At 56.5% G+C, this 57,082-nt stretch carries 56 protein-coding genes, 1 pseudogene and 1 other annotated feature (2 of these 58 only partly in view); of the genes and pseudogenes, 29 read left to right on the top strand and 28 right to left on the bottom strand.

Annotated elements, in window-relative coordinates:
• The 8 genes from yedF to trpL form a co-directional block, all read right to left on the bottom strand.
• On the bottom strand, positions 1 to 5 hold the beginning of the coding sequence (gene yedF / locus ES815_RS22595) for a sulfurtransferase-like selenium metabolism protein YedF (protein ID WP_039030671.1). 229 nt of this gene lie to the left of the window's left edge; the window shows 5 of its 234 coding nt (coding positions 1-5); its start codon is at positions 3 to 5; the stop codon falls past the left edge of the window.
• On the bottom strand, positions 2 to 1,213 hold the full coding sequence (yedE, locus tag ES815_RS22590; RefSeq protein WP_142489820.1) for a selenium metabolism membrane protein YedE/FdhT: 1,212 nt from the start codon (positions 1,211 to 1,213) through the stop codon (positions 2 to 4). The genes yedF and yedE overlap by 4 nt, the downstream gene beginning before the upstream one ends.
• A 156-nt stretch (positions 1,214 to 1,369) precedes the next feature.
• Positions 1,370 to 2,179 carry a tryptophan synthase subunit alpha gene (gene trpA / locus ES815_RS22585; RefSeq protein ID WP_142489819.1) on the bottom strand — a complete coding sequence of 270 codons (810 nt, stop codon included), beginning with the start codon at positions 2,177 to 2,179 and terminating at the stop codon, positions 1,370 to 1,372.
• Positions 2,179 to 3,372 (bottom strand): tryptophan synthase subunit beta, encoded by a 1,194-nt coding sequence (gene trpB / locus ES815_RS22580; protein ID WP_142489818.1) that lies wholly within the window; start codon positions 3,370 to 3,372, stop codon positions 2,179 to 2,181. The genes trpA and trpB overlap by 1 nt, the downstream gene beginning before the upstream one ends.
• A 10-nt stretch (positions 3,373 to 3,382) precedes the next feature.
• Positions 3,383 to 4,741, bottom strand: a complete 1,359-nt coding sequence (trpCF, locus tag ES815_RS22575) for a bifunctional indole-3-glycerol-phosphate synthase TrpC/phosphoribosylanthranilate isomerase TrpF (protein WP_142489817.1) — start codon at positions 4,739 to 4,741, stop codon at positions 3,383 to 3,385.
• A gap of 3 nt (positions 4,742 to 4,744) precedes the next feature.
• A complete protein-coding gene (gene trpD / locus ES815_RS22570; protein WP_142489816.1) occupies positions 4,745 to 6,340 on the bottom strand; it encodes a bifunctional anthranilate synthase glutamate amidotransferase component TrpG/anthranilate phosphoribosyltransferase TrpD in 1,596 nt (531 codons plus the stop codon).
• Positions 6,340 to 7,902, bottom strand: coding sequence for an anthranilate synthase component 1 (locus ES815_RS22565; RefSeq protein WP_142489815.1), 1,563 nt, complete (start codon positions 7,900 to 7,902; stop codon positions 6,340 to 6,342). The genes trpD and ES815_RS22565 overlap by 1 nt, the downstream gene beginning before the upstream one ends.
• A 24-nt stretch (positions 7,903 to 7,926) precedes the next feature.
• Positions 7,927 to 8,021, bottom strand: a sequence feature (Trp leader region).
• On the bottom strand, positions 7,998 to 8,042 hold the full coding sequence (trpL, locus tag ES815_RS24175; protein ID WP_106993556.1) for a trp operon leader peptide: 45 nt from the start codon (positions 8,040 to 8,042) through the stop codon (positions 7,998 to 8,000). Its footprint overlaps the feature before it by 24 nt.
• Positions 8,043 to 8,165: 123 nt before the next feature.
• On the opposite strand from trpL, the gene rnm reads away from it, so the two are divergent.
• The 6 genes and pseudogenes from rnm (at position 8,166) to rluB (ending at position 12,171) form a co-directional block, all read left to right on the top strand.
• A complete protein-coding gene (rnm, locus tag ES815_RS22555) occupies positions 8,166 to 9,062 on the top strand; it encodes an RNase RNM (protein ID WP_231312161.1) in 897 nt (298 codons plus the stop codon).
• Positions 9,059 to 9,679 (top strand): L-threonylcarbamoyladenylate synthase, encoded by a 621-nt coding sequence (locus ES815_RS22550; RefSeq protein WP_142489813.1) that lies wholly within the window; start codon positions 9,059 to 9,061, stop codon positions 9,677 to 9,679. Before rnm ends, ES815_RS22550 begins: the two co-directional genes overlap by 4 nt.
• Positions 9,680 to 9,877: 198 nt before the next feature.
• Positions 9,878 to 10,402: pseudogene (locus tag ES815_RS22545) on the top strand (DUF2778 domain-containing protein).
• Positions 10,371 to 10,640, top strand: coding sequence for a hypothetical protein (locus ES815_RS22540; RefSeq protein ID WP_142489812.1), 270 nt, complete (start codon positions 10,371 to 10,373; stop codon positions 10,638 to 10,640). The pseudogene ES815_RS22545 and the gene ES815_RS22540 overlap by 32 nt, the downstream one beginning before the upstream one ends.
• A 4-nt stretch (positions 10,641 to 10,644) precedes the next feature.
• A complete protein-coding gene (locus ES815_RS22535) occupies positions 10,645 to 11,016 on the top strand; it encodes an Hcp family type VI secretion system effector (RefSeq protein ID WP_142489811.1) in 372 nt (123 codons plus the stop codon).
• 276 nt (positions 11,017 to 11,292) lie between these two features.
• Positions 11,293 to 12,171 (top strand): 23S rRNA pseudouridine(2605) synthase RluB, encoded by an 879-nt coding sequence (gene rluB / locus ES815_RS22530; RefSeq protein ID WP_142489810.1) that lies wholly within the window; start codon positions 11,293 to 11,295, stop codon positions 12,169 to 12,171.
• A 31-nt stretch (positions 12,172 to 12,202) separates the two neighbouring features.
• Here the strand turns inward: rluB and cobO are convergent, their stop codons facing one another.
• Positions 12,203 to 12,793, bottom strand: a complete 591-nt coding sequence (cobO, locus tag ES815_RS22525; RefSeq protein ID WP_142489809.1) for a cob(I)yrinic acid a,c-diamide adenosyltransferase — start codon at positions 12,791 to 12,793, stop codon at positions 12,203 to 12,205.
• Positions 12,790 to 13,551, bottom strand: a complete 762-nt coding sequence (locus tag ES815_RS22520; protein WP_142489808.1) for a YciK family oxidoreductase — start codon at positions 13,549 to 13,551, stop codon at positions 12,790 to 12,792. Before ES815_RS22520 ends, cobO begins: the two co-directional genes overlap by 4 nt.
• A gap of 249 nt (positions 13,552 to 13,800) precedes the next feature.
• On the opposite strand from ES815_RS22520, the gene sohB reads away from it, so the two are divergent.
• Positions 13,801 to 14,847: a protease SohB gene (gene sohB / locus ES815_RS22515; protein ID WP_142489807.1), complete on the top strand. Its 1,047-nt coding sequence runs from the start codon at positions 13,801 to 13,803 to the stop codon at positions 14,845 to 14,847.
• 34 nt (positions 14,848 to 14,881) lie between these two features.
• Here sohB and ES815_RS22510 read toward each other — a convergent pair whose 3' ends face one another.
• On the bottom strand, positions 14,882 to 15,133 hold the full coding sequence (locus ES815_RS22510) for a YciN family protein (protein ID WP_142489806.1): 252 nt from the start codon (positions 15,131 to 15,133) through the stop codon (positions 14,882 to 14,884).
• Positions 15,134 to 15,529: 396 nt separating this feature from the next.
• On the opposite strand from ES815_RS22510, the gene topA reads away from it, so the two are divergent.
• The 6 genes from topA (at position 15,530) to acnA (ending at position 23,012) form a co-directional block, all read left to right on the top strand.
• Positions 15,530 to 18,124, top strand: a complete 2,595-nt coding sequence (gene topA, locus ES815_RS22505; RefSeq protein WP_142489805.1) for a type I DNA topoisomerase — start codon at positions 15,530 to 15,532, stop codon at positions 18,122 to 18,124.
• 187 nt (positions 18,125 to 18,311) lie between these two features.
• Entirely contained in the window at positions 18,312 to 19,286 is a 975-nt protein-coding gene (cysB, locus tag ES815_RS22500; protein ID WP_106993152.1) for an HTH-type transcriptional regulator CysB, read from the top strand.
• A gap of 319 nt (positions 19,287 to 19,605) precedes the next feature.
• Positions 19,606 to 19,767 carry a YmiA family putative membrane protein gene (locus tag ES815_RS22495; RefSeq protein ID WP_142489804.1) on the top strand — a complete coding sequence of 54 codons (162 nt, stop codon included), beginning with the start codon at positions 19,606 to 19,608 and terminating at the stop codon, positions 19,765 to 19,767.
• A gap of 2 nt (positions 19,768 to 19,769) precedes the next feature.
• Positions 19,770 to 19,940, top strand: coding sequence for a hypothetical protein (locus ES815_RS23865; protein WP_197090526.1), 171 nt, complete (start codon positions 19,770 to 19,772; stop codon positions 19,938 to 19,940).
• 126 nt (positions 19,941 to 20,066) lie between these two features.
• Positions 20,067 to 20,168 carry a small membrane protein YmiC gene (gene ymiC / locus ES815_RS24025; RefSeq protein ID WP_231312181.1) on the top strand — a complete coding sequence of 34 codons (102 nt, stop codon included), beginning with the start codon at positions 20,067 to 20,069 and terminating at the stop codon, positions 20,166 to 20,168.
• Between the two features lie 168 nt (positions 20,169 to 20,336).
• The gene (acnA, locus tag ES815_RS22490; protein WP_142489803.1) at positions 20,337 to 23,012 is read left to right on the top strand and encodes an aconitate hydratase AcnA; all 2,676 of its coding nucleotides are present in this window, start codon (positions 20,337 to 20,339) and stop codon (positions 23,010 to 23,012) included.
• Positions 23,013 to 23,059: 47 nt separating this feature from the next.
• On the opposite strand, the gene ribA is transcribed toward acnA, so the two are convergent.
• A complete protein-coding gene (gene ribA, locus ES815_RS22485) occupies positions 23,060 to 23,650 on the bottom strand; it encodes a GTP cyclohydrolase II (protein WP_106993149.1) in 591 nt (196 codons plus the stop codon).
• 197 nt (positions 23,651 to 23,847) lie between these two features.
• On the opposite strand from ribA, the gene pgpB reads away from it, so the two are divergent.
• The 5 genes from pgpB (at position 23,848) to yciH (ending at position 27,493) form a co-directional block, all read left to right on the top strand.
• A complete protein-coding gene (gene pgpB, locus ES815_RS22480) occupies positions 23,848 to 24,612 on the top strand; it encodes a phosphatidylglycerophosphatase B (protein ID WP_142489802.1) in 765 nt (254 codons plus the stop codon).
• Positions 24,613 to 24,763: 151 nt separating this feature from the next.
• Positions 24,764 to 25,072: a LapA family protein gene (locus tag ES815_RS22475; RefSeq protein ID WP_106993147.1), complete on the top strand. Its 309-nt coding sequence runs from the start codon at positions 24,764 to 24,766 to the stop codon at positions 25,070 to 25,072.
• A 6-nt stretch (positions 25,073 to 25,078) separates the two neighbouring features.
• Complete coding sequence (gene lapB, locus ES815_RS22470) at positions 25,079 to 26,248, top strand: lipopolysaccharide assembly protein LapB (protein WP_142489801.1); 1,170 nt, start codon at positions 25,079 to 25,081, stop codon at positions 26,246 to 26,248.
• 181 nt (positions 26,249 to 26,429) lie between these two features.
• Positions 26,430 to 27,167 carry an orotidine-5'-phosphate decarboxylase gene (gene pyrF, locus ES815_RS22465; protein WP_142489800.1) on the top strand — a complete coding sequence of 246 codons (738 nt, stop codon included), beginning with the start codon at positions 26,430 to 26,432 and terminating at the stop codon, positions 27,165 to 27,167.
• The gene (gene yciH, locus ES815_RS22460) at positions 27,167 to 27,493 is read left to right on the top strand and encodes a stress response translation initiation inhibitor YciH (RefSeq protein ID WP_142489799.1); all 327 of its coding nucleotides are present in this window, start codon (positions 27,167 to 27,169) and stop codon (positions 27,491 to 27,493) included. Before pyrF ends, yciH begins: the two co-directional genes overlap by 1 nt.
• Positions 27,494 to 27,606: 113 nt before the next feature.
• Here yciH and osmB read toward each other — a convergent pair whose 3' ends face one another.
• From osmB to ES815_RS22445, 3 genes are all read right to left on the bottom strand, one after another.
• The gene (gene osmB, locus ES815_RS22455) at positions 27,607 to 27,822 is read right to left on the bottom strand and encodes an osmotically-inducible lipoprotein OsmB (RefSeq protein ID WP_106993143.1); all 216 of its coding nucleotides are present in this window, start codon (positions 27,820 to 27,822) and stop codon (positions 27,607 to 27,609) included.
• A 260-nt stretch (positions 27,823 to 28,082) separates the two neighbouring features.
• Positions 28,083 to 28,838, bottom strand: a complete 756-nt coding sequence (locus ES815_RS22450; protein WP_142489798.1) for a DNA-binding transcriptional regulator YciT — start codon at positions 28,836 to 28,838, stop codon at positions 28,083 to 28,085.
• Between the two features lie 68 nt (positions 28,839 to 28,906).
• On the bottom strand, positions 28,907 to 29,089 hold the full coding sequence (locus tag ES815_RS22445) for a hypothetical protein (protein ID WP_106993141.1): 183 nt from the start codon (positions 29,087 to 29,089) through the stop codon (positions 28,907 to 28,909).
• A gap of 192 nt (positions 29,090 to 29,281) precedes the next feature.
• Between ES815_RS22445 and ES815_RS22440 the strand changes: the two genes are divergently transcribed.
• Complete coding sequence (locus ES815_RS22440; protein ID WP_142489797.1) at positions 29,282 to 30,151, top strand: crotonase/enoyl-CoA hydratase family protein; 870 nt, start codon at positions 29,282 to 29,284, stop codon at positions 30,149 to 30,151.
• Here ES815_RS22440 and pdeR read toward each other — a convergent pair.
• The 10 genes from pdeR to pspF all read right to left on the bottom strand — a co-directional run bounded on the left by pdeR (position 30,148) and on the right by pspF (position 42,913).
• Positions 30,148 to 32,139 carry a cyclic di-GMP phosphodiesterase gene (gene pdeR, locus ES815_RS22435; protein ID WP_142489796.1) on the bottom strand — a complete coding sequence of 664 codons (1,992 nt, stop codon included), beginning with the start codon at positions 32,137 to 32,139 and terminating at the stop codon, positions 30,148 to 30,150. The two genes, ES815_RS22440 and pdeR, sit on opposite strands and share 4 nt — an antisense overlap.
• Positions 32,140 to 32,463: 324 nt before the next feature.
• Positions 32,464 to 34,398, bottom strand: a complete 1,935-nt coding sequence (locus ES815_RS22430; RefSeq protein ID WP_142489795.1) for an exoribonuclease II — start codon at positions 34,396 to 34,398, stop codon at positions 32,464 to 32,466.
• A gap of 88 nt (positions 34,399 to 34,486) precedes the next feature.
• Positions 34,487 to 35,494, bottom strand: coding sequence for a CMD domain-containing protein (locus ES815_RS22425; RefSeq protein WP_142489794.1), 1,008 nt, complete (start codon positions 35,492 to 35,494; stop codon positions 34,487 to 34,489).
• A gap of 161 nt (positions 35,495 to 35,655) precedes the next feature.
• Entirely contained in the window at positions 35,656 to 36,444 is a 789-nt protein-coding gene (gene fabI / locus ES815_RS22420) for an enoyl-ACP reductase FabI (protein WP_142489793.1), read from the bottom strand.
• Positions 36,445 to 36,567: 123 nt separating this feature from the next.
• Positions 36,568 to 37,374, bottom strand: coding sequence for a putrescine export ABC transporter ATP-binding protein SapF (sapF, locus tag ES815_RS22415; protein WP_142489792.1), 807 nt, complete (start codon positions 37,372 to 37,374; stop codon positions 36,568 to 36,570).
• Between the two features lies 1 nt (position 37,375).
• A complete protein-coding gene (gene sapD / locus ES815_RS22410) occupies positions 37,376 to 38,368 on the bottom strand; it encodes a putrescine export ABC transporter ATP-binding protein SapD (RefSeq protein ID WP_142489791.1) in 993 nt (330 codons plus the stop codon).
• Positions 38,368 to 39,258 (bottom strand): putrescine export ABC transporter permease SapC, encoded by an 891-nt coding sequence (gene sapC / locus ES815_RS22405; protein ID WP_142489790.1) that lies wholly within the window; start codon positions 39,256 to 39,258, stop codon positions 38,368 to 38,370. Before sapC ends, sapD begins: the two co-directional genes overlap by 1 nt.
• Positions 39,245 to 40,210 (bottom strand): putrescine export ABC transporter permease SapB, encoded by a 966-nt coding sequence (sapB, locus tag ES815_RS22400; protein WP_142489789.1) that lies wholly within the window; start codon positions 40,208 to 40,210, stop codon positions 39,245 to 39,247. Before sapB ends, sapC begins: the two co-directional genes overlap by 14 nt.
• Positions 40,207 to 41,847 carry an ABC transporter substrate-binding protein SapA gene (sapA, locus tag ES815_RS22395; protein WP_142489788.1) on the bottom strand — a complete coding sequence of 547 codons (1,641 nt, stop codon included), beginning with the start codon at positions 41,845 to 41,847 and terminating at the stop codon, positions 40,207 to 40,209. Before sapA ends, sapB begins: the two co-directional genes overlap by 4 nt.
• Positions 41,848 to 41,935: 88 nt before the next feature.
• A complete protein-coding gene (gene pspF / locus ES815_RS22390; RefSeq protein WP_142489787.1) occupies positions 41,936 to 42,913 on the bottom strand; it encodes a phage shock protein operon transcriptional activator in 978 nt (325 codons plus the stop codon).
• 167 nt (positions 42,914 to 43,080) lie between these two features.
• On the opposite strand from pspF, the gene pspA reads away from it, so the two are divergent.
• The 7 genes from pspA (at position 43,081) to tyrR (ending at position 48,845) form a co-directional block, all read left to right on the top strand.
• Entirely contained in the window at positions 43,081 to 43,749 is a 669-nt protein-coding gene (gene pspA / locus ES815_RS22385; protein WP_142489786.1) for a phage shock protein PspA, read from the top strand.
• Positions 43,750 to 43,803: 54 nt separating this feature from the next.
• The gene (pspB, locus tag ES815_RS22380; protein ID WP_142489785.1) at positions 43,804 to 44,028 is read left to right on the top strand and encodes an envelope stress response membrane protein PspB; all 225 of its coding nucleotides are present in this window, start codon (positions 43,804 to 43,806) and stop codon (positions 44,026 to 44,028) included.
• A complete protein-coding gene (pspC, locus tag ES815_RS22375; protein ID WP_142489784.1) occupies positions 44,028 to 44,387 on the top strand; it encodes an envelope stress response membrane protein PspC in 360 nt (119 codons plus the stop codon). Before pspB ends, pspC begins: the two co-directional genes overlap by 1 nt.
• A 14-nt stretch (positions 44,388 to 44,401) precedes the next feature.
• Positions 44,402 to 44,620, top strand: a complete 219-nt coding sequence (pspD, locus tag ES815_RS22370; RefSeq protein ID WP_142489783.1) for a phage shock protein PspD — start codon at positions 44,402 to 44,404, stop codon at positions 44,618 to 44,620.
• Positions 44,621 to 44,731: 111 nt separating this feature from the next.
• Positions 44,732 to 46,129 (top strand): YcjX family protein, encoded by a 1,398-nt coding sequence (locus ES815_RS22365; protein ID WP_142489782.1) that lies wholly within the window; start codon positions 44,732 to 44,734, stop codon positions 46,127 to 46,129.
• Positions 46,126 to 47,175, top strand: coding sequence for a YcjF family protein (locus ES815_RS22360; protein ID WP_142489781.1), 1,050 nt, complete (start codon positions 46,126 to 46,128; stop codon positions 47,173 to 47,175). Before ES815_RS22365 ends, ES815_RS22360 begins: the two co-directional genes overlap by 4 nt.
• Positions 47,176 to 47,303: 128 nt before the next feature.
• Entirely contained in the window at positions 47,304 to 48,845 is a 1,542-nt protein-coding gene (gene tyrR / locus ES815_RS22355) for a transcriptional regulator TyrR (RefSeq protein ID WP_106993113.1), read from the top strand.
• Between the two features lie 53 nt (positions 48,846 to 48,898).
• On the opposite strand, the gene ES815_RS22350 is transcribed toward tyrR, so the two are convergent.
• Positions 48,899 to 51,646: a nucleoside hydrolase-like domain-containing protein gene (locus tag ES815_RS22350; RefSeq protein ID WP_142489780.1), complete on the bottom strand. Its 2,748-nt coding sequence runs from the start codon at positions 51,644 to 51,646 to the stop codon at positions 48,899 to 48,901.
• Between the two features lie 241 nt (positions 51,647 to 51,887).
• Here ES815_RS22350 and ES815_RS22345 point away from each other — a divergent pair, with 241 nt between their 5' ends.
• The gene (locus ES815_RS22345) at positions 51,888 to 53,039 is read left to right on the top strand and encodes a XylR family transcriptional regulator (RefSeq protein WP_197090524.1); all 1,152 of its coding nucleotides are present in this window, start codon (positions 51,888 to 51,890) and stop codon (positions 53,037 to 53,039) included.
• Between the two features lie 108 nt (positions 53,040 to 53,147).
• Here ES815_RS22345 and tpx read toward each other — a convergent pair whose 3' ends face one another.
• Complete coding sequence (gene tpx, locus ES815_RS22340) at positions 53,148 to 53,654, bottom strand: thiol peroxidase (protein ID WP_032611112.1); 507 nt, start codon at positions 53,652 to 53,654, stop codon at positions 53,148 to 53,150.
• A gap of 105 nt (positions 53,655 to 53,759) precedes the next feature.
• Between tpx and ycjG the strand changes: the two genes are divergently transcribed.
• Positions 53,760 to 54,725: an L-Ala-D/L-Glu epimerase gene (gene ycjG / locus ES815_RS22335; RefSeq protein ID WP_142489778.1), complete on the top strand. Its 966-nt coding sequence runs from the start codon at positions 53,760 to 53,762 to the stop codon at positions 54,723 to 54,725.
• Here the strand turns inward: ycjG and mpaA are convergent.
• Entirely contained in the window at positions 54,716 to 55,429 is a 714-nt protein-coding gene (gene mpaA, locus ES815_RS22330) for a murein tripeptide amidase MpaA (protein WP_142489777.1), read from the bottom strand. The two genes, ycjG and mpaA, sit on opposite strands and share 10 nt — an antisense overlap.
• 185 nt (positions 55,430 to 55,614) lie before the next feature.
• Between mpaA and ES815_RS22325 the strand changes: the two genes are divergently transcribed.
• Positions 55,615 to 57,082: the 5' portion of an ABC transporter substrate-binding protein gene (locus tag ES815_RS22325; RefSeq protein WP_142489776.1), read on the top strand. Its footprint extends 149 nt past the window's final position; 1,468 of the gene's 1,617 nt are visible here — the first part of the coding sequence; the start codon lies at positions 55,615 to 55,617; the stop codon falls past the right edge of the window.

The raw sequence follows: 57,082 nt of genomic DNA, 5'->3' as shown, positions 1-57,082 counted from the left end.
TTCATGCGGCTTCCTCACGTAATTCAGTTTTCACGGCAGCGCGACGGAAGAAGCGTTTCTCCTGCGCCAGTACCAGTAAAAAGGCGATTAACAGCATCAGATAGGTCACCAGCAACCCGCCGAGCGGACCAAAGGTGTTGAGAAGATTGACCTTGTCCCAGTTGGTCGCCAGCGCTGGCGCAAAATCATCCCAGTAGTAAGCCAGCAGGGTGGAGCCCAGCACGTTACCCAGACCGACCCACCAGTAGTGGACCTGGCCTTCCACCGCGCGGTACATCCAGCCCGTTTCGCAGCCGCCCGCCAGCACGATACCGAAGCCAAACAGCAGCCCGCCGATAATAGCGTTCGGGCCTGCCCACATGATTTTGGGCGCCACGCCCAGCTGGACGTAGCTGAAAATGCCGATGGCGCTTACCGCCATCCCGGCGATGATCGCTTTTGCCATCATCGTGCGTCCGGTTATCCACATGTCGCGAAATGCCGAGGTAAAACAGATCTGTGCCCGCTCAATCAGCAGGCCAAAGCCGACGCCGAACAGCATCGCCAGCCCGAGTTTGGGCTGATCCAGCGCGGTACAGAGCGCCCAGGCCAGCATGCCGAAGAAGACCAGCATTCCGAGGCGAAAGCGGCGGCGGGCCTGATCCGGCTTCTGCGTCAGCGGCGAAGCGGAACTTACCTTTTGCATTTTGATCGGAATACGGAACAGGGGCAGCAGCGTAAAGCGTGCGCCAAAGTACGAGCCCATGGCGGTGGCCAGGGCAAAGAACCAGGCGTGGAGTGAGAACTGCGGAATGCCGGTGAAAAAGGCAGCCAGATTACAGCCCATCGCCAGTCGCGCGCCAAACCCGGCGATGATACCCCCGACAACCGCCTGGGCGATGCGGATCCGGCTCTGCGGCATGCGCAGTTTCACGTTATTGGCCCACAGCGCCGCGGCAAAACAGCCCCCGAACATGCCAATGATCATCATGCCGTCGATACGGGTGAGCGGGGTCCCTTCAAGGTGAATCAGTTTAAAGTAGCCCCACTCTTCGGTGTGAACCCCCGCCAGCTGCAGGAGCTGACCGCCCCAGCGGGTGAATTCGCCGGTCACGGCCCAGAAGGTGCCGGTGATGCCGAAATAGTAGGTGGAGAGAATACCTGCTGCAATAACCGCAGGAACGGGAGACCAGAACTTAATTAAATAAGCCTGTTTAAAGTGTTGCCACGACATAGATAAGCCTCTGAACTCAGAAGGTTTAAGAAGGAAGAACTACAGGACGGGGGGATAATACGCCGGGAAACACATTTGACCAGCGTTAAATGCACTAAAGCTCGAAGGGATCAATTTACGCAGGACGCCGTCTGGCAAAACCAGACGGCGTTACTGTTATTGTGGACGGGTCGCCGCCTTCATGGCGCTGGCGAAGCTTTTCAGCTCGCTCAGCATTTTGTCAGGCGTATTGACGTTGTTCTCGATAATTTTCACGATCGCCGAACCGGAAATCGCACCGGCAGCACCGGCACCCAGCGCCGCAGAGACCTGCTCCGGGGCCGAAATGCCAAAGCCCTGCAGCGGCGGTGCAGCATTATACTCCGCCAGCTTCTCCACCAGATGATGCAGCGGCAGGGCGGCTTTGTTCTCCGCACCCGTCACTCCAGCGCGCGACAGCAGGTAGGTATACCCGCGACCGTGGGAGGCGATCTGGCGCAGCAGTTCGTCGTCGGCGTTCGGCGGGCAGATAAAAATTGGCGCGACGTTATGACGCATCGCCGCCTGGCGGAACGGGGCTGACTCTTCGACCGGCACATCGGCCACCAGCACCGAATCCACCCCCACGCGCGCGCACTCGGCGTAGAACTCGTCGATGCCGCGGTTAAACACCAGGTTGGCGTACATCAGCAGGCCGATGGGAATGGTCGGGTATTTCTGGCGAATCGTCGCCAGCAGCTCAAAGCACTGGGTCGGGGTCACGCCTGCGGCGAAGGCGCGCAGCGTAGCGGCCTGGATGGTCGGGCCATCGGCCAGCGGATCGGAGAAGGGAATGCCCAGCTCCAGCGCATCAGCACCGGCTTCTATCAGGGTGTCGATAATTTTCAGCGACTGCTCAGGAGAGGGATCCCCCAGGGTGACGAAGGGAACAAAGGCGCCTTCCTTGCGGGCTTTCAGCTCAGCAAACACGTTATCGTAACGTTCCATCAAATTTCCCCTCGTGCTTTCAGAATATCGTGAACGGTAAAGATGTCTTTATCACCGCGACCGGAAAGGTTCACCACCAGCAGCTGCTCTTTTTCCGGGTTGTCTTTGATCATTTTCAGGGCATGGGCCAGCGCGTGAGAGGACTCCAGCGCCGGGATAATCCCCTCTTTACGGCACAGGGTTTTGAATGCTTCCAGCGCTTCGTCATCGGTGATCGACACATACTCGGCGCGACCGATGCTGTTCAGGTACGCATGCTGTGGCCCGACGGACGGGAAATCCAGCCCGGCAGAGATGGAGTACGACTCTTCAATCTGCCCTTCGTCGGTCTGCATCATCGGCGCTTTCATGCCGAAATAGATCCCCACGCGGCCATGCTTCAGCGGCGCACCGTGCTCGCCAGTTTCAATCCCATGACCGGCAGGCTCAACGCCAACCAGCCCTACGCTGGTGTCGTCGATGAAATCGGCAAACATACCGATGGCGTTAGAGCCGCCGCCCACGCAGGCGATCACCGCATCCGGCAGACGTCCCTCTTTTTCAAGGATCTGCGCTTTGGTCTCTTCGCCGATCATGCGCTGGAATTCGCGCACGATGGTCGGGAACGGGTGCGGGCCCGCGGCGGTACCCAGCATATAGTGGGCATTTTCATAGTTACCGGACCAGTCGCGCAGCGCCTCGTTACAGGCATCTTTCAGAGTGGCCGAGCCGCTGTGTACCGGGATCACTTCCGCGCCCATCAGACGCATACGGAAGACGTTCGGCGACTGACGCTCAACGTCTTTGGCACCCATGTAGATGCGGCATTTCAGGCCGAGCAGGGCGCTGGCCAGGGCCGAGGCAACCCCATGCTGGCCGGCACCGGTTTCGGCGATAATTTCGGTTTTACCCATCCGTTTTGCCAGCAGGGCCTGACCCAGTACCTGGTTGGTCTTATGCGCACCGCCGTGGAGCAGATCTTCACGCTTCAGATACAGCGTGGTGTTCGTGCCTTCGGTCAGGTTGCGGCATTTGGTCAGGGCCGTCGGACGGCCGGCATAGTTTTTTAGCAGGTCGGTAAATTCAGCCTGGAAGAGCGGATCTTTTTGCGCGCTCACGAACGCCTCTTCCAGCTGGCGCAGGGCGGGCATCAGGATCTGCGGCACATACATACCGCCGAATTCGCCAAAGTAAGGGTTTAATAATGTGGTCATTTTCTCTTCCTTAATATGCACGCAGCGTTTTGAACACCGAAGCCAGCTTGCCAGCATCTTTGATGCCCGGCTGCGACTCAACGCCTGAATTGAAATCAAGACCTGCGCAGCCTGATTTGGCGGCTTCAACGCAGTTATCCGGGCTTAAGCCCCCGGCGAGCAGGACGTTGTCCAGCTTCTCGCCGTTGAGCAGCGACCAGTCAAAGCGCTGCCCGGTTCCGCCCTGGCCATTATCCAGAACATATTTATCGATATGTTGCAGCGTGCGTGGCGGCAGGGTCTCGCCCACACTCAGCGCTTTCCAGATTTGCACCTGCGGGTTCAGTGTTTCACGCAGGGCATCGATATAGTTCTGATCTTCGCTGCCATGCAGCTGAACGGCAGCGAGCGAAAGCTGACCAGCAAGGGCTACCACATTCTCTATGGCCGCATTGCGGAATACGCCCACATATTGCAGTGGCGCGGCGGCGATCACCTCCCGCGCCTGGGTTTCGCTGACGTTGCGTGGGGAAGACGCAACGAAAATCAGCCCGCCGTAAATCGCGCCCGCTTCATGGGCCGCAGCGGCATCCTGAGGACGCGTCAGGCCGCAGACCTTGTTCTCACCCAGCAGGACGCGACGCACCGCCGCGCCGAGATCGGCCTGCTCCATCATCGCCGAACCAATCAGGAAGCCGTTGGCGAAGTGGCTCAGCTCGCGGACCTGGGCATAACTGTTGATGCCGGACTCGCTGATGACCGTCACACCAGCCCCCAGACGCGGCGCGAGCTGGCGTGTACGGTTGAGGTCGATAGAGAGATCGCGCAGGTCGCGGTTATTTATACCTACCACCTTCGCCTCCAGGGCGATGGCGCGCTCCAGCTCCTCTTCGTTGCTCACTTCGGTCAGCACGCCCATGTTCAGGCTGTGCGCCACCGCGGCAAGCTGACGGTACTGCTCATCATCCAGCACCGAGAGCATCAGCAGACAGGCGTCGGCCTGATAAAAGCGCGCCAGCCAGATTTGGTACGGGTCGATAATAAAGTCTTTGCACAAAATCGGCTGCGGGGCGATCCCGCTGACGATCGGCAGAAAATCAAAGCTGCCCTGAAAATATTTCTCATCGGTCAGCACGGAAATGGCCGAAGCGTGGTGCTTATAGATGGCGGCGATCTGTGCCGGGTCGAAATCATCGCGGATCACCCCTTTCGACGGGGAGGCCTTTTTGCACTCCAGGATAAACGCGGTGCGCGCACCCCGCAGGGCGTCATAAAAACGACGGCTGCTCGGCACCACCTCATTCTGGAAACTGGCGAGCGGTTGCTGCTCTTTACGGGCTTCAACCCAGATGGCCTTATCGGCAACGATTTTCGCTAATACGGTCTGCATTGTTTACCCTCTTGCCGCAAGTGCGGTCACTCGGTCGTAGGCTGCGCCAGAGCGCAGCACATCCATCACTTTTTGCACGTTGACCTGGAGATCTTCGTCGCCGTGCAGACGCATCAGCATGGCGACGTTAGCGGCCACAGCGGCCTCATGCGCAGGCTCACCTTTACCTTGTAACAGGCGCGTCAGAATGTCACGGTTTTCTTCCGGGGTGCCGCCTGCCAGCTGCTCCTGGTGATACGGCGTTAAGCCAAAGTCTGCCGCTTCAAGCTGATAGCTTTTGATTTCGCCGTTATTCAGCTCTGCCACCAGCGTTGGCGCATGCAGGGAGACTTCATCCATCCCGCCGCTGTGCACCACCGCGGCGCGCTGATAACCGAGCACGCGCAGGGTTTCGGCAATCGGCAGCACCAGCTCCGGACTGTAGACACCAATCAGCGCCAGCGGCGGATGCGCCGGATTGATCAGCGGGCCCAGCACGTTAAACAGGGTGCGGGTTTTCAGCTGCTGACGCACCGGCATCGCGTGACGGAATCCAGTGTGATACTTAGGCGCGAAGAGGAAGCAGACGCCCAGTTCGTCCAGCGCATCACGGGATTTCTCCGCGTTCATGTCCAGGTTGATGCCGAAGGCGGCCAGCAGATCCGACGAACCGGAACGGCTGGAGACGCTGCGATTGCCGTGCTTCGCCACCTTCAGCCCACAGGCTGCGGCCACAAAAGCGCTGGCGGTGGAGATATTGATACTGTTGCTGCCGTCGCCGCCGGTCCCGACGATATCCGCGAACAGATAGTCCGGGCGCGGGAAGGGGGCGGCATTTTCCAGCAGGGCAGTTGCGGCACCGGCGATCTCCTGCGGCTGCTCGCCGCGCACTTTCATGCTCACCAGCGCGGCGGCCAGCTGCTCGGGCTTCAGCTCTCCGCGCACCACGGCGGAGAACAGCTGGTGGCTCTCCTGCTGGCTCAGGGTCTGCGCCTGATAGAGTTTTTCCAGAATCGGCTGCAGGCTGTTGGTCTGCTCCAGCTTCTGCAGCGCCCAGTTGAGTGTCTGTTCCAGCAGGCGTGCGCCCTGGGAAGTCAGAATGGATTCCGGGTGGAACTGCATGCCGCACACCCGGTCTGCATCGTGACGTACCGCCATCACCATCCCGTTGTAATGGGCGTTGATGGTCAGGCCCGCCGGGATATTGCTGCCCACCAGCGAGTGATAGCGCGCCACCGGCAGCGGGTTCATCAGCCCGGCAAACATCGCCTGGCCGTCATGTTCAATGCTGGAAGCTTTCCCGTGCAGGATCTCACCGGCCTGGCCGACGTAACCGCCGTAGGCCTCAACAATCGCCTGATGACCCAGACAGATGCCGATGATGGGCAGCTTGCCGCGCATACGGGTTAACAGCTCCGGCATACAGCCCGCTTCGCTCGGCGCACCCGGGCCAGGGGAGAGCATCAGCACCGGGTTTTGCATGGTGGCCAGACGGTCGATTAAGGTCTGGGCCGGGACATGGTTACGGTAAATGACCACGTTGTGACCGTTAGCACGCAGCTGATCCGCCAGGTTATAGGTAAATGAGTCGATATTATCGAGCAGCAGAATGTCAGCCATCAGAAAATCTCCTGTGCGTGATGGGCGGTCGCAATCGCGCGCAGTACCGCGCGGGCCTTATTGCGGGTTTCGTCAGCTTCAGACTGCGGAACCGAGTCGAGCACAATGCCTGCGCCGGCCTGGACGGTGGCGATGCCTTCTTCAACGTAGGCGGAGCGGATCACGATGCAGGTATCCAGATCGCCGTGGGCGGTGAAGTAACCCACCGCACCGCCGTAGCTGCCGCGACGGCGACCTTCGGCCTGGGCGATAAGCTGCATGGCACGGACTTTCGGCGCCCCGCTGAGGGTGCCCATGTTCATGCAGGCGCGGTAGGCGTGCAGCACATCCAAATCCTGACGCAGCTCGCCGACCACGCGGGAGACAAGGTGCATCACGAAAGAGTAGCGGTCCACTTTGGTTAAGTCGGCTACGTAGCGACTGCCCGGGGTGCAGATGCGCGCCAGGTCGTTACGCGCCAGATCCACCAGCATCAGGTGCTCGGACATCTCTTTCTGGTCGGTGCGCATCTCCAGCTCGATACGGCTGTCGAGATCGCGATCCAGAGAACCGTCGGCGCGACGACCGCGTGGGCGGGTACCGGCAATCGGATAGATTTCAATCTGGCGGCTGGTGGCGTCGTACTTCAGGGAGCTCTCCGGCGAAGCGCCGAACAGCGTAAAATCGTTATCCTGCATAAAGAACATGTACGGGCTGGGATTGCTCTTCTTCAGCACGTCGTAGGCGGCCAGCGGAGACGGGCAGGGCAGGGAGAAGCGACGGGAGGGCACCACCTGGAAAATTTCACCCGCGCGAATCGCTTTCTGCATCTGGCGAACCACCACGCCGTACTCATCGTCCGTCTGGCTGACATCACAATGCATCTGCTCCACGCGCTGCACCGGCAGCTCCGGTGGGGCTTCATTCATTTGCTCCTGCAGCTGGGCGATACGCTGTTCAAGGCGCTGTTTCTCCGCCAGTAACGGCGTAAACAGGCTGGCCTGAATGCGGGTGTATTTTTTCTGGTGGTCGATCACCAGTAAGGTTTCTGCCAGGTAGAAGCAGTAGTCCGGGCAGCGGTTGCCTTGTTCAAGTTCCGGCAGCTCCTCGAAACCGGCGACCAGGTCATAGGCAAACAGCCCGCCGAAGAACATCGCTTCGCGCTCGTGTTCCGGCACGTTCACCAGATTTTGCAGCAGGCGGAAGGCATCAAACACCGACAGCGAGCAGAGGCGGGCATCTTCGTCCAGCAGCTGGCTGACCGGTGGAAAGTGCAGGATCCGCTGGTCCGGGCGATGTTCATTCTCGATGCCTGCCGGCAGCACGTCATCCAGCAAACAGAGCAGCGCTGCGCCGTTTTCAGAGAGCGCCTGCAGGGTGACGGTGTTGCCAAGGGCGGTGATGCGCAGCGCGCTATCGACCAGCAGCAGGCTTTTCAGGTCATCCTTACTGTCGATATCCGCAGACTCCAGCAGCAGCGTGGCAGGGCGCGCGCCGCAGACCTGATGGAACAGGGCGGTAGGATTGTGGCGATACGCCGCCTCACGGGTCAGCAGTTCGAGGGTCGGTTTGGCTGTTTGCATTATGTTGTTCTCTTTATTCTGTTCATAAAAAAGCCCGCTCAGTGGCGGGCCAGGTATCTGTTTGCATGACGCAGACGTACGACACTGCCCGATAATCAGGAAGTGCGCCACCAGCCATGCAGAGTAAAATGTGCGGTCATTTTCAGATACCTCGTTGAGTGAACTTGCGTACTAGTTAACTAGTTCGATGGCGTAATGTCAACCCCCGGATTTCAGAATTTCACCACATACCGCTATTATGGCGGCGCAGATATTGAAGATGAGTGACGGGAGCCGCTTTGAGCGACACGAATTACGCAGTGATTTACGACTTACACAGCCACACCCAGGCCTCTGACGGCCTGCTTACGCCCGAAGATCTTGTCCATCGCGCCCATGAGATGCGCGTCGGTACGCTGGCAATCACCGATCACGATACCACCGAGGCCATTGCGGCCGCGCGGGCGGAAATTGCCCGCAGTGAATTGCCGCTTACACTGATAGCAGGCGTGGAAATTTCTACTGTCTGGGAAAATCATGAGATCCATATTGTCGGGCTGAATATCGATATTGAGAACCCGGCTATGCGCACGTTTCTGGATGAACAGAAGGCGCGTCGCGTGCTGCGCGCAGAACTGATCGCCGAAAGGCTGGATAAAGCCCATATTCCCGGTGCCTGGGAAGGCGCGCTGCGTCTGGCCAAAGGCGGCGCGGTGACCCGGGCGCACTTTGCCCGTTTTCTGGTTGAGGCCGGGAAGGCAAATAATATTGCGGATGTGTTTAAAAAATATCTTGCACGGGGGAAAACCGGATACGTTCCTCCCCAGTGGTGTACAATAGAACAAGCTATTGATGTCATTCATCATTCTGGCGGTAAGGCGGTGCTGGCCCATCCTGGGCGGTACGATCTTTCCGCCAAATGGCTGAAACGTCTGCTGGCCTACTTTGCCGAACACGGCGGGGACGCGATGGAAGTCGCGCAGTGTCAGCAGGCGCCCAACGAGCGCAGTCAACTGGCTGAGTATGCCCGCCAGTACGGCCTCCTTGGCTCCCAGGGTTCTGATTTTCATCAGCCTTGTCCCTGGATCGAGCTGGGACGCAAGCTCTGGTTACCTGCAGGCGTCGAGCCGGTGTGGCAACTCTGGGAGCAGCCAACGCCAATTGAAGAGAGGGAAGTATGAGCCAATTTTTTTATATCCATCCTGACAATCCGCAGCCGCGTTTGATTAATCAGGCCGTGGAGATCGTGCGTAAGGGCGGGGTTATCGTCTATCCAACCGATTCGGGTTACGCGCTGGGCTGTAAGATTGAAGACAAAAACGCGATGGAACGCATTTGCCGGATCCGTCACATCCCCAACGGGCATAACTTCACCCTGATGTGCCGCGATCTCTCTGAGTTATCGACCTATTCCTACGTGGATAACGTGGCGTTTCGCTTGATTAAAAATAACACCCCGGGCAACTACACCTTTATCCTTAAAGGGACGAAAGAGGTGCCGCGCCGCCTGCTACAGGAAAAACGCAAAACCATCGGGATGCGCGTACCGTCGAACCCGATTGCTCAGGCGCTGCTGGAGACCTTGGGCGAGCCGATGCTCTCGACCTCACTGATGCTGCCAGGCAGCGACTTTACCGAATCCGATCCGGATGAGATCAAAGACCGTCTGGAGAAGCAGGTGGAACTGATTATTCACGGCGGTTATCTCGGTCAACAGCCGACCACGGTAATCGATTTAACGGAAGATGCTCCGGTTGTGCTGCGTGAAGGGGTAGGGGACGTTAAACCTTTCTTGTAATGGTGTAGTTTCCTTTCTTATGGGGCCATTTTATTAGCTGATATAATGGCCCTGATATTAACGCTTCGTTTCTTCCCCTCTGTATTAAAAATCTTATTATTATCTGAAAATTATTCTTTTGCCGGAATAGTCTCACCCTGTCTGAATATGCGGATGTACGATAATAGAACACATATTTACAGATAAAGAGGATTATCTATGGCGCTACAAGGGACGTTAATCCTGAATGGGGCAGACTATGCGCCGTTTAATTTGTACGGCGTGGGTGTTTTTATGGCGCACTCGGGATTAGGAGCATATCGGAACAATATGAACTGTGCTGCTATTGCAAAACTAGGGCCCATCCCTCCCGGTAAATACTGGATAGTTGATCGCAAAGAAGGCAACTACTTGTCTCAGAAAATAACGGAAACACACGATGAGGCCAATAGACTTTTTGGTCGACGCGCCTTTGGCAAATCGGATTGGTTTGCATTATAGCGCGATGATTGGGGAATCGACGATGACACATGGATTGAAGGTGTCAAACGCGGCAACTTCCGGCTGCATCCTGGTACAGTTTCAAAAGGCTGTATAACCATCGCCAATAATTCTGACTTTGCGATGATCCGTAATGCGCTTATGAGCACGCCACTAATACAGGTTCCCTGTATGCGGTCTTTGATGGCGCGGGGATGGGTGGAGGTGGTCGATGGCGGTTATACTAAAAAAATTTGCGCGTAAAACAGGTAAATTTATTTATTTCATCTTTTTGTTGATTTGTATAGCCCACAGTCTTCCATATGCAGAGTTATATATTAATGAAAGTTTTGCAACAAGATGGGCGCTGTTTTTCTATGGAAAGGAAGACGCAGAAGCCATGTATGATGCTTTTACCGATATTGATTTTTCTATAATGCTATTAATAGCAATCCCTATGTATATTTTAACAATGAAGTTACTCAAAAAATTAAGGAGCTAATAAAATGCCAATCCCTCCCTATATGTGGCTGAAAGACGATGGCGGCGCAGATATTAAAGGATCTGTTGACGTTGAGGATCGCGAAGGAAGCATAGAGATAATAGGGTTAAGCCACGAGATAAACCTGCCTGTAGACAGTGCCAACGGTAAAATTACCGGTACGCGCCAGCACTCCTCCATGATGATTGAAAAGGAAGTGGATAGCTCTACGCCCTACCTTTATAAAGCAGCGCTGTACCTAACGTTAAACTGTCGGGCAACGATAAAAATGAATCATGTAGAAAGCATCAGTATCCAATATGAGAAGATCACCTGGCGCATAGTGGATGGCAACATTCAGCATACCGACGCCTGGAATGAACGCCCTACAGCATAACGAAATCTGACGGCCCCATCTGTACGAGAGAGCCGATCCGATGGGTTTGCTTCAGGTTATCCATGCCAGAACGCTGCTGCACAAAACTTGTTGAATCATTTAGTCTAAAATTCATGTAGTATGTGCGGCCATGAATCACTGGGTGTGACACATTGTCCGCCATTATGTGTGCTATGAAAGAGTTGCAGATCAGTGAGTTAAGGTCTAAATAAACTTAACTCGTTGTTTTTGAAAGTATCCCAGACGCCTGTGAAGGCGACACCTGAAGGAAGCTCAATGAGCGAGAAATTACAGAAAGTGCTGGCCCGCGCCGGCCACGGTTCACGCCGTGAAATCGAAACCATTATCGAAGCAGGTCGTGTCAGTGTGGACGGTAAAATCGCCACCCTGGGTGACCGTGTGGAAATCGTGCCAGGCCTGAAAATTCGTATCGACGGCCACCTGATCTCAGTGAAAGAGTCTGCCGAGCAAATTTGCCGCGTGCTGGCCTATTACAAGCCGGAAGGCGAGCTTTGCACCCGTAACGATCCGGAAGGCCGTCCGACCGTGTTCGACCGCCTGCCAAAACTGCGCGGTGCGCGCTGGATCGCTGTAGGTCGTCTGGATGTGAACACCTGCGGTCTGCTGCTGTTCACCACCGACGGTGAGCTGGCAAACCGTCTGATGCACCCAAGCCGTGAAGTGGAGCGTGAATACGCGGTTCGCGTGTTTGGCGAAGTTGACGACAACAAAATCCGCGATCTGTCACGCGGCGTACAGCTCGAAGATGGCCCGGCCGCCTTTAAAACCATCAAGTTTACCGGTGGTGAGGGCATTAACCAGTGGTACAACGTGACCCTGACCGAAGGCCGTAACCGCGAGGTGCGTCGTCTCTGGGAAGCCGTTGGCGTGCAGGTTAGCCGTCTGATCCGCGTGCGTTACGGTGACATCCTGCTGCCGAAAGGGCTTCCGCGTGGCGGCTATACCGAGCTGGATTTAACCCAGACCAACTACCTGCGTGAGCTGGTGCAGCTGACGCCGGAAACCACCTCGAAAGTGGCGGTGGAAAAAGATCGTCGTCGCATGAAAGCGAACCAGATCCGCCGGGCGGTCAAACGTCACAGCCAGGTCAGCGGCAATAATCGTCGCTCTGGCAGCCGTAACAACAACGGCTAAAAAACAAAACCCGGCATCGCCGGGTTTTTTCTTAATAGTCGATACCGATTTGCGCTTTAACGCCGGCATCAAAGGCATGTTTGACCGGGCGTAACTCGCTGACCGTATCCGCCATCTCCAGAATCTCCCGATGACAGCCGCGCCCGGTGACGATCACCGTCTGGTGCGCCGGACGGTTGTTCAGCGCATCCACGACCTCCTGCAAGGGCAGATAGTCGTAGGCCACCATGTAGGTGATCTCATCCAGCAGCACCATGTTGAGCGCAGGGTCCGCCAGCATGCGTTTCGCCTGCTCCCAGACGGCCAGACAGGCGGCGGTGTCGGTATCGCGGTTCTGGGTATCCCAGGTAAACCCGGTCGCCATTACCTGAAACTCCACCCCGTGAGGCTCGAGCAGATTACGCTCGCCGTTCGGCCACTCTCCTTTGATGAACTGGATCACGCCCACCTTTTGTCCGTGACCGACGGCGCGGGTCGCCGTACCAAAGGCCGCAGTGGTTTTGCCTTTACCGTTGCCGGTGAAGACAATAATAATCCCGCGTTCATCCTGAGCTGCGGCAACGCGGGCGTCGACCTGTTCTTTCAGACGCTGCTGGCGCTGCTGATGACGTTCATCACTCATTGCGATATTCCTGGTTTACGGCCGGGTTGGGCATCAAAGGTCATGCCGGTTTTGCGGCGACTGTCGTCGCCCATCAGCCACAGATAGAGCGGCATGATGTCGGCAGGGGTTTTCAGTTTAAGCGGATCTTCCGTCGGGAACGCGCTGGCGCGCATGCCGGTGCGTGTGCCGCCGGGGTTGATACAATTTACGCGCAGGTGGCGGCTTTGATACTCCTCCGCCAGCACCTGCATCATCCCTTCGGTGGCAAACTTCGAAGCGGCATAGGCGCCCCAGTTGGCTCGCCCCTGGCGCCCGACGCTGGATGAGGTGAATACCAGCGAGCCGGAATCGGACTGCAGTAATAAAGGAAGCAATGCCTGAGTGAGGAAAAAGGTGCCATTGACGTTCACCTGCATTACCTGCTGCCAGATCTCCGGGGTTTGCTCGTCCATCGGGCGCACTTCACCGAGAAAACCCGCATTATGTAATACCCCGTCCAGACGCGGATAATCCTCGGCGATACGCCGGGCAAGCTGCTGGCACTCCTCTGGGGTGCAGGTTAACAGGTCAAGCGTATATTCGTGCGTCGGTGCGCCACCCTCGCTGGCAATCGCCTGCGCCACGTCGTGCAGTTTTCCTTCATTACGTCCTAACAGAATGACGCGTGCGCCGTGGCGGGCGTAGGTCAGCGCCGCCTCACGGCCAATACCGTCGCTGGCACCGGTGACCAGAATAATACGGTTTTGCAGTAGATCTTTTTTGGGTTGATAGTGCAAAGTCACTCCTCTGGCGCGCGTTGGCGCGGCCCATGCTGTGCGTTCTCTTTTCGGCTTTATGCCCGAAAGTGAACAGGATATCAATCAGTCATCCGGAGAGTTCACTGTAAAATTAACAATTTGCAAATATTTTTCCGCGAAATTCAAATTCCTGAAGACGCCTCGCAAGGGTATCGTCAGGTGCGAGACGCCTGGCGAAGGCTGTTGTACACTGGGTGTGAAAACAAGTGGTTAAACCAAGGTGGACGCGTGGAATTACTTTCTGAATACGGTTTATTTCTGGCCAAAATTGCAACGGTGGTGATTGCCATTGCGGTGATCGCCGTTCTGATTGTCAACCTGACGCAGCGCAAACGTCAGCGCGGCGAGTTGCGGATTACCCGGTTAAGCGAGCAGTACACGGAGATGCAGGAAGAGATGTCGGTGGCGTTGCTCGACGCGCATCAGCAAAAACTGTGGCACAAGGCGCAGAAGAAAAAGCACAAGCTTGACGCGAAAGCGGCTAAGCAAAAAGCAAAGCTGGAGCAGCGCCCGGAAGCGGCAAAACCGCGGGTCTATGTTCTGGATTTTAAAGGCAGCATGGATGCGCATGAGGTTACCTCCCTGCGCGAAGAGATCACCGCGGTGCTGGCAGTGGCCAGACCCGAAGACCAGGTTGTCCTGCGTCTCGAAAGCCCGGGTGGTGTGGTCCACGGTTACGGGCTGGCCTCCTCGCAGCTGCAACGCCTGCGCGACAAGCAGATCCCGTTGACGGTGGCGGTAGATAAGGTCGCCGCCAGCGGTGGTTATATGATGGCCTGCGTGGCCGATAAAATCGTCGCCGCACCTTTCTCTATTATTGGTTCGATTGGCGTAGTGGCGCAGATCCCCAACTTCAATCGTTTCCTGAAAAACAAAGACATTGACGTTGAGTTGCATACGGCGGGTCAGTACAAGCGCACCCTGACGCTGCTGGGCGAAAATACCGAAGAGGGTCGACAGAAATTCCGCGAAGATCTTAATGACACCCATCAGCTGTTTAAAAGCTTTGTGCAGCAGATGCGGCCAAAGCTTGATATCGAGCAGGTGGCGACCGGTGAACACTGGTACGGCACTCAGGCGCTGGATAAAGGGCTTGTGGACCAGGTGGGCACCAGCGACGATCTGCTGCTGGGGCTGATGGAGGGCCGCGAGCTGGTCGGCGTGCGCTATACCCGGCGGAAAAAACTGATGGACCGGTTTACCAACAGCGCCGCAGAGAGTGCGGACCGACTGTTGCTACGCTGGCTGCAGCGTGGACAGAAACCCCTGCTATAAATAAAAACGCGAGGCCAGTGCCTCGCGTTTTGCATCAATCGACCAGGTGATACTTATCCGAGAGGGCATGGGCCAGGTATTTAAACATGTTAAATACCGCGGTGCTGCGTGGGGTAGGTAACCCCTGCTCATCGAGAAAGTAATCGCCGCTGAAGACCAGCACGCCATTACGCTGCTCCACACCTGTGGCTTCGATCCCTGCCAGAGTGTCGTCATGTTCACGAATGAGTTTATTTGCTTCGGCAAGCAAGGTTGCGCGGTCAATTGGTTGGGTAGTTTGCTGCATTATCCCCTCCTTAAACAGTGACATTAGTCTACGCCGCCGCGGTCCCGGGAGCAAATTTTCCCCGTTTTCAGGCATGCAGGGCAAGACGGACAGCGCTGGCGTGATTTGCTTTTGCATGCTAATAAAGTTGCGTAACGGATTTTATCAGGTAGAGTGTGCGCTTTCGTCATTCTGGCAATAGATTTGCTTGACATTCGACCTAAATCTCGTCGTGCAGTCACACCGGAGCGAGAAAAAGCCCGTAAACTCAACCACCTGGGTGAGGTCGTTTTTGGCGACTGGTCCGAAAGGGGGTTGATATCCACTGATGACGTCGTTATATAGATGTCTCGTCGCCAGTGGAAGGTGAACTCACGCGACGTATTCCTGGAAGAAACAAATTAGGTAAAGGTGAATATGGGTAAAGCTCTCGTTATCGTTGAGTCCCCGGCAAAAGCCAAAACGATCAATAAGTATCTGGGTAGCGACTACGTGGTTAAGTCCAGCGTCGGTCATATCCGCGATCTGCCGACCAGTGGCTCAGCCAAGAAGAGCGCCGACTCTACCTCCACCAAAGGGGCCAAAAAGCCTAAAAAGGATGAACGTAGCGCGCTCGTAAATCGCATGGGTGTTAACCCGTGGGATAGCTGGCAGGCACAGTACGAAGTGCTGCCGGGTAAAGAGAAAGTCGTCTCCGAGCTGAAACAGCTGGCGGAAAAAGCCGACCACATCTATCTCGCAACCGACCTTGACCGCGAAGGGGAGGCCATTGCATGGCACCTGCGGGAAGTGATCGGAGGGGATGACACCCGCTACAGCCGCGTGGTGTTTAACGAAATTACTAAAAACGCGATCCGTCAGGCCTTTGAAAAGCCGGGCGAGCTGAATATCGACCGCGTTAACGCTCAGCAGGCGCGCCGCTTTATGGACCGCGTCGTGGGTTACATGGTCTCTCCACTGCTGTGGAAAAAGATTGCCCGTGGCCTTTCAGCGGGCCGCGTCCAGTCTGTTGCCGTGCGTCTGGTGGTTGAACGTGAACGCGAAATCAAAGCGTTTGTGCCAGAAGAGTTCTGGGAAATTGACGCCAGCGTGACCACGCCGGGCGGCGATACGCTGCCGCTGGAAGTGTCGCACCAGAACGATAAGCCGTTCCGCCCTGAAAACCGCGATCAGACGATGGCCGCGGTCGCGCTGCTGGAGAAAGCCCGCTATCAGGTGCTGGATCGTGAAGACAAACCGACCAGCAGTAAGCCGGGCGCGCCGTTTATCACCTCCACGCTGCAGCAGGCGGCAAGTACCCGTCTGGGTTACGGCGTGAAGAAAACCATGATGATGGCTCAGCGTCTGTATGAAGCGGGTCACATTACCTACATGCGTACTGACTCCACCAACCTGAGCCAGGACGCAGTCAACATGGCGCGTGATTACATCGGCGATAACTTTGGTAAGAAGTATCTGCCGGAGAGCGCCAACCAGTACAACAGCAAGGAGAACTCTCAGGAAGCGCACGAAGCGATTCGTCCTTCTGACGTTGCTGTTCTGGCTGAATCCCTGAAGGATATGGAAGCCGACGCGCAGAAACTGTATCAGCTGATCTGGCGCCAGTTTGTCGCCTGTCAGATGACGCCTGCACAATACGACTCCACTACGCTCACCGTCGGTGCGGGTGATTTCCGCCTGAAAGCGCGTGGTCGTATTCTGCGTTTCGATGGCTGGGCCAAAGTAATGCCTGCGCTGCGTAAGGGTGATGAAGACAAAACCCTGCCAGCGGTCAACGCCGGGGATGAACTTTCCCTGGTTGAGCTGACGCCGGCTCAGCACTTCACCAAGCCACCGGCTCGCTTCAGCGAAGCCTCGCTGGTGAAAGAGCTGGAAAAACGCGGCATTGGTCGTCCGTCTACCTATGCGTCGATCATTTCGACCATTCAGGATCGCGGCTATGTGCGTACGGAAAACCGCCGTTTCTATGCAGAAAAAATGGGTGAAATCGTCACCGATCGTCTGGAAGCTAACTTCCGCGATCTGATGAACTACGACTTTACCGCGCAGATGGAAAACAGTCTTGACCAGGTGGCGAACCACGAAGCCGAGTGGAAGAAGGTGCTCGACAGTTTCTTCGGCGACTTCACCAACCAGCTGGAAAAAGCGGAAAAAGACCCTGAAGAGGGTGGCATGCAGCCGAACCAGATGGTGCTGACCAGCATCGACTGTCCGACCTGCGGTCGCAAAATGGGGATCCGTACCGCCACCACCGGCGTGTTCCTGGGCTGTTCAGGCTATGCCCTGTCGCCGAAAGAGCGCTGCAAAACCACCATCAACCTGGTGCCGGAAAACGAAGTGCTGAACGTGCTGGAAGGCGACGATGCGGAAACCAACGCATTACGCGCTAAGCGCCGCTGTAATAAGTGCGGCACAGCGATGGACAGCTACCTGATCGATCCGAAACGTAAACTGCACGTCTGCGGTAATAACCCGACCTGCGACGGTTACGAGATCGAAGAGGGTGAGTTCCGCATTAAAGGCTATGATGGTCCGATCGTGGAGTGTGAAAAATGTGGTTCTGAAATGCACCTGAAGATGGGGCGTTTTGGTAAGTACATGGCCTGCACCAACGATGACTGTAAAAACACGCGTAAGATCCTGCGTAACGGTGAAGTGGCACCGCCGAAGGAAGATCCGGTGCCGTTGCCGGAGTTGCCGTGCGAGAAGTCCGACGCTTACTTCGTCCTGCGTGACGGTGCGGCGGGCGTCTTCCTGGCGGCCAACACCTTCCCGAAATCACGTGAAACCCGTGCGCCGCTGGTGGAAGAGCTGTTCCGCTTCCGCGATCGTCTGGCTGAGAAGCTGCGCTATCTGGCCGATGCGCCACAGCAGGATCCTGAAGGTAATAAGACGATCGTGCGTTTTAGCCGTAAGACCAAGCAACAGTATGTTGCTTCTGAGAAAGACGGTAAAGCGACCGGCTGGTCAGCATTTTATGTTGACGGAAAATGGGTTGAAGGCAAGAAATAAGCCTTAATTACCGTTACTTACCTTTGAAAGGGCCGGACTTCCGGCCCTTTTTTATTGGCGGGTTATTATTTTTTGTTACGGGCTATACAGCAATGATATAAATGATATAGTGGTTATAGTTAACCCTTTTCTTATTATCAAATCGTCTTAAGCGATTGCCCGTGTGCGCTCAATCGGATGGTCCGGCATGAAACTACAGCAGCTTCGCTATATCGTTGAGGTGGTCAACCACAACCTTAACGTCTCCTCGACCGCAGAAGGTCTTTATACCTCGCAACCCGGTATCAGTAAGCAGGTCCGTATGCTTGAAGATGAGCTGGGGATCCAGATTTTCGCCCGCAGCGGTAAACACCTTACTCAGGTTACGCCGGCGGGGCAGGAAATTATCCGTATTGCCCGCGAAGTGCTGTCGAAGGTCGATGCCATTAAATCCGTGGCGGGCGAGCACACCTGGCCTGACAAAGGCTCCCTGTATATCGCCACCACCCACACCCAGGCGCGCTACGCTCTGCCGGGCGTGATTAAAGGCTTCATTGAGCGCTATCCTCGTGTTTCGTTGCATATGCATCAGGGCTCACCGACTCAGATTGCCGAAGCGGTATCAAAAGGCAATGCAGATTTCGCCATCGCCACCGAAGCGCTGCATCTTTACGACGATTTAGTGATGCTGCCTTGCTATCACTGGAACCGCTCGATTGTGGTGACGCCTGAACACCCGCTGGCGGCCAAAACCTCGGTATCGATCGAGGAACTCGCCCAGTATCCGCTAGTGACCTACACCTTTGGCTTTACCGGCCGTTCGGAACTGGACACCGCATTCAATCGCGCAGGTTTAACGCCACGGATCGTCTTTACCGCCACCGATGCCGACGTGATCAAGACCTACGTGCGGCTGGGGCTGGGGGTAGGGGTGATTGCCAGCATGGCGGTAGATCCGATAGCCGATCCCGATTTAGTCCGCCTGGATACCCAGGGCGTATTCGGCCACAGCACCACCAAAATTGGTTTCCGCCGCAGCACCTTCCTGCGCAGCTATATGTATGATTTTATTCAGCGATTCGCGCCACATTTGACCCGCGACGTGGTGGATACGGCGGTTGCGCTGCGTTCTAATGAAGACATCGAAGCGATGTTTAAAGACATTAAGCTGCCAGAAAAATAATACCCTGCGGTATCTTTCCTGCGGGAAAGATACCGTTATTCCTGTTTTTTTATCTGAATTAGAATTCTTCTCTTTTAACCATTCGTTTAACACAGTAACCATAGGGTTACAGCGCTTTGTGTCCGCGCCTGTCTCAAAAAGCCAACAAAAATAGAAAATAAATAGCCGCTACGCAAACTCCACGTTTCATTTATATATTTCCGCTCAAAAGATTAAATATTTCACCGTACAGGATTCGTAAATTCACTGGATTTTCAACTAAAGTTTCTTTAGGATTTATCTCAGTGATGATTACTTATACCAATTGTTTGGTAGCCAAATGATAAGCAAAGTCGATTGTACGAGGTTAGCAATGCCGTCAGGAAGTCATGAGCCGCAACGGGATCCAGGGCTCAAGCGCAAAGCCTGGCTGGCGGTATTTCTCGGTTCCACGCTATTTTGGATCGTGGTGGCGTTACTGGTCTGGAAATTCTGGGGTTAACTATGACGGTACAGGGGCGCAGTGAAGCAGTGAAACCTATGTGTCAGCAACGTGACACTCGCCGCAAAGTCCGTAAAGAAGTGACAAGCCAGGTTCCTGCTTCCTGGACGCTGTCGCCGCAGCAGCAAGCCTTCATCGATTCGTTCGCAGAAGACGATGCCAAAAAACAATAATTCTGCCGCTCAGGCGTAGTGCATTAATAATCCGGTGCGCTTTTGTACTCTTTAATAAATACACTTCAGCAATACCGAACTGAGCCTGACTCAGCCGTAAACAAATAAATAAAGACGGGTGTCACAATGATGAATAATATATCCGGAGTCAAATACTGGTCGTGGATCGCCGCGTTCTCTCTGTCGATTCTCTTCTGGTCCCAGCTTATCTGGCTCTCCCTACACTGAAAAATAAAGCCTCGCTCAAGCGGGGCTTTTTCTTTTTGACCTCTCCTTTTCTCTGCAAATTTGTCCATTTGGGTTGTTATCAAATCGTTACGGTGACGATGTGTTATCTTTAATTACGGCCCTGATAAAGATCAGGGTATCGCAATCCCGGTAATTAAGGAGGAGCTTATGTCGTTAACCTTACGCGAAGCCAGTAAGGACACACTGCAGGCCGAGAACAAAACCTATCACTACTACAGCCTGCCGCTGGCCGCCAGGGAGCTTGGGGACATCGACCGTTTACCCAAGTCGCTTAAAGTGTTACTGGAAAATCTCCTGCGCTGGCAGGATGAGGTCTCTGTCACCTCCGAAGACATCCACGCCCTCGCCGGGTGGCTGCAAAATGCCCATGCCGACCGGGAGATAGCCTATCGTCCGGCCAGGGTCCTGATGCAGGACTTTACCGGCGTTCCGGCGGTGGTCGATCTGGCGGCGATGCGCGAAGCCGTCAAACGTCTTGGCGGCGATACGGCCAAAGTGAATCCGCTTTCCCCTGTGGATCTGGTGATTGACCACTCGGTGACCGTGGACCACTTTGGTGACGATGAGGCGTTTGAAGAGAACGTACGCCTGGAGATGGAGCGTAACCACGAGCGTTATGTGTTTCTGAAATGGGGCCAGCAGGCCTTCAGCCGCTTCAGCGTTGTTCCACCCGGCACCGGCATCTGCCATCAGGTCAATCTCGAATACCTCGGCAAGGCGGTGTGGAGTGAACTGCAGGATAAAGAGTGGGTGGCCTACCCGGATACGCTGGTCGGCACCGACTCGCACACCACCATGATCAACGGCCTTGGCGTGCTGGGCTGGGGGGTAGGGGGGATCGAAGCCGAGGCCGCTATGCTCGGTCAGCCAGTGTCGATGCTGATCCCTGACGTGGTCGGTTTTAAGCTGACCGGCAAACTGCGTGAAGGCATCACCGCCACCGATCTGGTGCTCACCGTGACCCAGATGCTACGTAAGCACGGGGTGGTGGGCAAATTTGTTGAATTCTACGGTGACGGACTCGACTCATTGCCGCTGGCGGACCGGGCCACCATCGCCAACATGGCGCCGGAATACGGCGCGACCTGTGGCTTCTTCCCGATAGACGGCGTCACGCTGGAGTATATGCGCCTCAGCGGGCGCAGCAGCGAGCAGGTTGAGCTGGTTGAGGCCTATGCCAAAGCGCAAGGGATGTGGCGTAACCCGGGAGATGAACCGGTGTTTACCAGCACCCTGGCGCTGGATATGGGCGAGGTCGAAGCCAGCCTCGCCGGGCCGAAGCGTCCTCAGGATCGGGTCGCGCTGGGGGATGTGCCGAAGGCGTTTGCTGCCAGCAATGAACTGGAAGTTAATGCCGCGCAGAAGGATCGTCGACCCATTGATTACGTCATGAACGGCCATCAGTATCAGCTTCCGGATGGCGCGGTAGCGATCGCGGCCATCACCTCCTGTACCAACACCTCAAACCCCAGCGTGCTGATGGCGGCGGGACTACTGGCGAAAAAAGCCGTTACCCTTGGCCTGAAACGCCAGCCGTGGGTAAAAGCCTCGCTGGCTCCGGGCTCCAAAGTGGTCTCCGATTACCTGGCCCAGGCCCGGCTGACGCCGTATCTGGATGAACTGGGTTTCAACCTGGTCGGCTACGGGTGTACCACCTGTATTGGTAACTCCGGGCCGCTACCGGAACCTATCGAGACGGCGATCAAGCAGGGGGATCTGACGGTCGGGGCGGTGCTCTCGGGCAACCGCAACTTCGAAGGCCGTATCCACCCGCTGGTGAAAACCAACTGGCTGGCCTCACCGCCGCTGGTGGTAGCCTATGCCCTGGCCGGGAATATGAATATTAACCTCGCGACCGAGCCGCTGGGGCACGACCGCAAAGGGGATCCGGTTTATCTGAAAGATATCTGGCCGTCAGCGCAGGAGATCGCCCTCGCGGTAGAAAAAGTCTCCACCGACATGTTCCGCAAGGAGTATGCCGAAGTGTTCGAAGGCACGGCGGAGTGGAAAAGCATTGAGGTGGCGCGCTCGGATACCTACAGCTGGCAGGATGATTCCACCTACATCCGCCTGTCGCCTTTCTTTGACGAGATGCTGGCGGAGCCTAAACCGCTGGAAGATATCCATGGCGCACGGGTGTTAGCCATCCTTGGCGACTCGGTCACCACCGACCACATCTCTCCGGCGGGCAGCATTAAAGCGGATAGCCCGGCAGGGCGGTATCTGCAGAGTCGTGGCGTGGAGCGACGTGACTTCAACTCTTACGGGTCCCGTCGCGGTAACCATGAGGTGATGATGCGCGGCACCTTCGCCAATATCCGCATCCGCAACGAGATGGTGCCTGGCGTTGAGGGCGGGATGACCCGACATCTGCCGGGTACGGAAGTGATCTCGATTTACGATGCTGCTATGAAGTATCAGCAGGAAGGTACGCCGCTGGCGGTGATCGCCGGGAAAGAGTACGGTTCCGGCTCCAGCCGTGACTGGGCAGCAAAAGGGCCACGGCTGCTTGGCGTACGCGTGGTAATCGCAGAGTCCTTTGAACGTATCCACCGTTCAAACCTGATCGGGATGGGGATTTTACCGCTGGAGTTCCCGCAGGGGACATCGCGTAAAACGCTGGGGCTGACCGGGGAGGAGCGCATTGATATTGCGGATCTGCAAAGTCTGACGCCTGGCGCCACCGTGCCGGTCAAGCTGACGCGAGCGGATGGACAAACCGAGGTGGTAGACTGCCGCTGCCGAATTGACACCGCTACCGAGCTGACCTACTACAAGAACGACGGTATCCTGCACTATGTGATCCGTAATATGCTGAATTAACACACAGTGACCAGCCCGGCGCGCATCGCGCTGCCGGGCTGTTTTTTTTACTCGCTGAGCAGATGTCCAAGCTTCGCCGCTTTGGTATCCAGATAGTGTTCGTTGTTCGGGTTACGGCCCACGATCAGCGGCACACGTTCAACGATGTTGATGCCGGCTTCGGTCAGGATCTCGACCTTACGCGGGTTATTGGTCAGCAAACGCACTTCATCCACGCCCAGCAGCTTGAACATATCGGCGCACAGGGTGAAATCACGCTCGTCGGCTGCAAAGCCTAACTGATGGTTCGCTTCCACGGTATCGTATCCCTGATCCTGCAGGGCATAGGCGCGGATCTTGTTCAGCAGGCCGATATTACGCCCCTCCTGGCGGTGATACAGCAGGATGCCGCGGCCTTCTTCCGCGATGTGCGACAGGGCGGCTTCCAGTTGAAAACCACAATCGCAGCGCAGGCTAAACAGGGCGTCACCCGTCAAACACTCGGAATGGACGCGAGCAAGCACTGGCGTCTGCCCGGAGGTATCCCCGAACACTAACGCAACGTGATCCTGCCCGGTTGCCAGTTCTTCAAAACCCACCATCAGGAAATCGCCCCAGGGGGTTGGCAGATTGGCTTCTGCCACACGTTTAAGCTGCATGTGATTCTCCAAAAAATGCTGACACGCCTTGTGTCTGTTGCCTGTTTGGCTGTCGGTATTGTCTTATTTTGCCACAAGCTCCACACGTTCACCTAATCACCGCCAGCTTAACGAACGTTAAACGCACAATCCGACATTTTTACGCAGCTCTCATTTTTCAGTTATGATTGTGAGGCTTATCGAAAAAAGGAGACGACATGCTTTCAATTGCCCGCCGTACGGCGGTTGGCGCAGGGATATTGCTTATTATGCCTGTGGCTGTATGGATATCCGGCTGGCAGTGGCAGCCTGGCACGAACAGCGGATGGTTAAAGGCGCTGTTCTGGATCACGGAGACGGTCACCCAACCCTGGGGCATTATTACGCACGCGCTGCTATGCGGCTGGTTTTTATGGTGCCTGCGTTTTCGTCTGCGGGCCGCCATCATGCTCTTTGCCATTCTTGCCGGCGTGATCCTTATCGGCCAGGGGCTTAAATCCTGGGTGAAAGATCGGGTTCAGGAGCCGCGTCCGTTTGTCGTCTGGCTGGAAAAAACTCACCATGTCCCGGTCAACGACTTCTACAATTTAAAGCGTAAAGAACGCGGTGAGCTGGTGAAAGAACAGCTTACTGAACAACAGGCTGTCCCGACATTTTTACGCAAACACTGGCAAAAAGAGACCGGATTTGCCTTCCCGTCCGGACACACGATGTTCGCCGCAAGCTGGGCATTGCTGGGGGTAGGGCTGCTGTGGCCGCGCCGGCGCACGCTGACCATCGCCTTCCTGCTGGTTTGGGCGACGGGGGTAATGGGCAGTCGCCTGCTGCTCGGCATGCACTGGCCGCGGGATCTGGTGGTTGCCACTCTGATGTCGTGGCTGCTGATCACCTGCGCCACCTGGCTTGCCCAGCGCGTTTGTGGCCCACTCACGCCGCCGGCAGAAGAGAAGCGGGAAATAGCCGACAGGGACCAGGAAAGCTGACTGCGGTTGAAATTCTCATATTTAGCCGCAGATCCAGTCGTGGCGCGATGCTTTTTCCGTTTCGCGCCCGTCCTGAAAATGGTAGTTTATAAGGCTGGTTACGCTATGGTGAACACTCTTTATTCGCTCAAACCACATAACGGGAAGTAATGTGAAATATTTACTCATTTTCTTACTGGTGTTGGCGATTTTTGTCATTTCCGTCACATTAGGTGCGCAAAACGATCAACAGGTAACGTTCAATTATCTGCTGGCGCAAGGCGAATATCGGATTTCCAGCCTGCTGGCGGTACTCTTTGCGGCAGGATTTGCGATCGGCTGGCTTATTTGCGGTCTGTTCTGGCTAAAAGTTCGGGTTTCACTTGCCCGCGCCGAACGTAAAATTAAACGTCTTGAATACCAAATTGCGCCCACGACCGACGTTCCGGTAAGTTCAGGTGTGCCGGTAGCGAAGGAATAATCGAAGATGCTGGAGTTGTTGTTTCTGCTTTTGCCTGTAGCCGCAGCCTATGGCTGGTATATGGGCCGCAGAAGTGCGCAACAAACAAAACAGGATGAAGCCAACCGTCTTTCACGCGACTATGTCGCCGGGGTTAACTTCCTTCTGAGCAATCAACAGGATAAAGCGGTAGACCTGTTCCTTGAGATGTTGAAAGAGGATACCGGCACCGTTGAGGCCCACCTTACTCTCGGCAATCTGTTCCGTTCCCGGGGCGAAGTTGATCGCGCCATCCGCATCCACCAGACCTTAATGGAAAGCGCCTCATTAACCTATGAGCAGCGTCTGCTGGCCGTACAGCAGTTGGGACGCGACTACATGGCGGCAGGGTTGTACGATCGCGCCGAAGAGATGTTCAATCAGCTGGTGGATGAAACCGATTTTCGCATCAGCGCTCTGCAACAACTCCTGCAAATTTACCAGGCCACCAGCGAATGGCAGAAAGCGATTGACGTTGCGGAACGTCTGGTGAAGCTGGGTAAAGACAAACAGCGCGTAGAAATCGCCCATTTCTATTGCGAACTCGCCCTGCAGCAGATGGGCAATGAAGACATGGACAAAGCCATGGCGCTTCTCCGGAAGGGCGCTGCCGCGGATCGCAGCAGCGCGCGTGTCTCCATCATGATGGGGCGCGTGTACATGGCGAAAGGCGATTACCAGAAAGCGGTAGAGAGCCTGCTGCGGGTCATCGACCAGGATAAAGAGCTGGTCAGCGAAACCCTGGAGATGCTGCAAACCTGCTATCAGCAACTGGGTATGGCCGAAGAGTGGGTGGCCTTCCTGCGCCGTTGCGTGGAAGAGAACACCGGGGCCTATGCCGAGCTGATGCTGGCGGATGTCGTCCAGGAGCACGAGGGCAGCGACACCGCACAGATTTACATTACCCGTCAGCTGCAGCGTCATCCCACTATGCGCGTGTTCCACAAGCTGATGGATTACCACCTCAACGATGCGGAAGAGGGGCGCGCCAAAGAGAGCCTGATGGTGCTGCGCGACATGGTCGGCGAGCAGATCCGCAGCAAGCCGCGCTATCGCTGCCAGAAGTGCGGTTTTACTGCCTACACCCTGTACTGGCACTGTCCGTCGTGTCGCGCCTGGTCAACCATTAAGCCGATTCGCGGCCTCGATGGGCAGTAATTTTTAAAAAAATCCTTTTTTAGTTACAACATACTTTGACGCCTTTTCAGTCTGAACGGTGCGCGCTGCAGTCTGGCAGGAATGAAAATGGAACCTGTTCATTTTCGTGATGCACAGGTAGAATGCACGCCGTTTAACATTCCCGCGCCGATGCGGCGCCCATCGACGAGAAGGTCCGGTCATGACGTCTGTAGCTCCCTCTTCATCCCGCGCAGTTACTGAATCTCCTGTTGTTGTCGCTCTGGATTACAACAATCGCGATAACGCGCTTGCGTTCGTTGATCGTATTGACCCGCGCGACTGCCGCCTGAAAATCGGCAAAGAGATGTTTACGCTCTTTGGCCCGCAAATTGTGCGTGACATGCAGCAGCGCGGTTTTGATGTCTTTCTGGATCTGAAATTCCACGATATTCCTAACACCACTGCCCATGCGGTAGCGGCTGCTGCCGAGCTGGGCGTCTGGATGGTTAACGTGCACGCCTCAGGCGGTGCGCGGATGATGACCGCAGCTCGTGAAGCTCTTCAGCCCTTTGGCAAAGACGCGCCGTTACTGATTGCGGTTACCGTGTTGACCAGCATGGAGTCCAGCGACCTGCTGGATCTTGGCGTGACACTGTCACCAGTAGAGCATGCCGAGCGTCTGGCGCGCCTGACGCACAGCTGTGGGTTGGACGGGGTGGTTTGCTCAGCTCAGGAAGCCGTGCGCTTCAAAAGCGCTATTGGCCAGGACTTTAAGCTGGTAACGCCAGGTATTCGTCCTCAGGGCAGCGATGCCGGCGACCAGCGCCGCATTATGACCCCGGAGCAGGCGCTGGCGGCGGGCGTAGACTATATGGTTATTGGTCGTCCGGTAACCCAATCTGCTGACCCGGCACAAACTCTGAAAGCCATCAACGCATCACTTCACAAGGGGGCGTAATGCGCGATAACAACAGTCGCCTGGTCTATTCGACCGACACCGGGCGCATAGATGAACCGAAAGCGGTAGCTGAGCGTCCGAAAGGCGACGGCATTGTACGAATTCAACGCCAGACCAGCGGGCGTAAAGGAAAGGGCGTATGCCTCGTGACCGGCATTGATGCTGACGATGCCACCCTGGCAGCCATTGCCGCTGAACTGAAGAAAAAATGCGGTTGCGGCGGGGCCGTCAAGGATGGCGTAATTGAGATCCAGGGCGACAAGCGGGATCTGATTAAATCCCTGCTGGAAGCAAAAGGGATGAAAGTGAAATTAGCGGGTGGTTGACGCGTGCCAGAAACAAATAAGCCACGGTCGAGACCGTGGCTTATTATTTTTATTTTGAGATAACGCCAGAAACAAAAGGGCATTATCAAATGACTGCGGTGGAAATCGGTTAGTTATTTAACCTGATGACCGATGATACCACCCACTGCGGCACCACCCAGGGTCCCCAGCGTGCTTCCGTCAGTTAAGACGGAACCACCGATTGCGCCTGCACCCGCACCAATCGCGGTATTACGGTCTTGTCTGCTCATGCCGGAGCATGCGCTCAGGGACAATGCCAGCGTAACGGCCAGCATAGCAGCGGATAATTTTTTGCTGTTAATAGACATAACTCATTCTCCTGAAGTAGTGGTCCACGGAAATAACTCTGCTTAATTAAGTGTAAAACTCTTAAGCGTGTTTTCCATGAAACTGTTCGCGCAGGCGTTACAAAATCACGCAGGTGATAGTCACTTCCTGTTATATCGCTAACATTAATTTTACGTCTTTATCACTGATCCAACAGGTAAATAGTCTTAAAGGCTGCGTCAGAATAATCTCAGAGCGAAAGGGCAGGTAAACGCCCGGCGAACCGGGCGTTGGAGGGGAGTCAGGCTGGCTTTTTCACGATATCGACGATGAGCCCGTCGTGCTGCAGTTTCTCGCTGTGGGCCGCTTTGATGCCTTCGTCAGTAATAACCCGGCTGAAGCGGGAGACCGGGCCCATGGTGTAGGGATGCACCGCGCCAAATTTGGTGCTGTCGGTCAGCACAATAGCCTCACCGCCTTTTTCAAGCACCGCATTGACCACGTCTGAACGCATCATATCCCGCCCGGTAAAGCCGGTTTCAGGTTGCCAGCCATCGATGCCGATAAAGGCCTTGCTGAAATGAACCTGCTGAACATACTGACGTGTAAGAGGGCCAACCATGCTTTCGCTTTTTTTCTGATAGATTCCGCCCAACAAAATGACTTCGCTGCGCGTCTCTTTCAGAAGATGAGCAATGTAGCTGCTCACCGTCACGATGGTGACTTCCTCTTTCTGCTCGGCCAGGGTACGCGCCAGCAGGGCATTACAGCTGCCGTTCTCGATAAACACCGTTTCGCCGTTGTTGACCAGAGAAGCGGCAAACTCCGCCAGTTCACGTTTCAGGGCATAGTTGTTCATCATGCGCGTTTCGACATCTTCGCTGTCGAGCGGCACGGCATAGCCATGCGCGCGGCGCAGATAGCTCATTTTTTCCAGAAGATTGAGATCCTGGCGGATGGTGACTTCAGACACGCCGGTACTTTTAGCCAGATCAACGACGCTCACACGTCCTGTGTCGATCACCATCTGTAATATTATTTGTTGTCGGGAATTCATAGCATCCATATTAAAACGGCTGAGCCGTTAGTTGAAAACTGACATAACCACGGGAGCTGCTGCGACCCTTAAACTTCCCACGGCGATTTAGGCTGTGCGGCGTCGCCGTTTTTCTGCGCGCCCGCCTGGGTCAGTAATTCTGATTTTAATATCTCGAGATTACGCAGAGCAGAGTTCACATCACCTGCAACCAGAATATCCAGCACAGTATCAATACGTTGGGCAACTTTCAGTGCATCGATATCAGACATAATCTCATCCCTAAATGAAAAGTGAATAAATTCAATGATGCAGAAATTAACGGCAAAAGAGAAGGGAAAAAGTGTGCTAACGAAAGTACATTAATAGTAGTGATATTTTCATACATCTTTATACAGAGGACTTTGGTAGTGGATTAGTCTAATTCTGCGCGCAAGGCGCTTTTTTCTATGAGGAATTAGACTATGACAATTATCAATCAGGCTACCTGTAAACTGTTCACTGATTCTGTACGATTCACCCAACTCGCAGCTTACTACGAAGAGGAAAGACGCACCGTGTGGATGATGCTGCGAGCTCAGCCACGCCCATGCTTCAATCATGCCCTGATTGAGGAGATCATGAACCTGTCCTGGCTGGTAAGGCAGTCCGGGTTTGAGGTCGATTTTTGGGTGACCGGATCGCTGGTGCCAGATATGTACAACACCGGCGGCGATCTACGTTTCTTTGTTGAGTGCATCGAGAATGGACGTCGCGAAGCGCTTCGGGCGTATGCCCGCGCGTGCGTGGACTGTGTCCATGCTGCGTCGCGTGGCTTCGATACCGGGGCAATCACCCTGTCGATGGTGGAGGGCAGTGCGCTTGGCGGCGGATTTGAGGCCGCGCTGGCGCACCACTTCCTGCTGGCACAGCGGGATGCGCGTTTAGGCTTCCCGGAGATCGCCTTCAATCTCTTTCCCGGCATGGGCGGCTACTCGCTGGTGGCACGCCGTTCAGGCATGAAACTGGCAGAAGAGCTGATCTACAAAGGGGAGTCACACACTGCAGAGTGGTATCAGCAGCAGGGGCTGGTGGACGTGCTGTTCGAACCCGGTCAGGGCTACGTAGCGACACGGACCTTCATCGACACGTTACAGCCTAAAATGAACGGCGTCAGAGCCATGCTCCGCGCGCGTCAGCGGGTGTTGCAGCTGCCGCGTAGTGAGCTTATGGATATCACGGAAGACTGGGTGGATGCCGCATTCTGTCTGCAGCAGAAGGACGTGGCCTATATGCAGCGGCTGGTTCAGCTCCAGGACCGCCACACCGCATCAGGCTTGCGTAAAGCCAGCTAACGCGCGTTGCGTGCCTGATATCGTTTAAACCATCGCTCGAATGCGACAGCGGGCATGGGCTTAGCAAAGAGAAAACCCTGTCGTTCGTTGACGCCATTCTTTGTCAGAAAGGCGTCTTCTTTCGCGCTCTCCACCCCTTCGGCAATCACCTGCAAATTCAGCGCCTGGGCGACGGCAACAATCGCCCTCACCAGTGACTGCGACACAGACTGCTTATGGATATCCCGGACAAAGGCCTGATCGAGCTTAATAGCATCAATCGGGAAGCGGGCCAGCTGCGACAGCGACGAATAACCGGTGCCGAAGTCATCGAGATGGATCTGCGCCCCCAGCTGGCTGAACTGCTGGATAACCGACAGCGCCAGCTCTTCGTTTTCAATCAGGCAACTTTCCGTCAGCTCCACATCAATCGGGCAGTACTCAAAATTGAGATCCTTCAGCGCCTGTTTCAGATCGCTGAATATGGTCTGATCCGCCAGCTGGCGCGCCGAGACGTTGACCGCTACGCGCAAATTAATGCCTTTATCGCGCCATTTGGCGACCTGGCGGACCACATCGAGCATCACCCAACGGCCCAGCGGCACGATGAGCCCCGACTCTTCGGCATAGGAGATAAACTCCAGCGGCGGGATCAGGCCGCGCTCTGGCGACTGCCAGCGAACCAGCGCTTCGAGGGTTCTGACCTCACCTCGCCAGGTGATCTTCGGCTGGTAGTGGATCACCAGCTGATCATTATCCAGCGCCTTGCGCAGGTTAGTGTCCAGCCACAGATATTCAAAGACGCGCTGATTCATCTCCGGTGAGAAGACGCAAAACGTGCCACGTCCGTTCTCTTTGGCGGTGTACATGGCGGTGTCGGCATTGCGGATCACGCTTTCACGATCGGTCCCATGCTGCGGGGCAAGGGAGATGCCCAGCGAGCAGCCGGTATAGACTTCAATCAAACCAATCCGGAAAGGCTGGCGCAGCCGGGTCAGGATCCGCGACGCCATCGCTTCCAGCGCACCCTGGGAAGTCCCGGTGGCCAGCACGATGAACTCATCGCCGCCCAGACGAGCCAGTACCTGGCCATCTTCCAGACAGCTGAGGATCGCCAGCGCCACGGCCTGTAAAAGTTGGTCGCCAAACATATGCCCGTAGGCATCATTCACTTTTTTGAAATTATCGAGGTCAAGGTAGACCACGCCCACCTGAGTGTCGCCGCGCTTATCGATCGCTTCGCTGATCATATCGTGAATGGCATTGCGGTTTGGCAGGCCGGTAATGGTATCGGTATTAGCGAGTACCCGGAGCCGCTCCTGAGCACGACGCTCTTCAGTGATATCCGTACCGGAGCAGATAAGGAAAATTTCGTTTTTGCCGCTGCCGCTGTGCACAAATTTATTACGAAACAGGAACAGACGTTGCCCTTTGCGGGTTTTGATCCAGCGCTCCACTTCATAAGAGCTACCGTCACGGAAAAAACCGCTGATATTACGGCGGGAGGCAGCGGCTTCGCTGCGGCTCATAAACAGCTTAAAAACGTTCTGACCAATGACTTCGTGCTCTTTCATCCCGGTGTATTCTTCGCTCAGGCGGTTGAAGCGTTGAATATTGCCGTGCCGATCGAGAATGACGATGACCGAGTTGGCTTCAGAAACTACCTGTTCGGCAAAGGAGAGACCCTGCGCCAGATCGCGGGCGACAGCGGAGGTGTCATGCCAGGCGGAGGCGGTGCCGGCCCACTCTTTTTTATTGATTTTGCGGCCTACCAGGTGCACTGGCACATCGGTACCGTACAGGGAGAGCGTCATGGTAATGCTGGAGGTGATCACCGTCATCTGGCGAATATGACTGGCCTGTTCATCGGTCAACGCGACAACCTGTGTAGTGTCTGCGCTTTCACTGGCCGCAAGATGGAGCGCATTACTGTCCGCCGTCAGCCGCCACCAGGGACTGTGGGTGCCCATGTAACGAAACAGCAAATTTTGCTCCAGATCGTCAATCATGCTCTCTCCCAGGCGCACTTAATTGCACAGATTGTGCATTTCCAGTCGGTTTAATCGCAATAAAACGGCGGTAAACCCGAACTAAACCTATTGTTTTTTCCCAGTATTCTTATATTAGAACGAGAATGGCGAAAAAGGATACAGACGAATGAATATTCCTGTAGCGCATTAAGACGTGAATCCGCCCGCCGTTAATAATTGTGATCGCTTTTTGCAATTTGTGGGAGGGAAAGGTACGTAAAAATAATGAGTATGAGGTTTTAGAGGTAATAAAAAAGTCGGATCACCCGGCGTGGGTGGATCCGACTTTTCAGCAGGCGACAATCAGACGGCAGGGCGGGCAATAACGCTGCGTGTTTCCATGCGTACTTCAGCGATAGTGACGTCGATAACCTCAGTCACCCTATAGGCCACTTCACCTTTAATCTGAACGGTGCCGTTCTCCTGGCTGCAAACCAGTTCGTCACGCACGGCGTGCAGGAACGGGGCCGGAATAAAGGCCACGGCGCCGTTATCCACCAGACGAACACGCATGCCGCCGCGGCTGATATCGATGATTTCGGCCGCAAAACGGGCATCAGTCCCGGCTTTGTCTTTCAGGAAGCGGGCATACAGCCAGTCACCGACGTCGCGCTCCGCCATGCGGTTAAGACGACGACGCTCTGCCATCTGCACGGTGGTTTCGTCCTGCGGACGGGCGATGGTTTCCCCTTTGACGATCGCTTTCAGCAGGCGGTGGTTAACCATATCGCCATACTTACGGATCGGGGATGTCCAGGTCGCATAGGCTTCCAGACCCAGGCCAAAATGCGGGCCAGGTTCGGTGCTGATCTCAGCGAAAGACTGGAAACGACGGATGCGGCTATCGAGGAAGCCGGACGGCTGTGCATCCAGCTCACGACGCAGCTTGCAGAAGCCGTTCAGCGTCAGGACTTCCTGCGGGTCGACGTGTACGTCATGAGTCTTCAGCAGGGCGGCCAGCGCCTCGCTGTTCGCCGGGTCGAAGCCGGTGTGCACGTTATAAATACCGAAACCGAGTTTGTCGCGCAGTACGCGGGCCGCACAGATGTTGGCCGCAATCATCGACTCTTCAACAATGCGGTTAGCAATGCGACGCGGTTCGGCAACAATATTCAGCACTTCACCTTTTTCACCGAGAATGAAGCGGTAGTCAGGGCGATCCTTGAACACCAGCGCGTGGGTCTTACGCCACTCGCTGCGGCTCAGGCAGACGCGCTGTAACAGACGGATCTGTTCAGCAATGGCGTCATTTGCAGGCTGCCAGCTACCGCTGTTTTCCAGCCAGTCAGACACTTCGTCATACACCAGCTTGGCTTTTGACTCGATGGTGGCTGCAAAGAATTCGATGTTCTCTTCGATGGTGCCATCGGTGGCGATGGTCATGCGGCAGGCGAGAACCGGACGGACTTCGTTAGCGCGCAGTGAGCACAAGTCGTCAGACAGTTCGCGCGGAAGCATCGGGATGTTGAAGCCCGGCAGATAGTTGGTGAAGGCGCGAATTTTAGCAGAGTCATCCAGCGGCGTGCCTTCAGCAATCCAGGCCGTAGGATCGGCAATGGCCACGGTTAACAGCAGCTTGCCGTCAGCCTGCTCTTCCACATACAGCGCATCGTCCATATCTTCGGTGCTGGCGCTGTCGATGGTCACAAAATTGAGGGCGGTGAGATCGCGACGCGTCAGACCTTCGTCCAGCATCTCCGTCGCTGCACCTTCTGGCGCTTCTTTTTCCAGATTATGACGTGCCAGCGTGACCCACCATGGCACGAAATGGTCGTCGCCGAAGGTAATAAACTGGGTCAGCTCGGCATAAAAACCGCGGTCGCCCTTGAGAGGGTGACGGCGCATTTCAGCCACGGCCCAGTCACCTTCTTTAAAATCATGTGCGACCCCGCGCTCGGCGCGGCAAGGGATGGCGTCTTTCAGCAGGGGATGGTCCGGAATGATGGACAGACGGTCATCTTTACGCAGCACCTTACCCACAAAGCGGGTCAGGAACGGTTCGATCAACGCTTCAGGCTCGGCAGATTCACGATCCTTTTCGCTATGGATCACGGCAGTAATACGATCGCCGTGCATCACTTTCTTCATCTGCGGAGGCGGAATGAAGTAACTTTTCTGTGCATCGACTTCAAGGAAGCCAAAGCCTTTTTCCGTGGCTTTTACGACCCCTTCAGCACGTGGCGTCTGGGAATGCAGTTGCTGTTTAAGCTGCGCTAGCAGCGGGTTGTCCTGGAGCATAGTGATCTATTTTCGTAGCCATTGAGCGGCTGACAGTTTTACGCGAATCTCACTGTTACGGCAAGCGCTCTTTAGGTAATGAGTAGGGTTATTCGCCTCTGCCGATGGCGATTTTCAGACGGCTCAACCAGCCGCAAAAAGCGCTCCAGGTCAGCAGGTTGATAGCCTGAACCGGGGGAAGACCCTCGTCCATCAGCGGGGTAAACTGCGCGGCGCTGAACCGATCAGGGGAGCGCGCCAGCTGTTCTACGGCGCGTTTTACCGCCTCATCTGGCGCATCGGCTGGTTGCGCGTTATGGATGCCGCTGACCAGAATCTCCCCCGTGTAATCGAGGATCGCCGGCTCATGGCACAGCACCGGCGTAAGCTGCTGCAATAGCGGCTCGGCCTGCCAGCGTTCAAGGGATGCCAGCTGCTGCGCGCTGGCGTTCCGTTGCTCAACGCCTGGCACGACAGACTCCCAGGCGTCCATGTTCAGCTCATTATCATCAATCAGGGCATGCGGGGGGATGTGGTGTCCGGGTAGCCAGCGGACAGGGTGCCCGAGCAGGGCCTGAAACACTGCGACAACCCGCGCCTGAAAACCGACAAAGCCGATAATCTGGTTGATGGTCACGATGTCATACACCGTCAGGCCCACATCATCGAGCTCCTGCTGCGCCTTGGCGTCGATCACGTCAGGCGAGCTGGCAAGCTGGCGGGCATACTGGGTGATCTGGGCGAGGCGGCGATTACTTTCACGAGAGGAGTCAGGACCGGGGAGCGGGGCGAGAAGCGCAGCGTAATGATTACACAGACGCTGCACGCCGCACACCTGCGCCACGGTCAGGGCGGTGCTGAATCGGTCGTACGCGCTCAGCGTGCGCAGGCGATTTACCGGCACGGCGCGCGGGAAAAAGAGGTCACACAGCGCCCGGGCCGGGGTTAACCAGCGTTCGCAGGCCGCCAGCAGCGTTGTCGGTAAAGTGAGGTTCAGCAAAAAACGATCCGCGACCTGTGCGGCTTCGGGAACCAAAGGCAGGACTTCCGTCGGGCTGCTACTGGACTGGGTCTCGTGATACCAGTGGCCTTTGCCAGAAATACGGCGTTGTTCCATGTGCGTTCCTTGATCTCAAAATGGCGATCAATATCCTGGCGTAAGGCGGATAAGCGGAAAAATATTGTTAGGTGATAACAAATAGCGGAACGGAATAACGAGAGGGAAAACGGGATGGAACGGCAGGCAAACCTTCCCGCCGCAGCGGGAAGGTGACGAACTTATTTGATTTCCAGCTCGTTCATTGCAGCGATGTTGAAACCGCCGTCAACGTGAACCACTTCGCCGGAGATGCCAGCCGAGAGGTCAGAGCACAGGAACGCCGCGGAGTTACCCACGTCTTCGATGGTGACGGTGCGACGGATTGGGGTAACCGCTTCGCAATGCGCCAGCATTTTACGGAAGTCTTTGATGCCGGAAGCGGCCAGGGTACGGATTGGACCCGCAGAGATACCGTTCACGCGCACGCCTTCAGGACCCATCGCGTTCGCCATATAGCGCACGTTAGCTTCCAGAGAGGCTTTTGCCAGGCCCATTACGTTGTAGTTCGGGATAGCGCGCTCAGCACCCAGGTAGGAGAGCGTCAGCAGGGCTGCGCCCGGGTTCAGCATGGTGCGGCAGGATTTTGCCATCGCCACAAAGCTGTAGGAGCTGATGTCGTGAGCAATTTTAAAGCCTTCACGGGTGACCGCGTTCACGTAGTCGCCATCCAGCTGGTCGCCCGGTGCAAAACCGATGGAGTGAACGAAACCGTCAAATTTCGGCCAGGTTTTTGCCAGCTCAGCGAACATGCCGTCGATGCTTTCATCTTGTGCAACGTCGCATTCCAGAATAATGCTGGAACCCAGCTGCGCGGCAAACTCTTCTACGCGGCCTTTCAGCTTGTCGTTCTGGTAGGTGAATGCCAGCTCAGCGCCTTCGCGATGCATCGCCTGTGCGATACCGTATGCGATGGACAGTTTGCTGGCAACGCCAGTCACCAGAATGCGCTTACCGGAAAGAAAACCCATAGCTCTAATCCTTATATTCATTGTTGTGGCGGCTGTCATCTGTTGGACAACCGTCGTTAAAACGCGGCGATAATAGCATGTGTCGCGTACAGTGTTAATCCGACCACTCCATACAGGGGCAGGTCAGCGATCTTTTCGCCAGGCATCGGCGGTTAAGGCTTCGCCAAAATGGCCGGCAATTAAACGTTTTGTCAGATCGTGAAGCGGCGAGGCCAGCACCGATGCGGTACTGCCGCGCTCCACCACCGAGCCTTCATGCATCACCAGCACCTGATCGCTGATGTGCTTCATCATCCCCAGATGCTGGGTCACGTAGATATACGAAATACCCTGTTTCTCCTGCAGCTCAAGCATCAGGTTGATTAACTGTGAACGCATCGACATATCCAGCGAGGCCAGCGCTTCGTCAGCGATGATCACCTTTGGCCGCAGGATCAGCGCGCGGGCAAGGCCGAGACGCTGTTTCTGCCCCGGTGCCAGCATATGTGGATAGTAACTGACGTGATCCGGCAGCAGCCCGACCATTCGCAGGGTTTCAATAATCTGCTTACGCCGCGCTTCAAACTCAAGATCGGTATTCAGACGTAGCGGAAAATCGAGGATCTGCGAGATACGCTGGCGCGGGTTCAGCGACGTCGACGGATCCTGAAAAATCATGCGGATCCGCTGACTGCGGAACGAGTAATCACCAAATTTCAGCAGATGGTCGTCAATCAATACTTCACCATCGGAGGGTTCGATCATCCCGGCCAGCATTTTCGCCAGCGTCGATTTCCCTGAACCGTTCTCACCGATGATGGCCAGGGTCTGCTTTTCCCGCAGAGTAAAGCTCAGCGGTTTCACCGCTTCGACGGTCTGGCGGCGGAACAAACCGGTACGGTAGCGAAAGGTCTTACTCAGGTTGCGCACTTCCAGCAAGGTTTCGACCATGTCACTCTTTCTCCATGTTCAGCGGGAAATGGCAGGCAAACAGATGGTTCCTCGGCCCGGCCAGGCGCGGGGTTTCAATGCATTTCCGCTGCGCATACGGGCAGCGCGGCCCGAGGCGACAGCCGATCGGCAGGTGCTCCAGCAGCGGAATTGCCCCCGGCAGGGTATTGAGGCGGCTTTTATGGGGCATAGCGCTGCCAAAATCGGGGATCGCACGGATCAGCGCCTGGGTATAGGGGTGATGCGGCATGGTCACCAGCTCCTCGCTACCGGCGGTTTCCACGGTTTGCCCGCAGTACATCACGTCAATCTTATCCGCCCATTTGCTCAACATCTGCAGGTCATGGCTGATCAGTAATATGGTCGTGTTGTTGTTCTGGTTAAGCCTGGTAAGCAGACGGAAAATTTGCGCCTGGGTAGTCGGCTCCATCGCGTTGGTCGGTTCGTCAGCAATCAGCAGGCGCGGCTGGTTGGCGAGCGCAATGGCGATCATCACTTTCTGACACTCGCCGTCGGTCAGCTCATAGGGGAAGCTGCGCATGGCATCTTTATGATCCTTGATCCCCACCCGGTGCAGCAGCTCGATGGCCCGGCGTTTACGCCAGCCAAAACGCTGCCACCAGCGGCCTTTATAGGTCCAGGCGGGAATGTTCTGCATCAGCTGTTTCCCCACCCGCTCCGACGGATCGAGGCAGGACTGCGGTTCCTGAAAAATCATCGACACGTTGTGGCCCACCAGCTTGCGTCGCTCGCGAACGGAGAGGCGCAGCAGGTCGATATCGTCAAAGCGCATGCGGTCAGCGGTGACGCGCCAGTTATCTTTCGCCACGCCGCAGATCGCTTTGGCAATTAAGCTTTTGCCCGAGCCTGATTCGCCCACCAGGCCGCGGATCTCGCCTTCGCTGAGGGTAATGCTGACGCGGTCGACCGCTTTCACCCAGCCTTCGCCGGTTTTAAATTCGATCGTCAGATTGCGAATATCCAGTAACGGCATTATTCCACCCCCGCCACAATGGCGCGACGAATGCCGTCGCCAAGCAGGTTAACCAGCAGCACGCTAATCATGATCGCCGCGCCCGGCAGCATCACAGTCCAGGGTGCTACGTAGATCAGCTCCAGCGCGTCGCCCAGCATTGCCCCCCATTCCGGAGAAGGGAGCTGCGCGCCCAGATCGAGAAACCCGAGCGCAGCGATATCGAGGATCGCCATCGACAGGGCGCGAGTGATCTCGGTGACCATCCCGGAGGCGATATTGGGCAGCACTGCGAACCACAGAATGTTTAAGGTGGTAGCGCCATCCAGACGAGCGGCAACCACGTACTCTTTTTCCAGCTCATCGTGAACCAGGCTGTAGACCGAGCGCACCATGCGCGGCAGCAGCGCCAGCCACACCGCAAACATGGCGTGGATCAGGTGTGGCCCGGAGAACGCCACCACGATGATTGCCAGCAGCAGCGACGGAATCGACAGCAGGGTATCGAGTATATGGTTAGTGACCGCCGAACGCAGGCCGTGGGTCGCCCCGGCGACAATGCCCAGCCCCAGACCGCACAGCGTGGCCGCCAGGGTGACCACAAAGGCGCCGCCCACCGTGGGTGCCGCGCCGCTCAGCAGGCGGCTTAAAACATCGCGGCCGAGGTCATCGGTACCGAGGAAGAAGGAGACTTCGCCGTAACGCGACCAGGAGGGGGGTAACAGCTGATAGCCAAGAAACTGCTGGTCGATGCCGTAGGGGGCAAACCAGGATCCCAGGATGCAGAGCAGCACCAGGCCGCCGCAGCCGTACAGGCCGATCATTGCCGTGGCGTCGCCGTAAAAATTACGCCACGCGGTGCGCAATGCGCCGGGCGTGCGCTTTTCACTGTATACGCTATCGTAAGGCATACCATTCCTTATGTTTCAGCGGGTTAGCCATAGCGCCCAAAATATCGGATATCACGTTAACAATAATCACCAGTGCGCCAATCACCATCACCCCAGCGGAGATGGCGGCGTAGTCCTGCTGGCGGATGGCGTTGATCAGCCAGCGCCCCAGACCCGGCCAGCTAAAGACCATCTCGGTAATCATCGCCAGCGTCAACATGGTGGAGAACTGCAGGCCAAGACGCGGGATCACCGGCGGCAGGGCGTTATGCAGGACATGGCGGCGTAAAATCGTCAGCCGCGACAGCCCGCGCGTGGCAGCGGCTTTAACATAGTTCTGATCAAACACCTCAATGGTGCTGATGCGCATCAGGCGAATGACCTCAGTCGTCGGCGCCACGGCCAGCGCCAGCACCGGCAACACCATGTGGCGCACGGCGCTGATAATCATCTCATGCCGCCAGACCGAATCTGAGAGCCAGGCGTCAATAATCGCGAAACCGGTGACCGTCTTCACCGCATACAGCAGGTCGAAACGCCCGGACACCGGCAACCAGCCAAGCGTGAGCGAGAAAAAGAGCGTCAGCAACAGCGCCAGCCAGAATACCGGTACTGAAAAGCCGAGCAGGGCGATGGCGCTGATAAGTTTATCCTGCCACTTGTTGCGGGTGATACCGGCCAGCATCCCGACCGGGATCCCGACCACCAGCGCAAAGCCGAATGCCAGAATGCACAGCTCCATGGTCGCAGGGAACACCTCTTTCAGCTGCTCGGCGATCGGCTGGCCGTTAATACTGGAGACACCGAAGTCCCAGTGCAACACGCCTTCAAACCAGAACCACCATGCATTCCACAGAGAGGCTCCCTGCAGCGGTGCATGGGGGGTGAAATAGCTCAGGCTGAAGCCGACAAAAGTCAGAAAGAAGAGGGTGATCAGCAACAACAGCAGCCGACGTAAGGTAAAAATAATCACGGTTTTTTCACCTCTTCTTGATTCTCACGGGAAACGCCGGCAAAGGACGCGTTACCAAACGGACTGAGCACCAGGCCTTTAATATCGTAACGGTACGCCTGCAGACGCAGGGAAGAGGCCAGCGGCAGCACCGGCAGCTCTTTAGCCAGAATCATTTGCGCTTCATCATAAGCATCGATTCGCGCCGCCAGCTGCTGAGTAGACAGCGCTTTGCGCAGAATGTCGTCAAACTCGCGGTGGCACCAGTGGGCGTAGTTGGTCTGCGAATCGATCGCCGCGCAGCTCAGCAGCGGCCGGAAGAAACTGTCCGGGTCGTTACTGTCGGTTGCCCAGCCGGCAAGGGTTAAATCATGGTTCATGTCCATCAGGCGCGCCTCCTGAAAACGGCCTTCCACCGGGATAATCACCACCTTGACCCCCACCTGGGCGAGGTCGGCCTGCAGCAGCTCGGCGGTTTTCAGCGGACTCGGGTTCCATGCCTGGGAGCTGGTGGGCACCCACAGTTGCAGGGTGAGGTTCTCCGCCCCCAGCGCCTTGAGCTGCTCGCGTGATTTATCCGGGTTGTATTCAGTAATTTTAGCCTCGCTATCGTAAGCCCACGAGGCGCGGGGCAGGATTGATGCGGCGGTCTCTGCGGTACCGTAATAGATGGACTGCATCAGACGCTGGTTATTGATCGCCAGCGCCAGGGCGTGACGCACCGCCGGGTTGTTCAGCGGCGGCTTATTGGTATTAAACGCCAGATAGGCAATGTTCATTCCCGGGCGCAGCGTCAGGCGCAGACGCGGATCGTCGCGCAGGATGGTCAGCTGGCTGGCAGCAGGCCAGGCCAGCACATCGCACTCGCCGGTGAGAAGTTTCGATAAACGGCCTGTTCCGCCGGAGCCTAAATCCACCACCACCTGGGGCATCAGCGGTTTGCCGCGCCAGAATTTCTCATGGCGTTGCAGGCGCACATACTGACCGGCGCGATATTCTGCGATCTGGAACGGTCCGGTGCCCACCGGCTGGCGGTCCATCTGCTCCTGTTTGTCCTGCAGGGTCAGCTGGGTGGCATATTCGGAGGACATCACCGAGGCATAGTGCGTTGCCAGATGCCACAGGAAGGAGGCATCCGGACGGGCGAGGGTGAACTCCACCGTGCGGTTATCCAGCTTGCGTACGTTTTTCACCGTATCGGCAAACTGCAGGCTGTCGAAGTAGGGGAAGCTGCCGCCGTTGACGTAGTGCCACGCATGGTCGCGGTTAAAAATGCGCTGGAAGGTAAAGACCACGTCATCCGCATTGAGTTTGCGGGTGGGTTTAAACCACGGCGTGGTCTGGAAGTTCACATCGTCGCGCAGACGAAAACGGTAGGTTGCGCCGTTGTCTAAAACTTCCCAGCTCTCGGCCAGCTCCGGCACCAGGCGGTAGGTATAGGGATCGACATCCAGCAGGCGGTCATACAGCTGCGCGGCGAGAGTGTCGACGATCAAACCGCTGCTCGCTTTTTGCGGGTTGAAGGTGTTGACCTGCCCACTGACGCAGTAGACAAAGCCGCTGTCGCGAATATCGGCGCGATCCGCAGGCACGGGGGCAGCAAAAGCCTGGCTACTTAACAGACCGAGCGCAATCAGGGACGAGAAAACCAGACGCATAATTTTTAAGGTTTTTAGTGACGATCTGCAAAGTGTATCGCACTTACACCTGCTTCGTAAAAATGTCTGCGGATAAGTGCTGATATTGTCAGCGCATTTGATGCTTTTTGAGCAATGCCCTGAGTTGATGATAGGTAAGACCCAGCAGCTCAGCCGCGCGTTTCTGATTAAATTTTGCCTGCCGCAGGCTCTGCTCCAGTAGCTGCTTTTCCTGCGTCTGCTGGAACTGGCGCAAATCCAGCGGCAGGGTGGGCGAAGCCGTGGCGTGGGGCTGAGCGACAGGGGATGGTGTGGAACGATTGAAGGGATCGATCACAATCTCATCGAGCTCGGTTTCGCTGCTGCCGTGGCGATAGACGGAACGCTCAACCACGTTCTTCAGCTCACGGATATTGCCCGGCCAGCGGTAATCGAGCAGCGTTTCGCGGGCGCGCTGGCTAAAGCCAGGGAACAGCGGTAGCCCCAGCTCACGACACATCTGGATGGCAAACTGCTCCGCCAGCAGCATAATATCGCTGCGCCGCTCGCGCAGCGGGGGCAGGTTGACGACGTCAAACGCCAGCCGATCCAGCAGGTCGGCGCGAAACCGCTCCTGCTCCACCATCTCCGGCAAATTAGCGTTGGTAGCGCACACCAGCCGCACATTTACCTGTAGCGGCTGACTGCCGCCCACGCGCTCCAGCTCGCCATACTCTATGACGCGCAGCAGCTTTTCCTGCACCAGCATCGGGGCGGTAGCCAGCTCATCGAGGAACAGCGTGCCGCCGTCTGCGCGCTCGAAGCGGCCGGGATGACGACGTTGCGCCCCGGTAAAAGCGCCAGCCTCGTGACCGAACAGTTCGGTATCGAGCAGATTTTCATTCAGCGCGGCGCAGTTCAGGGAGATGAAAGGCCCGTCCCAGCGCCCGGATAAATAGTGCAGGCGGTTGGCTATCAGCTCTTTCCCGGTGCCGCGCTCGCCGATAATCAACACCGGTTTGTTCAGCGGTGCCAGCCTTGAAACCTGCTCCAGCACTTCGAGAAAGCTGTTGGCTTCCCCTAATAAGGTATCTTTAAATTCAGCCATGATGAAATTAACCATTTATTGGTGTGATTCACTAAGCGAGAGTAGGGTGGAACGGGCGAAAAAGCAATCACCTTGCGTAAAATCAATAAGATAAAAAGTTGGCACGGGATTTGTATTAGCTAAGCAGCAGGGCTTAGCCCGATAACAGAAAATGTGAGGATTCAATTATGGGTATTTTTTCTCGTTTTGCCGACATCGTGAACGCCAACATCAACTCGCTGCTTGAAAAGGCAGAAGATCCGCAGAAGCTGGTGCGTCTGATGATTCAGGAGATGGAAGATACGCTGGTCGAAGTGCGCTCCACCTCTGCCCGTGCGCTGGCTGAGAAAAAGCAGCTCTCACGCCGCATTGAACAGGCCACTGCCCAGCAGAACGAATGGCAGGAAAAAGCCGAACTGGCGCTGCGTAAAGACAAAGACGATCTGGCCCGCTCTGCGCTGATCGAAAAGCAGAAGCTGACCGACATCGTGGCCACGCTGGAGCAGGAAGTCACGCTGGTGGACGAAACCCTGGCCCGCATGAAAAAAGAGATTGCGGAGCTGGAGAACAAACTGAGCGAAACCCGCGCCCGCCAGCAGGCTCTGACGCTGCGTCACCAGGCCGCCAGCTCTTCACGCGACGTGCGCCGTCAGCTTGATAGCGGCAAGATTGACGAAGCCATGGCCCGTTTCGAGTCGTTTGAGCGCCGTATCGATCAGATGGAAGCCGAAGCAGAAAGCCACAGCTTTGGCAAACAGAAGACCCTGGATCAGCAGTTTGCCGATCTGAAAGCCGATGATGAAATCAGCGAGCAACTGGCCGCGCTGAAGGCCAGAATGAAACAAGACAATCAATAATAATACCTGCGGCGCCGGCTGGCGCCGCCACTCATCGTAAGACAAGGAGTAGACATGAGCGCGCTTTTTCTTGCCATTCCGCTGACCATTTTCGTGCTGTTTGTGTTGCCGATCTGGCTGTGGCTGCATTACAGCAACCGTTCCTCCCGGAGTGAGCTGTCGCAAAGTGAACAACAGCGCCTGGCGCAGTTAATCCTGGACGCAAATAAAATGCGTGAACGTATTCAGGCGCTGGAAGCCATCCTGGATGCGGAACATCCGAACTGGAGGGATCGCTAATGGCTGGACTGAACCTGAACAAAAAATTGTGGCGTATCCCCCAGCAGGGGATGGTGCGCGGCGTCTGCGCCGGGCTGGCTCACTACCTCGACGTGCCGGTGAAGCTGGTGCGCGTGGTAACGGTGCTCTCCATCTTCTTTGGCCTGGCGTTTATTACCCTGGTGGCCTACATCATTTTATCCTTTGTGCTGGATCCGATGCCGGACAGCGCGATGGGCGATGAAAATGCCCCCACCAGCAGTGAACTGCTGGACGCGGTGGATGCCCAACTGTCGGCAGGTGAACAACGCCTGCGTGAGATGGAGCGGTATGTCACCTCTGATACCTTCTCGCTGCGAAGCCGTTTTCGTCAGCTTTAACTGAGAGACCTGATATGAATCAACGCTGGCAACGTGCCGGGCAGCAGGTTAAGCCGGGCCTGAAATTTGCAGGAAAGCTGGTTTTACTGACCGCACTGCGGTACGGCCCGGCGGGCGTGGCGGGGTGGGCGATCAAATCTGTCGCCCGCAAACCCGTCCGCATGCTGCTTGCGGTGGCGCTGGAACCGATGCTGAAAAAGCTCGCCAACCGTCTTTCCGGTAAACTGAAATAGACCGCAACGGCACAGCGCTGGACGTGCCGTTGCGGCACTTTTATTCCCTTCTCCTTGTCCCCATGTCATATTTCTCAGAACAATAATTCCTTCAGGCAGAACAGGATGGCGATGAAGCGACTTAAAAATGAACTCAATTCTCTGGTTAATCGTGGGGTTGACCGTCATTTGCGCCTGGCGGTCACCGGACTGAGCCGCAGCGGCAAAACCGCCTTTATCACGGCAATGGTCAACCAACTGCTTAATCTGCATGCCGGGGCGCGTTTACCCCTGCTGAGCACCGTGCGCGAAGAGCGCCTGCTTGGTGTGAAGCGCGTGCCGCAGCGCGATTTTGGCATTCCTCGTTTTACTTACGATGAAGGGCTGGCCCAGCTGTATGGCTCGCCGCCCACCTGGCCGACGCCGACCCGCGGGGTGAGCGAGATCCGCCTGGCGCTGCGCTATCGCTCCAACGATTCGCTGCTGCGCCACTTTAAAGAGACTTCCACCCTCTATCTGGAGATCGTCGATTATCCTGGCGAATGGCTGCTCGATCTGCCGATGCTGACTCAGGATTACCTCAGCTGGTCGCGGCAGATGACCGGCCTGCTGCAGGGGCAGCGCGCAGAGTGGTCAGCCCACTGGCGCACGCTGTGCGAGGGGCTGGATCCGCTGGCACCCGCCGACGAAAACCGGCTGGCAGCCATCTCGGAGGCCTGGACCGATTATCTGCATCAATGCAAAAAAGAGGGGCTGCACTTTATCCAGCCGGGCCGCTTTGTGCTGCCAGGGGATATGGCGGGCGCCCCGGCGCTGCAATTCTTCCCCTGGCCGGACGTGGATGCCTTTGGGGAATCGAAGTTGGCCCAGGCGGATAAATACACCAACGCCGGGATGCTGCGCGAGCGTTTCAACTACTACTGCGAAAAAGTGGTGAAGGGGTTTTACACCAACCACTTTTTACGCTTCGACCGCCAGATCGTGCTGGTGGATTGCCTGCAGCCGCTCAACAGCGGGCCGCAGGCCTTCAACGACATGCGTCTCGCGCTTACCCAATTGATGCAGAGCTTCCACTACGGGCAGCGCACGCTGTTCCGCCGTCTGTTCTCCCCGGTGATCGATAAACTGCTCTTTGCCGCGACCAAGGCGGATCACGTCACGGTGGATCAGCACGCCAATATGGTGTCGCTCCTGCAACAGCTGGTTCAGGATGCCTGGCAGAACGCGGCGTTTGAAGGCATCAGCATGGACTGTCTGGGGCTGGCATCGGTGCAGGCTACCCAGAGCGGCTTGATAGACGTCAATGGCGATAAAATCCCGGCGCTGCGCGGCCATCGACTGAGCGATGGCTCTCCGCTGACGGTCTATCCCGGCGAGGTGCCCGCCCGGCTGCCCGGCCAGGCGTTCTGGCAAAAGCAGGGCTTCCAGTTCGAAGCTTTCCGTCCGCAGACAATGAATGTTGACCAGCCGCTGCCGCACATTCGCCTCGATGCCGCGCTGGAGTTTTTAATTGGAGATAAATTGCGATGACCGAACCCTTAAAACCGCGCATGGATTTTAACGGTACGCTGGAGCAGGAACAGCATGAGGCCTTTAAGGCGGCGCAGACTTTTGATACGACTCAGGCAGAACAGTTTGCCCCGGTGGTAACCGATATGCTCCCCGCCGAAGAGGGGCAGGCCGAGGCCGTGGTGGAGGCTGCCCTGCGGCCCAAACGCAGCCTGTGGCGTAAAATGGTCAGCGCCGGATTGCTGCTGACCGGCGTCACGGTGGTGGGGCAGGGCGTGCAGTGGGCGATCAATGCCTGGCAGACCCAGGACTGGGTGGCGTTGGGCGGCTGTGCGGCCGGGGCGCTGATCGTCGGGGCGGGCGTGGGTTCTGTCGCTACCGAATGGCGACGCTTGTGGCGACTGCGCCAGCGCGCGCACGAGCGTGACGAAGCCCGGGATCTGCTCCACAGCCACGGCACCGGCAACGGACGGGCGTTTTGCGAAAAACTGGCGAAGCAGGCCGGGCTCGATCAGTCGCATCCGGCGCTGCAGCGCTGGTATGCCGCGATCCATGAAACCCAGAACGACCGGGAGGTGGTCTCGCTGTATGCCCATCTGGTCCAGCCGGTGCTCGACAGTCAGGCGCGGCGGGAGATCAGCCGCTCGGCGGCAGAGTCGACCCTGATGATCGCCGTCAGCCCGCTGGCGCTGGTGGATATGGCCTTTATCGCCTGGCGCAACCTGCGTCTGATTAACCGCATCGCCACCCTGTACGGCATTGAGCTGGGCTATTACAGCCGCCTGCGTCTGTTCCGCCTGGTGCTGCTTAATATGGCCTTCGCCGGCGCCAGCGAGGTGGTGCGCGAGGTGGGAATGGACTGGATGTCACAGGATCTGGCCGCACGTCTGTCGGCCCGCGCAGCCCAGGGGATTGGTGCCGGACTGCTGACCGCACGGCTGGGAATCAAAGCGATGGAGCTGTGCCGTCCTCTGCCGTGGACAGCGGACGATAAACCACGGCTGGGCGATTTCCGCCGGGAATTAATCGGCCAGCTGAAAGAAACGCTCAACAAAAAACCGCAGTAGCTCTTCCTTCTCGCACATAATTCCGCCACTCGCTTCACAGGCTGTCAATATTTGTTGACAGCCTTCTTCCCGATCGCCGATATCTGGCTTATCATTTCAGGGTTACTGGCTTATAGAGTGATTTTCCCATGCGTCTGGAAGTGTTTTGTAAGGACCGTCTCGGCCTGACTCGCGAGTTACTCGATCTCCTTGTTTTACGTAGCATTGATCTGCGCGGCATTGAGATCGACCCTATCGGGAAGATTTACCTGAACTTTGCCGAAATTGCATTCGATACATTCAGCAGCTTAATGGCTGAAATCCGCCGTATCGCTGGCGTTACGGACGTGCGCACCGTGCCCTGGATGCCCTCCGAGCGCGAGCATCTGGCCCTGAGCGCGCTGCTGGAAGCGATGCCTGAGCCGTTCTTATCTCTGGATCTGAAAGGTAAAATTGACCGGGCCAACCTGGCGAGCTGTCAGCTGTTTGCCCAGGAGCAGGACAAGCTGAGCAGTCACAATGCCGCCCAGCTGATCCCCGGTTTCAACTTCCAGCGCTGGCTGGAGAGCAATCCGCGGTCAACCCACAGCGAGCATGTGATCATCAACGGGCAGAATTTCCTGATGGAGATCACCCCGGTTTACCTGCAGGGCGATAACGACGACCGCACCCTGACCGGCTCGGTGATTATGCTGCGCTCCACCGTGCGCATGGGACGTCAGCTGCAAAACCTGTCGAGTCAGGATGTCGGCGCTTTCAGCCAGATTATTGCCGTCAGCCCGAAAATGCGTCACGTGGTAGAGCAGGCCCGCAAGCTGGCCAATCTGGCGGCACCTTTGCTTATCACCGGTGATACCGGAACCGGCAAAGATCTGCTGGCCCATGCGGTACATCAGGCGGGGCCGCGCGCGGCTAAACCTTACCTGGCGCTGAACTGCGCCTCTATCCCGGAGGATGCCGTCGAAAGCGAGCTGTTCGGTCACGCCCCGGAAGGCAAAAAAGGCTTCTTTGAGCAGGCCAACGGCGGCTCGGTGCTGCTGGATGAGATTGGCGAAATGTCGCCGCGGATGCAGGCCAAGCTGCTGCGTTTCCTTAACGACGGCACTTTCCGTCGCGTGGGTGAAGATCATGAGGTGCATGTGGATGTACGCGTGATCTGCGCTACCCAGAAGAACCTGGTAGAGCTGGTGCAGAAGGGCGTCTTCCGCGAAGATCTCTATTATCGTCTCAACGTGCTGACGCTGAATATCCCGCCGCTGCGCGATTGTCCGCAGGACATCATGCCGCTGACCGAACTCTTTGTGGCGCGCTTTGCCGATGAGCAGGGCATTCCTCGACCGAAGTTTTCGGCCGATCTCAATACGGTGCTTACCCGTTACGGTTGGCCGGGGAATATCCGCCAGCTGAAAAATGCGATCTATCGGGCGCTGACCCAGCTTGAAGGCTATGAGCTGCGGCCGCAGGATATTTTACTGCCCGATTACGACGCCGGTACGGTGGCGGTGGGCGAAGAGGCGATGGAAGGGTCGCTGGATGACATTACCAGCCGCTTTGAACGCTCGGTCCTGACGCAGCTCTATCGTAACTATCCCAGCACGCGTAAGCTGGCGAAACGGCTGGGCGTTTCTCATACCGCCATCGCCAATAAGTTGCGCGAGTACGGTCTGAGCCAGAAGAAAGGTGACGAGTAATCTGCCTCTGAACCGAACTGACGTGGCAGGCATAATGCCTGCCACGCGGGTATTTATGGCTCAACGTTAACAATCACTCGCTTGTAGCGGGTTAAGCGCGGCGTACCATGATCGGTGACCGCCAGAATGATATGCATCGTACCGGTTCCCGGTGGCATCACCCGGGCGTCGGTCACATCGAACCAGGCTTTCGGCTGGTCGGCATTTTTAATGTCTAACATAATGCCGGTTGCCGCGTTCGACAGCACCCGCGTTCCTGCCTCTGCGTAGGCAAACCACTCATATGAGAGGGCATCCCCGTCGGGATCGCTTGAACCTACCGCGCTGAGTTGCACGCGTTCGCCTTTTTTCACCGTTAGGGTGGCAGGATGATCGAGCTTCGGCACCGGCGGGTGATTCGCCTCACTGTAGGGCTTAACGGTCCAGTCCATTCGGGCGGCAAAATCATTTTGATACGCGCCGCGCCAGCGCCAGATTGTCGCATGGTTGGTGGTATGCCAGCGGTTATCAAACCCCAGCACTTCATCCTGCGTATTGGTCCAGATCGGGCGTGTCTCCTGCGCCATAAACCATCTCTCTTTATGTGGCGTGTAAAGCTCGTAGCGACCACCCCAGCCACCCCACTCCGGATGCTCAGGATCCGATAAGCCATTATTGATGAGGTTTAAAAATGAAGGCGTGTCGCCCTCCATCATAAACTTCCAGCGCGGATATTCTGCGCCTAACGGCCCTTTGCTGCGCACGTTTTTATCCAGCCATTCGTTGGTCACCAACTGATAATCGGCTCCGGCAAAACGACCATGAAAATAGTCGCCGCCAATACCTATCCAGGTTGCGTAGTGGAAGCCGCCTCCGGCGTTCTGACCCGGTGAGACGATATAAAACAGCGACGGGAATTCTTTGCGTATCCACGGGCCGCTGTCATCCTGATCGGAGATGGCATAGACACGAAGTTTGGCAACAAATTGTTCGAGTTGCTCCGCTGTGCGGGTGTGACGTACTTTCCAGAGCGCCTGCGCGAGAACGTTCGGGCCGCCCCAGACCGCAACCCACAAAGGACGATCGTCCTGGCGATCAACGGCCTTAATCAGCAGCTCGGATCCCGTCGAGTCTTTGCCTTCGCCCACCGCAGCCATATTGTGGATGGGTAATCCCTGGGCAACGGTTTTAAGCAGCGCCTCCGCAGACGGGAAACCTGGCTCGTGACGCTCCAGGTTGTCACGAACCTGGCCGTAGCCCTTAACGATGGCGACGATGCGTTCAGGCTCAACCTGATCTTTATTTTTGCCTGTCGAGGTGGCGACCAGCCCTTCGATGTTCATCTGGTTGGCGTAGGTCATCAAACGCACCATTGACATCTGGTCATCCGGATCGTCACCAATGTCTGTCAACACAAACAGGCGTTGTTTGGCCTCTTTTGCTGCAGACGAAGAAGGCAGCAGCCGGTCGGCACGTGCTGCAAAGTCGGCCAGATAGGTCGCTCGCCACTGGTTTATGGTCTTAATCCCGTGCTGAGGGCCAAAGGGGGCCACGTCCTCGCTCAGGGCGGGATCGGGATTGTCTGTCCACCAGTTTGGATAGCGGGCGGAGGGCTGCGTCGCCCGGGAAGCCGCAGGAGGAACTGAAGTGAAGCTGCCGCCAATCGGGTCTGCAAGGCTGGGCCAGTTTGACGCAATGGTGTATTTCCACGTTTGCGAGGCTTTGGAGACAAAACGGAAGTGCCAGCTTCCATCCGCTGCCGCAAAGCCAGGGAAGCGATCGCTTGCCGAGGCGGAGGTGGGTACTACCAGCTCTGCCTTAGTCCCCGCAGGCGCACGGCCGTCGGGATGAACGATCAGCTCAACCAGACCGTAGGTTTCCACCACATCGGCAGCGGTGGGCGTGGCGTTAAAACTGTACATCGGGCGATCCCATGCCCGCACGAACCGTCCTCCACCTTTGCTTTCCTGGGTGGGTTCTTCAGGGTTGGGGCCAAGAACATAAGCCACCGACGGGGTATCGCCCATTTTGAGCTGGCCATCGCCATAAGCGTTAAAGAAATCGCCAAGCGCGCCGTGGCCTTTCAGATGTTTTGCCACGAAAGTGGCACCATCGACGCCATTGCGTTGATCCCCTCCCGTGAACCAGCCGCGGTAGGTGGCGTTGTTTTCAATGATGTGCAGATCCGGGTGATGCCGGACGATGTAATTATACGCAGAAGTAGACCATTTCTTGTTCGGTCCGCCGATATAGTAGACGCGAATCTTCTGTTTGATGGTCGGGTCGTCGTGCAGGGCTTGCGCCAGATCGTCAATTCCTCCCCAGACCAGGATCCAGAGGGGACGGGGGTCAGGGCGCTTTGCCGCTTCAATAATGAGCTTCGAGCCATCGGTGGGCTGGCTAAAACCGTCGGGAGGCGCAGAGTCCATCCCGCCCTGACGGGTAATTGACCGCAGATAATCCGGAGTCGGATAATCGGCAGACCAGGTTTTCAGGTTCGGGTAATCCTGTGCGTACCGATCGATTGTCTTCAGGATTTCAGTCACGCGATTACGCACCGGGCCCCAGGGCGAAGAGATTAGCCCCTCCAGCTGCATGGCGTCCGCATACATGAGCAGGTGAACAAGCGACTGATAATCGTCGAAATCCGTTCCGCCAATATCCGTGGAGACGATCACACGCGGTTTGGGCGTTACGATGCTGGCTGACGAGCCAACCGCGGCGCTGGCCTGGCCGTGCGCATCATAAACGACGACCATTAAGGGCATCACCAGCGACATAAAAATACGCCGTCCTTTTGTTTTCAGTTTCAGAGCAGCCACATTTCCTCCAGAGGTTTTTATAGTTATGACACTTCAGGGATGAAAAGCAGCCTGGCATAAGTCTGGTGCAAAACCGGTTTATGATTTTTCTAAATTGCTCATTTAATTTTTAATTACATGAAGTTAACTGCAAGAATACCTGTTCAGCCGTCGATCGGCTTGTGATAGGGTGGTGTTTCGCTCACTGTTCAGAGATCACGCCATGGCGTCGCGAAAACATGACATGTTTCGGGTTGCACTCATGCTGAAGGCCAAAGGGCGCTATGGCAGGAGCATTATTGAGGGCATCTGCGAGTACATGAAATCGACGCGGATCCACTGGGATTTCCTCCTTGAGGAAGATTTTCGCTCTTCGCCAGCCAGTCTGCTCGAATGGAAGGGGGATGGCGTCATCGCTGATTTCGACGACCCGATGCTCACCTCACTGCTGACGAAAGTGGATATGCCGGTGGTCGGTATTGGCGGCACCTGGCAGATGAACAGTCCTGCGATCCGCTCCCTTTCTTATGTGGCCTCTGATAACGTTGAACTGGTAAGGCTTGCCTATCAGCATTTGATCGACATGGGACTGCCGCGATTTGCCTGTTACTCCATCGAGTCGACGATTATGAATCCCTGGGCGGTGGAGCGGGCCCGCGCCTTTCGCCAGTTTGTGGAGGCGGACGGACACCAGGCGGAGATTTTTGAAGGGATCCCGACACACGCCCTGGTGTGGCAAAACATTCTTGAAGATTTAGCACGCTGGCTGGACAGGCTACCTAAACCCATTGGCATTATTGCGGTGACTGACTCCCGGGCCAGGCAGGTGCTGCAGGCGTGTTCTATAGCAGGCTACGCCGTGCCGGAAGAAGTCGCCATTATCGGTATTGATGACGATCCGCTGCTGCGTAGCCTCAGCCGTATTGCCATTAGCTCGGTCGCTCAGGGCACCCACCAGATGGGGCGTACCGCCGCGAAGATGCTGCACCGGCAGCTGACGGGCACCCCGCTGCGCGAGAGGCATATGGTGGTGCGACCCGAGGGGGTGAATGCCCAGGCGTCTACCCGGCATAGCTCTATAATGAATACCTATATTTTGCGTGCACGCTATTTTATCCGCCAGTTCGGCAGTCTGGGGATTAAGGCGGCTCAGGTCGCAGAGCATGTGGGCTGTTCCCGTGCGACGCTGGACATGCACTTTATGCGTACACTCGGAAAGACTTTGCACGACGAATTACTGAGCTTCAGGCTTGAACGCTCTCAACATTTGCTGAGCGAGACTAACCTGAGTTATTCAGATGTGGCTATGCAAAGCGGCTTTACGTCGCTTCAGTACATGTATTCTGTTTATCGCCGGGAAATGGGATGTACGCCGGTGGAGTATCGAAAGGCGCGTTGTGCAGGGTTGCTTTAGAGCTATATTGCCAGATGAATGGCATGAGCCCATGCTTCTCCGGGCTCATGCCATGTCGCTTTGTGCTGAGCTGGCTCGCGTGTGGAGTCAGCGCCGCAGAAGGCTTTTTTATGCTTTCAGCGCTTCCAGCGCAGCAGCATAGTCCGGCTCGGTGGTGATTTCATTCACCAGGTGGCTGAACACGACGGTGTCGTTTTCGTCGATCACGACAACTGCGCGAGCAGCGAGGCCTTTCAGGGCGCCTTCAGCGATGCCCACACCGTACTGCTCCAGGAATTCCGGGTTACGCAGGGTGGAAAGGGTAATAACGTTGCTCAGGCCTTCGGCACCGCAGAAACGGGACTGGGCGAACGGCAGGTCGGCGGAGATGCACAGCACAACGGTGTTGTCCATTTCTGTCGCCAGCTGGTTGAATTTACGCACAGATGCGGCACACACGCCGGTATCGATGCTTGGGAAAATGTTCAGCACTTTACGCTTGCCGGCAAACTGGCTCAGCACGACGTCAGACAGATCTTTTGCCACGAGCGTAAACGCCTGCGCTTTGCTGCCAGTCTGAGGAATGGATCCTGCAACAGAAACCGGGTTGCCCTGGAAATGAACGAGTTGTGACATAGTTATCTTCCTGTTTACATATAGTTAACGTCGCCGCTAGTGTATGTCATCAGCCAATAACACAGCAAACCCTATTTACGCGAAGCCGCTATACAGGAGTAAGTGATGAGAACCCTCAAGGTTTATGAAGAAGCCTGGCCACTGCATACACCCTTTGTGATCTCCCGGGGAACCCGGAGCGAGGCCTGCGTGGTGGTGGTCGAAATAGAGGAAGAGGGTGTCAAAGGCGTAGGGGAATGTACCCCTTATCCGCGGTATGGTGAAAGTATCGCCTCGGTGATGGCGCAGATCATGGCGCTGGCACCGGAGCTGGAGCGGGGGCTCAGCCGGGAAGCGCTACAGGCCCTGTTGCCGCCCGGTGCGGCGCGCAATGCCATTGACTGCGCCCTGTGGGATTTGGCCGCGCGCCAGCAGGGGATCCCGCTGGCCGCCCTTGCCGGGATGACGCTGCCGCAAACGCTGGTGACCGCCCAGACGGTAGTGATTGGCGAACCCGCACAGATGGCCGCCAGCGCCAAAGCCCTGTATGCCGCCGGGGCGCGCCTGCTGAAAGTGAAGCTGGACGATCATCTCATCAGCGAGCGGATGGTTGCCATTCGCGCCGCCGTACCAGAAGCCACGCTGATTGTCGATGCTAACGAATCCTGGCGCAGCGAAGGACTGGCTGCCCGCTGTCAGCTACTGGCGGATCTGGATGTTGCCATGCTCGAGCAACCCCTGCCTGCGGGTGACGATGCCGCGCTGGCAAATTTCATTCACCCGCTACCCATCTGCGCCGACGAAAGCTGCCATACACGTGAGAGCCTTCCCGTCCTGAAAGGACGCTACGAGATGGTGAATATGAAGCTGGATAAAACCGGGGGGATCACCGAAGCGCTGGCGCTGGCTGCCGAGGCGCGTCAGCAGGGTTTTGCGCTGATGCTCGGCTGTATGCTCTGCACATCACGCGCCATTAATGCGGCTTTGCCGCTGGCGGGCGAGGTGCAGTTTGCCGATCTTGACGGTCCGACCTGGCTGGCGGTGGACGTCTCACCGGCGCTGCATTACACCACCGGCATGGTTCATCTCTGAGGTTCCCAGCGCAGCAGATCGGTCATCGCTCTCAGGTATTTCTCGCTGGCCTCGTCGGACGAGATCGGCGGGAACTCGGCGGTGATGCAGTGCAGGCTTAAATCAGCGCACCAGCTACCGAAAGAGCCCGGCGTTTCATAGCCGACGCTGGTCACCAACGGCAGCGAAAAGGCATCCGCCAGCCAGCTTCCCAGCGCGCTGTGCGCGGGATCTTCAATGCAGGCCAGCGGATCGTGAAATGACACCACCCAGGCCGGATGCAGTTTGTGGATCAGGTGACATAGCGCCTCCGTTTCCGGTTCCGAACCGGGCTTTTCGCCGGTCAGCAATACCACATCCCGATCCTGTGCCGCACTGTTCCAGCGGTAGACCGTCTCGCCTTCCCGCCAGTTGGCCGCCGGGAAGTTACGGTTCAGGTCCACTCCGCGAGCGTTGGCGCGCAGTCCCAGCTGACAGCCGTCCGGGTTGACGGTTAACACCACATGGTGGCGACGCAACTCCGGGGCCAGGGTGCGCAGGGCGCAGGAGAGGGTCACAATTGATGAGTTTTCATCCCCGTGAGTTCCGGCGATGATCAGGCCGCTGTGGCGATCGGCCTGTGGCGCAGGGAACCAGATCAAGGGCGCGCCGAGGAATGAACGGCCATAGTGTTCGGTTCCCGGCGGGAAAGCGCCACGTTCCGTTCTTGGACGAGTAAGGGACATAGACGTTCCTGAATCAAAGTTATACTACTGGCAGTGTTGTGCAAAACACACGGTTAATCAAATAGTTTCAGCTCCAGGGCAAAACCGGCAGATATCAACTTTCCGATGGAAGTTGTTTGCATTTCCCTGTTCAGAAACAAATAATTACGCATCTGCTCGTTACCCATCATTTCAAAGGGGATCTCATGAAGCATCCGGTTTCGTTGATTTGTTCTGCCTTGTGGTTGTGTGGCCTCTCTTCTTATTCCTTTGCTGCGGATGTTCCCTCCGGGACGACGCTGGCATCAAAGCAGGAGCTGGTGCGTCATATTAAAGATGAACCGGCGTCACTGGATCCCGCCAAAGCGGTGGGACTGCCCGAAATTCAGGTGATCCGCGATCTGTTCGAAGGTCTCGTCAACCAGAATGAAAAAGGGGAGCTGGTGCCGGGCGTTGCCACCCGCTGGCAGAGTAACGATAACCGTGCCTGGACCTTTACCCTGCGTGAGAATGCCCAATGGTCTGACGGCACCCCCGTCACCGCACAGGATTTTGTCTACAGCTGGCAGCGTCTGGTCGATCCGAAAACCACGTCGCCGTTTGCCTGGTTTGCGGCGCTGGCCGGGATCGGCAATGCCCAGGCCATTATCGACGGCAAGACCACGCCGGATAAGCTCGGCGTGACTGCGGTAGATAGCCGAACTCTGCGCGTCCAGCTGGATAAACCGCTGCCGTGGTTTGCCAATCTCACTGCAAGCTTCGCCTTCTATCCGGTACAAAAAGCCAACGTTGAGAGCAGCGCGGAGTGGACCCGTCCGGGTACGCTGGTGGGCAATGGCGCATACATTCTGAAAGACCGGGTGGTTAACGAGAAGCTGGTCGTCGAGCGCAACACCCATTACTGGGATAACGATAAAACGGTGCTGCAGAAAGTGACCTTTATCCCGATCAACCAGGAGTCGTCTGCCACCAAGCGCTACCTGGCGGACGATATCGATATCACCGAATCATTCCCGAAAAACCTCTACCAGAAGCTGCTGAAGGACATACCGGGGCAGGTTTATACCCCGCCGCAGCTGGGCACCTACTATTACGCCTTTAATACCCAGAAAGGCCCGACGGCGGATGCCCGGGTGCGCCTGGCGCTGAGCATGACCATCGATCGGCGGATCATGGCTGAGAAAGTGTTGGGCACCGGCGAAAAACCGGCATGGCACTTCACCCCGGACGTGACCGCAGGCTTTACGCCGGAGCCATCACCCTTTGAGCAGATGAGCCAGGAGGAGATGAACGCGCAGGCCAAAACGCTGCTACAGGCGGCGGGCTACAATGCACAGAAACCACTGAAACTGACGCTGCTGTACAATACCTCGGAAAACCACCAGAAGATCGCCATCGCGGTGGCCTCGATGTGGAAAAAGAATCTCGGCGTCGATGTGAAGCTGCAAAACCAGGAGTGGAAAACCTATATCGACAGTCGTAACACCGGCAATTTCGATGTGATCCGCGCCTCGTGGGTGGGAGATTACAATGAGCCCTCGACCTTCCTCTCGTTGCTGACCTCCACGCATACCGGCAATATTTCCCGCTTCAACGATCCGGCGTATGACAAGGTGATCAATCAGGCGTCGCTGGAGACCACCGCGAAGGCCCGCAACGCGGATTACAATACGG

The sequence above is a fragment of the Leclercia adecarboxylata genome, assembly GCF_006874705.1.
In the GTDB taxonomy this organism is placed as follows: Bacteria; Pseudomonadota; Gammaproteobacteria; order Enterobacterales; family Enterobacteriaceae; genus Enterobacter; species Enterobacter adecarboxylatus_C.
This window is presented reverse-complemented; position numbering and strand designations above follow the sequence as displayed.

Coding starts and splice junctions, on each gene's coding strand:
- cysB (WP_106993152.1), top strand. CDS start 18,312: ATGAAACTACAGCAGCTTCGCTATATCGTTGAGGTGGTCAACCACAAC.
- sapF (WP_142489792.1), bottom strand. CDS start 37,374: ATGGTCGAAACCTTGCTGGAAGTGCGCAACCTGAGTAAGACCTTTCGC.
- tpx (WP_032611112.1), bottom strand. CDS start 53,654: ATGTCACAACTCGTTCATTTCCAGGGCAACCCGGTTTCTGTTGCAGGA.
- sapC (WP_142489790.1), bottom strand. CDS start 39,258: ATGCCTTACGATAGCGTATACAGTGAAAAGCGCACGCCCGGCGCATTG.
- ES815_RS23865 (WP_197090526.1), top strand. CDS start 19,770: ATGACGGTACAGGGGCGCAGTGAAGCAGTGAAACCTATGTGTCAGCAA.
- ES815_RS22550 (WP_142489813.1), top strand. CDS start 9,059: ATGAGCCAATTTTTTTATATCCATCCTGACAATCCGCAGCCGCGTTTG.
- osmB (WP_106993143.1), bottom strand. CDS start 27,822: ATGTCTATTAACAGCAAAAAATTATCCGCTGCTATGCTGGCCGTTACG.
- pspA (WP_142489786.1), top strand. CDS start 43,081: ATGGGTATTTTTTCTCGTTTTGCCGACATCGTGAACGCCAACATCAAC.
- ES815_RS22430 (WP_142489795.1), bottom strand. CDS start 34,398: ATGCTCCAGGACAACCCGCTGCTAGCGCAGCTTAAACAGCAACTGCAT.
- pspD (WP_142489783.1), top strand. CDS start 44,402: ATGAATCAACGCTGGCAACGTGCCGGGCAGCAGGTTAAGCCGGGCCTG.
- ES815_RS22495 (WP_142489804.1), top strand. CDS start 19,606: ATGATAAGCAAAGTCGATTGTACGAGGTTAGCAATGCCGTCAGGAAGT.
- pspC (WP_142489784.1), top strand. CDS start 44,028: ATGGCTGGACTGAACCTGAACAAAAAATTGTGGCGTATCCCCCAGCAG.
- pgpB (WP_142489802.1), top strand. CDS start 23,848: ATGCTTTCAATTGCCCGCCGTACGGCGGTTGGCGCAGGGATATTGCTT.
- ES815_RS22440 (WP_142489797.1), top strand. CDS start 29,282: ATGACAATTATCAATCAGGCTACCTGTAAACTGTTCACTGATTCTGTA.
- yciH (WP_142489799.1), top strand. CDS start 27,167: ATGCGCGATAACAACAGTCGCCTGGTCTATTCGACCGACACCGGGCGC.
- ES815_RS22345 (WP_197090524.1), top strand. CDS start 51,888: ATGCTGAAGGCCAAAGGGCGCTATGGCAGGAGCATTATTGAGGGCATC.
- trpB (WP_142489818.1), bottom strand. CDS start 3,372: ATGACCACATTATTAAACCCTTACTTTGGCGAATTCGGCGGTATGTAT.
- ES815_RS22445 (WP_106993141.1), bottom strand. CDS start 29,089: ATGTCTGATATCGATGCACTGAAAGTTGCCCAACGTATTGATACTGTG.
- pdeR (WP_142489796.1), bottom strand. CDS start 32,139: ATGATTGACGATCTGGAGCAAAATTTGCTGTTTCGTTACATGGGCACC.
- yedE (WP_142489820.1), bottom strand. CDS start 1,213: ATGTCGTGGCAACACTTTAAACAGGCTTATTTAATTAAGTTCTGGTCT.
- ES815_RS22450 (WP_142489798.1), bottom strand. CDS start 28,838: ATGAATTCCCGACAACAAATAATATTACAGATGGTGATCGACACAGGA.
- trpD (WP_142489816.1), bottom strand. CDS start 6,340: ATGGCTGACATTCTGCTGCTCGATAATATCGACTCATTTACCTATAAC.
- ycjG (WP_142489778.1), top strand. CDS start 53,760: ATGAGAACCCTCAAGGTTTATGAAGAAGCCTGGCCACTGCATACACCC.
- pyrF (WP_142489800.1), top strand. CDS start 26,430: ATGACGTCTGTAGCTCCCTCTTCATCCCGCGCAGTTACTGAATCTCCT.
- tyrR (WP_106993113.1), top strand. CDS start 47,304: ATGCGTCTGGAAGTGTTTTGTAAGGACCGTCTCGGCCTGACTCGCGAG.
- trpA (WP_142489819.1), bottom strand. CDS start 2,179: ATGGAACGTTACGATAACGTGTTTGCTGAGCTGAAAGCCCGCAAGGAA.
- ES815_RS22540 (WP_142489812.1), top strand. CDS start 10,371: ATGGCGGTTATACTAAAAAAATTTGCGCGTAAAACAGGTAAATTTATT.
- ES815_RS22565 (WP_142489815.1), bottom strand. CDS start 7,902: ATGCAAACAGCCAAACCGACCCTCGAACTGCTGACCCGTGAGGCGGCG.
- mpaA (WP_142489777.1), bottom strand. CDS start 55,429: ATGTCCCTTACTCGTCCAAGAACGGAACGTGGCGCTTTCCCGCCGGGA.
- sapD (WP_142489791.1), bottom strand. CDS start 38,368: ATGCCGTTACTGGATATTCGCAATCTGACGATCGAATTTAAAACCGGC.
- pspB (WP_142489785.1), top strand. CDS start 43,804: ATGAGCGCGCTTTTTCTTGCCATTCCGCTGACCATTTTCGTGCTGTTT.
- ribA (WP_106993149.1), bottom strand. CDS start 23,650: ATGCAGCTTAAACGTGTGGCAGAAGCCAATCTGCCAACCCCCTGGGGC.
- ymiC (WP_231312181.1), top strand. CDS start 20,067: ATGATGAATAATATATCCGGAGTCAAATACTGGTCGTGGATCGCCGCG.
- ES815_RS22535 (WP_142489811.1), top strand. CDS start 10,645: ATGCCAATCCCTCCCTATATGTGGCTGAAAGACGATGGCGGCGCAGAT.
- acnA (WP_142489803.1), top strand. CDS start 20,337: ATGTCGTTAACCTTACGCGAAGCCAGTAAGGACACACTGCAGGCCGAG.
- pspF (WP_142489787.1), bottom strand. CDS start 42,913: ATGGCTGAATTTAAAGATACCTTATTAGGGGAAGCCAACAGCTTTCTC.
- fabI (WP_142489793.1), bottom strand. CDS start 36,444: ATGGGTTTTCTTTCCGGTAAGCGCATTCTGGTGACTGGCGTTGCCAGC.
- ES815_RS22365 (WP_142489782.1), top strand. CDS start 44,732: ATGAAGCGACTTAAAAATGAACTCAATTCTCTGGTTAATCGTGGGGTT.
- cobO (WP_142489809.1), bottom strand. CDS start 12,793: ATGAGTGATGAACGTCATCAGCAGCGCCAGCAGCGTCTGAAAGAACAG.
- sapA (WP_142489788.1), bottom strand. CDS start 41,847: ATGCGTCTGGTTTTCTCGTCCCTGATTGCGCTCGGTCTGTTAAGTAGC.
- lapB (WP_142489801.1), top strand. CDS start 25,079: ATGCTGGAGTTGTTGTTTCTGCTTTTGCCTGTAGCCGCAGCCTATGGC.
- ES815_RS22360 (WP_142489781.1), top strand. CDS start 46,126: ATGACCGAACCCTTAAAACCGCGCATGGATTTTAACGGTACGCTGGAG.
- trpCF (WP_142489817.1), bottom strand. CDS start 4,741: ATGCAGACCGTATTAGCGAAAATCGTTGCCGATAAGGCCATCTGGGTT.
- rluB (WP_142489810.1), top strand. CDS start 11,293: ATGAGCGAGAAATTACAGAAAGTGCTGGCCCGCGCCGGCCACGGTTCA.
- ES815_RS22510 (WP_142489806.1), bottom strand. CDS start 15,133: ATGCAGCAAACTACCCAACCAATTGACCGCGCAACCTTGCTTGCCGAA.
- topA (WP_142489805.1), top strand. CDS start 15,530: ATGGGTAAAGCTCTCGTTATCGTTGAGTCCCCGGCAAAAGCCAAAACG.
- ES815_RS22425 (WP_142489794.1), bottom strand. CDS start 35,494: ATGGAACAACGCCGTATTTCTGGCAAAGGCCACTGGTATCACGAGACC.